Genomic DNA, 57,671 nt, shown 5'->3' with positions numbered 1-57,671 from the left:
AATCCTTATTTAAACAAGATACATTATGTGTTGAGTTTTATTGATTATTTTGATTACTTAGTTTGGATAGATGATGATGCCTTTTTTTTTGATTTTGAGAAAGACATTATGAGCTTTATGCCTAAGGGAGATAAGTTTCTGTCTTTTTGTAAGAGCCCTTCTTTTAAAGAACTAAAAACATACCTCAGTTCAGGTCAGTTTATAATAAAAAACAATTCCTTATCTAAACAGTTCTTGAGAGATATTTTAAATATAAGTTTAAATGATATTAAAGCGTGGTGGAAAAAAGATTTAGGTTATTTTTCAAACGGCGATCAAGATGCCATAATCTATTTATTACTTACTAAAGAGGCGTACAAGGAGAAATACATACTTTATAATTACAAGGCCTTTAATAGTAGAGCTGAAAACTTGTTTAACAAAGATGTGCATAAACCATTAATACTTCATTTTACGGGTAAACCAAATATTAAAAAGAGTAATTATTTAAAAGTTCAGAAATTATTGGGGTTACCTCCCTCGTTAGTTTTGAAAAAATATGCTAATGCTTATAAATTGACTAAAGAGGATAGGTTAATACCTTCATTTAAAAATTATTTAAAACGTATAGTTAAGTGGTTCTCCAGTTAAAAAAATATAAAACAGACATTATTCCTGCATCTTTAGAAAGCAAAATTTCTCAATATAAATATGCTTTTAATAGTAGTTATTTGGAGCATAAAGGGACAAAATATATGGCTTTACGAGTTTTTGATGACTTTACAAAAACTATTTTGGCATTGATGTTTTATTGGGAAAATGAAAGCAATATTTATGAACTTAATTTAACACATGTACTTAAAAATGAACTTGGTGTTTTTAAGGTGTCAGACCCAAAACTGTTTATTATGCAGGACAAGGTTTGGGGAACCTTTAATACAGGACATACAAGAGGAGGAAATAATGATATTGGAATATTTCAATTAGAAAAAAATAAAGTAAAAAGTAGCTTTTTATGTAATTACGCTAACCGGATGACTATAGAAAAAAACTGGAGTTTTTTTAATGAAAATAATGTTTTATATGCTTTATATAATGTGAATCCGTTTACAATTTTAAAAGGAGAAATAGTAAACTCAAAACAAATTGAGTTTAGGGACTACTATATTGATGATAAAACATCTTTTAAAAAGTATAGTATTGGCACGCCTTTAGTAAAGTCTAATGATAAATATTTGTTCATTGGTCATTATAAACTTTTTCTAAGAAAAAAAATGGTTTATTTAGGGTGCCCTTTTCATTTAAAGTTTGGTAGTAAGCCCGTTTTAATAAAAGGAAGATTGTTTTTGTTTCATTCAATTAAATCGTTGTTTGGAAGTAATAAAAAGTTTAATGTTAATCTTTTTTCTTGCACTTACTTTTCTGGACTATTTAAAGAGAATAATAAAATTTATATTAGCTACGGAATAAATGATGTAAAATGGCATATTGTATCATTAATCGAAAAAGTATTATGGCCATAAGAACCTATTATTGGAACCAATTAAAAGTTAGTAGGTATAAGTATTATAAAACTAGAATTAGAAACCCCAAAAAAGAAGTGTTTAGATATGGGAATTCTGGAGATATTTTTGCAGGAAACTTAATTCAATTTCTTTATGGAAATCAAGAAATTATAAATGTAAGAAGAGATATAAATAGGCTGTTATTAGTGGGGTCTACAATGTCGGTTTTAGATCGTGGTGATATTGTAAATGGTATAGGCTGGAAAGGTAATGATTTAAGTGACAGACAAGAAATTATAGAATCATCTAAAGTTTTTGGGGTTAGAGGGCCATTAACAAAGTCTCTTTTTGAGAAACATGGTACAGACTTGTCTAATTTAAAGTTTGAGTTAGACCCTGGCCTTTTAATTAAAGAAGTGTGTAATTTAAAAATTTCTAACAACACAGAAAACAATGTCATTTTTATTCCTCATTTTCATGATTATTGGATATACAACGGTAATTACCCCAGAGGGATTAAGGTTGTTAATATTGATAATACACCAAAAAAGCTTGCTAAAGAAATTCAAAAAGCAAAACTAGTGTATTCTTCTTCTTTACATGGAGTTATTTTTGCCCATGCATTAAATAAAGAATGTATTTTAGTTAAGCCGCAAACAGACGAACCAATTTTTAAATATAGAGACTATTATCTTTCTGTGGGATTAGATTTTCCAGAGCCTTTAAGTAGTATTCATGCTATTAATTTTGCTAAAGACCAAGGAACGATGTTGTTAAAAACCTATGGTATGAATGATTTTTATTTCCCTGATCAAAGCTTTTTAAAACAATCAAACATTATTACATAAAATAATAGTTGGGTGAGACAAAAAACTAAAGATAGTGTTCAGGTGTTTGTTCCAACTCCAAAGGATCCAAACCCGTATTTGGATGAGATATTACATTACAGTAAACATGAGTTTATCTTTGGGGTCTTAAATTCCTATAAACCCAGTTACTCCGTAATTTTAATTAATTGGCCAGAACAATTGTTTGGCTGGAAAGAACCAAGCAATACTCAACTAGATGATTTAGAAAATAGATTTAGGTTATGGAAACAGTCATCTAGCATCATCTATGTGGTGCATGATTTAGAGAGACATTCTGGAATGACGGATAATTATAGAAGACTTTTCGAAATGGTTTTACATTTTTCAGATTCATTAATTCATTTGGGAGTCTATAGTAAGGAGTTGTTTCAAAAAAAATATCCAAGCAAGCATCATGAGGTAATCTATCATCCTTTATACGAAAGGAGTTTTGAAATACATAATAAACTAGAGGCTAGAAAAAAACTTGGAATTAGAAAAGATCAAATTGTATTTATAGCACCTGGTAGAATAAGAAGTTTAGCTGAAAGAAAGTTTATTATCTCAGCATTCAATAGCGTTAAAGAAAAAGACAAACTTCTTATAGCTTCAAACATGTATTATAAAGAATTAAATATTGAGTTTAAAGGGAGGACAAAACTTAAAAGAGTAATAGATGTAAAAAGGCTTATCAATAAAGTTTACAATTTTAACTTTAACTCAAAGTTTCGATTTAATTATGGGTTTACATCTTTTAAGGAATTATCTTTATTGATGTCTGCAGCAGATATTGTAATTATTCCAAGATTGAAAATATTGAATTCAGGGAATTTGTTTTTAGGTTTAACTTATCGGAAAATTATTGTTGGTCCTAATAAGGGTAATGTTTTGGGCTTTTTAGAAAAATTAAACTTACCAATTTTTAACCCTGATGATGTTAAGAGTGCAAGTTTGGCATTTTCAGAAAGTCTAAATCTTTTAAATAAAGAAAGCCATTATAATGAGAATGTTTTGAAGGAATTTAAACCTAAGGAAGTTGCTGCAAAGTGGGATATTTTTATATTAAAAAGTAATATTAATTAATATGATTGAGTTTTTAAACTTGATGATACAAAATTATAAACCTTCAAAAATTGCTTTTCTTATATTAGCACAAACCTCTAAAATTTAAGAATGTATCCATTGATTTCAATAATTATTCCAACCTACAATAGAGAAGATATTATTGGGCAAACTCTAGAATCAATCAAAAATCAAACATATATAAATTGGGAATGCCTTATAGTTGATGATGGTTCTTTAGATGAGACAAAGCGACTTATCGAATCTTTTGCTAAGGCAGATTCAAGGTTTAAGTATTTGGAAAGACCAAAAGATAAATTAAAGGGGCCTAATAGCTGTAGAAATTTTGGATACTCATATAGTAAAGGTGAATTAGTTCATTTTTTTGATAGTGACGACTTGTATAAAAGAGAAACATTAATGTCTATAGTTTCTGTTTTCAAAAATGATATTGATGTCATTGTTTGCAAATCGGAATTAATTGATTTTAATTCTGGAGAAGTCTTAAAGGAAAATAACATTGAATCAGAAACTTTAATTCAGGATTTTTTTGTAGAAAAAATAAACTTTTATGTCTGTGGTCCTTTTTGGAATAAGGATTTTTTAAAAAATCAAAAAGAATTATTTGATGAAGCCATTGGTAACGGAGATGATTGGGATTTTAACTTGAGAATGTTATATAAAAAGCCTAGATTAAAGTTTTTGAATGAGGCTTTATTACAAGTAAGAATTCACCCTAATTCTTTCTCAAGAGAAAAACGAAAATTTAATAAAAAAGAGCTTCAATCTGAGTTTAAAGTTATTGAGAGACACTATCAAATTATAAAAACAAATAAAGAAATTAATAAGGATACTATTCAAAAATATATTGTTAAAAGATTTAATAGCTATTTCATGGAGGCCCTATTGAAAAAAAATAAGATTAGTTGGATACTTTTTTTAAAAGTTCTAAAGAAAGAATTTGAGTTTAATCAATATAAACAACTTATAAGGACTATCTTTGGTTTTATATCTTATAATCTTTTTAAGAAAGGATATAGTTATTTGCATATTAAATAATACAGTTTATAGATTTGAAACCACTTGTTTCAATTATCATTCCTACTTACAATAGAGCTCATTTAATTTCAGAGACACTAAACTCAATTAGGGCACAATCTTATACAAACTGGGAATGTATCATTATAGATGATGGTTCTAATGACAACACAAAAGAGGTGTTGAATTCATATTTAATCAAGGATACAAGGTTTAGCTATTATAAAAGGTTGAAAACCTTTAAAAAGGGTCCTTCAGGATGTAGAAACTATGGGTTTTCTTTAAGTAAGGGTGCTTATGTTAATTGGTTTGATTCTGATGATATTATGAAACCTAATAAACTAGAGAAGGATGTTGAGCTTTTAAAAGATGAATCTTATGATTTCACCATATCTCAGACACAATATTTTGAAAGTGATTCAAACAAAGTACTGAATGTTTGGAACAGAGCTTTGTATAGTGATGACCCTTTGAATGATTTTATAATGCAGAAAATAGGGTGGAGTGTTAATGCACCTTTATGGAGAAAAAAAACATTGATTGAGAATAATTTTCATTTTGATGAAAGGCTCTTTAATGGAGATGATTATTATTATCATATTCAAGCTTTAACACTAAAGCTTATGCCCGTTATAGTACAAGATATACTATCTATGGCCCGGGTTCATCCAAATAGAATTGAAGAGTTTGGTTATAAAGCCTATTCAAAATCTATCATTGTTTATGAGCTTCTTAAATATCAAAAAAAGTACAAACTATCAAAAGAATGTATAGATTCACAAAAAAAAATGAGTTGGTATTTGTTGAAAAACATGTATAAACATAAGAAAATCAATCATGGTTTATCATTTTCTATTCAATTATATAAAATAGATAGTAAAGAGTTTAGCCTTAAAAAAGTGGTTTCAGTATTTTTTGTTGGATTGTTTTACTACATAACAGGTAAGGGGTATTCTTATTTTAATAAAGTGTAACTATGTGCGGCTTTCTAACAGAATTTTCTTTTGGCAATCATGGTGTTATAAACAGCACTGTATTTGAGGAATTATTACGGTTGTCTAAACACCGTGGGCCAGATAATACCACTATAAGTGCCCAACAAAACTACCGCTTGGGGTTTAACCGTCTGGCCATACTAGATTTGAGTGCCCAAGGGAACCAACCTAAGTACAGTCCGTCACAACGCTATCATGTGGTGTTTAATGGGGAAATCTATAATTATAAAGCCTTACAAGAACAGTATAAGCTCAACAACTTAAACTCTACTTCGGATACCGAAGTATTGATACACCTATTGGATGTTTTGGGAGTTTATGATGCTTTAAAAGTTTTAAACGGGATGTTTGCCATAGCCGTTGTTGATACCAAAACCAATGCCCTTTTTTTAGCACGTGATTTTGCAGGAATAAAACCCTTGTTTTATGGGGTGTCAGATTTGGGTGTTGTAGCGGCCTCTCAATTTAACCAAATATTTAGACATCCTTGGTTTAAAGAAACCTTAGAACTTAGACCAGATATTATAAAAGAATATTTTGGATTTGGATACATGCAAGCGCCAAACACCATTTATAACAATATATATCAAGTGCGCCCGGGTGAATGTCTTAAAATACAGCACGGTGAGGCTGTAGAAAGGCGTCTCTTTTACAAAGCAAAAACAAAGACCAATGATGTTTTTGAAAGTACCATAAAGCCTACTCTAGAGGCGGCAGTTAAACGCCAATTAGTAAGCCATGTACCTTTGGCTTCTTTTTTAAGTGGCGGTATAGATAGTCCGTTAATCACAGCCATGGCCAAAAAAGAAAAGTCAGATTTGGAGGCTTTTACCTTATCTGTAAACCATAAAGCCCTTGATGAAGGACAACAAGCTTTTAGCTATGCCAAAGAGGTTGGGGTAAAACAGCAAATTCATAAAGTTAACGAAGAAGATCTGTTGGCTGTTGTTAACGAGCATTTTAAGTTTATGGGCGAACCTTTTGGTGATTATTCAAGCATTCCTACCTATTTAATTGCTAAAAAAGCCAAAGTAAAACACACGGTTATGTTATCTGGTGACGGTGGTGATGAATTGTTTTTTGGATATCCCCGTATGTTGGATGTTTATAACAAAAGACATTGGTTTAAAATACCATACCTGATACGAAAACCATTGGTAAGATTGGCCAATAAACTAAACCTGACAAATACATGGGGGCCGTATCATTATAAGCATATAGGGGATTGGGTGATGGGAAGGCAGGCCCATGTGTTTAAAAAAGATTTAGATGGGTTTTTGAATGATACCGATTACAGTGAAGAATTTAGGTGTTTATATGATTTTCACAAGGCAACTTCAAAAAATGATATGATAAGCCAGCTAAGACTGAATGAATTTTACGGACATATGCAACGGGTACTGGTTAAAGTAGATAGAATGAGTATGGCCCATGGTCTTGAAGTACGGGTGCCATTTTTAGATAAACAGGTTATAGATGATGCTCTTTCTAAACAGCCTAAATCATTTAGAAGCCAAACCGATTTAAAGAAAGTTCTCAAAACCTTGATGCTTGATTACTATTCACCATCCAGCATTAATAACAAAAAGCAAGGGTTTGCGGTCCCTATGTTCGATTGGTTACACGGGTACCTGAAAGCAGATGTAGAAGAGGTTGTATTACAAACACCCTTTTATGGGGCTTCTCATATAAATGAGGAAGCTGTTAAAGATTATGTCAAACAGTTTTTCAAGGAAAAGCATGATGCGGCCTGGGGTGTATGGCATATTTATGCTTGGCAGAAGTGGGCTATAGGAGAGGGGTTGGTTTAAAAAATGTGCTGTCATCTTGAGCGAGGGCTTGCCCGAGCGTAAGGGTCTTTAAATTTGGGACTTGAATTAAAGATATTGCTACGGCACTACGTGCCTCACAATGTGAGAGTTTGAATTAAAACGTCATTCTGAGCGAAGATGAAATCTGAGCGTGAGAATCTTTTAATTTGGGAAGGTAATTAAAGAGATTGTTACGTCGTTTCAATTGGTATTGAAACTCCTCACAATGTCGGTTAGGATTGATGGATGAGATTGCTACGGCGTTGCACGCCTCACAATGATATGTTTTTCCAATAGAAATGGTTTTACAAGGGAATGTTTAATAATTGATTTATATTTAAACCCTAATACAACCTAAACCTTTGAAAATAGCCATTTACTCCGGATCCATACCTAGCACTACCTTTATAGAAAATTTAATTAAAGGTGTGGCAGAAGAACATGAGGTAATGCTATTTGGTAAACTAAGGGCGACCGTAAATTACAAATCTTCCAATATCCGTATCTATGCTACGCCAAAAAATAACGTTTTAAATATATTACTGACTTCTATAAGGCTTTTGCAGCTAATATTGATATACCCCAAACGGTTTTTAAAATTATGGCAAGAAGTGAAAACCTACCATGGTTGGTACAAAAAGTGGAACCTATTATCTAGATTTGTTCCGGTAATTTTACATAAACCAGATGTATTTCATATACAATGGGCAAAGGATATTAAGCAATGGGTTTTTTTAAAGACCGCTTTTGATATTAAGCTCGTATTAAGTTTAAGAGGAGCCCATATTAATTATTCGCCCATAGCAGATGAAAGTTTGGCCGAGGTTTATAAAAGAACCTTTCCTAAGGTTGATAAATTTCACGCCGTTTCAAAAGCCATTGCATTAGAAGCTCAAAAGTATCGGGCTGATAAGGAGAAAATAGAGGTCATTCACTCCCCAATTCCGAAAACAACTTTTGATGCCTTTAGGATTTTTGAAAAAAATGAGAGAGATGCGTTTCATTTAGTGTCAGTAGGACGTTTTCATTGGAAAAAGGGTTATAAATATGCCATAGACGCAGTAAAACTGTTAAAGGAACAAGGTGTTCAAGTACATTATACTATTATAGCTTCCAATACTATTTCAGAAGATATCTTATTTCAAATAAATCAACTAGGGCTTGAAAATGAGATTACGATATTGAAAGGGTTACCTCAAGAGACTTTATTTAAAAAAGTGCAGCGTTTTGATGCTGTGGTATTACCTAGTTTGGAAGAAGGTATTGCTAATGTAGTTCTAGAAGCGATGGCTTTGGGAGTGCCTGTTATTTCTACCGATTGCGGCGGTATGGCTGAAGTGGTGATACCAAATAAAACAGGTTGGTTAGTACCAGTTAGAGACCCAGAAGCTTTGGTTCAGGCTATTGTTGAGGTTAGTCAAACTTCAGAATTAGAGCTACAAGACATCACAAAACAAGCGCATGAATTTGTAAAGTCTCATTTCAATGCCGAGGATTCTATAAAACAGTTTTTGGAGTTGTATAAGAACATCATAGTTAAAAATTAATTGTCATTCAGGAGAAGGCTTAAGCCGACTGAAGAATCTTGATACAAGATAAGAGATTCATACCTGCACTCTGAATGACACACGTTCTGTCATTATGTGGGTACATAGGGAAGCTAGCGACGTAGCAATCCCTTAGCATTAAAAGAACGAAAAAACTTCATTGGTTAAAATATTTAAGAGATTCTTCGCTTTGTTTCACTGCACTCTGAATGACAAGAGAGCGTTTTGCTTTATTCGATTCTATGTTAAATAATAAGACGTTTGTCATTCAGAAGGAGAACTTTGTTCGACTGAAGAATCTATTTTGTTTAGGAGAATCATTTAATAGATTCTTACGCACACTTCGACAATTTCAGTGGATCGCGTACCACACTCAGAATGACAAAAGGATTTTTTAGTTCGTTTTTATGATAAAACCTAAAAGTTAATATTTGGTATTTATACATTCCGGTTTCTGCCGTAATACTAAAAACAGTGTCTCTAATAATCATGTTAAAATTGTATATTGCGTTCTATTAAATGAAAACAATAACCACCCCAATAATCCCTACAAAACAAACCTTTTTTAAGGTAGATGCACCTCACGATCTAGACCTTCAAGCCATTTGTGTTTTTGCAGCCATAGGTTTTTTTTTAGATGCGGATACCTATTTTAAAGACACTAAAGTTCTACGCCCTGGAACTGAATATACTTTAGACGATAGTGATAAAATATTAGATGCCAAAACTTATTTTAATTGGCATTACACCCCTAGAGATATATCATTTAATCAGGTTTTAGAAGAATATAAAATTCTCTTTGAAAAGATAGTAAGTGAACAAGCCCTTGATAAACAGGTTATTTTACCATTGTCTGGTGGTTTAGATAGTAGAACCCAAGCGGTAGCTCTAAAGAAAATTGGAGCAGAGGTATTTTCATATAGTTATGATTTTGAAAACGGCTATCCGGAAACAAAAATTGCTAAACATATAGCAAAAACCTGTGGATTTAATTTTCAAGATTATAAAATTAACAAGGGATACTTATGGAGTGTGATTGAGGATTTGGCCAAAATAAATGGCTGTTATTCAGATTTTACAAGTCCGAGACAAATGGCCATTCTAAATGAGTTTGAAAACATGGGCGATGTGTTTTCACTGGGGCATTGGGGCGATGTCCTGTTTGATTCTATGAACCTCCCAGCATTAACCCATCAAGCACAAGTAGACGCTTTAATGAATAAACTGTTAAAGCGAGGCGGATTGGAATTTGCTACTAGCTTATGGAAACTGTGGGAACTGGAGGGGCACTTTAAAGATTACTTTAGACATAGAATAAGTGCTTTATTACATACTATAAATATAAATGATACCAATGCTAAATTGCGGGCTTTTAAATCTAAATATTGGGCGCCACGATGGACGTCGGTAAATTTATCTATTTTTAGTAAAGCAAAGCCCATTACCTTACCATACTACGACGATAGGATGTGTGAATTTATATGCACCGTTCCTGAGGAGTACTTAAAGAATAGGCAGTTGCAGATAGCATACATTAAACAAAGCGCTCCTGAATTGGCAAAAATTGAATGGCAAGACCACAGACCATTTAACTTATGTAATTATCATCTAAATAAGAGTCCTTATAATTTGCCCTATAAAATCATCAATAAATTAAAACGAGAGCTTAAAGGTTTAAGCGGTAACCCTTATGTACAACGCAACTGGGAATTGCAGTTTTTGGGAACAGACAATACGTACTTTTTAAAGAAAAATATTTTGGAATCGGGTCTTGAGACATGGATACCTTTATCTTTTTTGAAAGCTCAATTAAACGCTTTTTTTCAAGGGAACTCATTGAGACAAGCGCACTCGATAAGTATATTATTGACTTTATCTTTATTTAACCAAAAACATTGGCATGCCTAAACGTATTAAGATATTATTTACCATTCCAAATTTTGAAACCGCAGGAAGTGGTAAGGTGGTGTACGATTTGGTAAAGGGCTTAGATAAAACCGTTTTTGAACCAGAGATTTGTTGTTTTCATAATAGAGGAGAATATTTTAAAACCGTAAAACAGCTAGGGGTTAAAATGCATATTTTTCCCTTTGCAGTAGGGTATCGGCCTTTTTTAAGTTTGCCTTTTAGAGTACTAAGGATAACTAGGTTTTTTAAAAAAAATCAATTTGATATCATTCATTCCTGGCATTGGAGTTCGGATATTACCGAACCTTTGGCAGCTAAATTGGCGGGAATCCCTTTTGTGTATACTAAAAAGGCTATGGGTTGGGGTAATAAGGCTTGGGTATGGCGCTCAAAACTAAGCACTAAAATTATTACCATTAATACCGATATGATACCTCAGTTTTTTGACAAGTTAAAAGATAAGGTGTCTTATATACCCTTGGGAGTGGATACTCATTATTTTAGGCCTCAAGAGCAGGATGAAGCTTTAGCAAATGCCTTAGGAATTCAAGCGACTAATTTTGTTGTTATTACGGTGGCCAATTTAGTGCCCGTTAAAGGGATTGAAATTTTGATACAAGCGATTAAACAATTAAACGATACATCAATTAAATTATTGATTGTAGGTGATTATAATAACAATTATGGTTTAGGATTAAAAGCTAAATTTGAGAGTAATCAAATCCAGTTTGTAGGGAAACAAAATGAGGTTCGTCCTTACTTAGCATTAGCCAATGTTTTTGTGATTTCAACTAAGGACGAAGGACGTAAGGAAGGTTTACCAATAGCGCCAATAGAAGCCATGGCTAGTGGTAAAATTGTTGTAGGGTCTAATGTTTGTGGGGTTAAAGATGTATTAAGTGAATTTAAAGAGAATTTAGTGACGCCATCTAATAGCATAGCATTATCTTTAAAATTAAAAGACATACAAACTTTGACAGAAGCAGGCAGAGAGCGTCTAGGTTTACAGATGAGAAAATTTGTATTAGAAAAATATGCCATAAAGCAATGTATTGCTAAGCATGGGGCTTTATATAAATCGATAAAAAGATGCGAATAGGAATTGTCCTCTCCGAAACACCCAGTTATTCTGAAACCTTTTTTACAAATAAAATAAAGGGTTTGCAGAAACATGGTTTTAAGGTGATCCTATTTGTACAGCGTAAAACCCCTGAATTTAATTTATGCACTGTGCAGTTAGCGCCTAAAGTTTATAAATATAACTTGTTACTCATGTTGATGACGGGTTTTACTGTGTTTTTAAAATTAGTCCTTAATTTTAAACGGTCTATGGAGTTTATTAAGTTGGAAACCAATATTGGTAGGCCGTACAAACAAATTTTAAAAAATCTTTATAATAATAATCATTTACTCGCAGCCAATTTAGATTGGGTGCATTTTGGTTTTACAACCATGGCGTTACAGAGTGAACATGTAGCTAAGTCCATTGGAGCTAAAATGGCAGTAAGCTTTAGGGGTTTTGATTTAGATGTGTATCCTCTTAAACATCCAAGGTGTTATAAACTAATGTGGAGTCAGGTAAACCAAGTGCATAGTATTTCCAATTATTTACTACAAAAGGCTTATAGTATAGGGATGCCAAAGTCTATTCCCTACCAAATTATAAAACCTGCTATTCCAATTCTAGGGTATCTTGAAAAGCATGACCAAAGCAAAGTTTCAGTTTTTAGAATGGTTACAGTGGCTAGATTGCATTGGATAAAAGGATTACAGGATACATTAGAAGCTTTAGCTATTCTCAAGTCAAAACGAATGGCGTTTAAGTATTCCATTATTGGTTCTGGTGAACAATACGAAAGCTTAAAATATGCTATTTCCCAATTGGGTATAGAAGATTATGTCATATTAGAAGGCCAGAAAACACATGAAGAAACTATGGCATTGGTCAAAGATTCAGACATCTATATTCAATACAGTTATTCTGAAGGGTTTTGTAATGCGGTATTGGAAGCTCAAGGGAGCGGTTTATTATGTATAACTTCAGATGGTGGCGGGTTGAAAGAGAATATTATTCATGGTAAAACGGGATGGATAGTGCCCAAACGGCAACCAAAATTATTAGTAGAAATGATACTGCATGTTATAAACTTACCCGATGAAGAAAAAAATACGATTAGAGGTAACGCCATAAATCATGTAAAAAGTAATTTTGATGTAAAAAATCAAGCTGAACAATTTGTGAAATTTTACAGTGAGTTTGTTAATTAGAATATATAATTGCGTTCCCATTTCTGTAAAGCAAGTAATGGGTAAATCAAATTTGGTAAAGCGCCTGTTTGGAAATGTAAACACAACACGTGGTTTTTTTAGGTTGATATGTGCCGATATTAATCGCCATTATCAACAATATAATGTTAAGTTTGGGTTTTGGGCACCAATTAAAGAGGCTTCTAAAGCCCAACAACGAGGGGTGGAAACAACCTTGCTAAATAATGCTATCAAGCTTTGTAATCTTTATAAAGCAAACAGACAATATGTAACGGTTTTTGATATTGGAGCCAATTTTGGATTTCTAAGTTTAGTGTGGGCGCAAACTATTTGTAGTGATAATGGAAAGGTTGTGGCTTTTGAACCTAATAAACAAGTGTGTGATTCGTTTAAAAAGTCGATAAAAAAGAACCGTTTGGAAGCGATTATTACACTGGAGAATGTAGTGGTTGGATCTGAGAATAAAACCGTTGAACTGTTTCTAAATTATACCACCTCCAATGTTTTAAAGCCTGAAAAAATTTCAGACTCTGTGAGTATTCCCATGGTTACGATGGATACTTATGTACTTGAAAATAATTTTGATACCTGTGATTTGATAAAAATAGATGTAGATGGTATTGAATTGGATATTTTACAAGGGTGTTTATATACTCTTGAAAGATTTAAACCCATCTTTATAGTAGAGACCAATGATAACATGGAAATTATTGATTTCTTTATGGAGAAGAACTATAAAGTGTTAGATATGTCTTTAAAAGAATATGCTAAAGGAACTGTTTTGCCACCAAATATTTTTTGTGTTCCTATATAGTATAATTTGACATGAATTAAAAACCTTGTACATTTTGATTAAATTCTGTCAATTCGAGTGGATTTTACGATTGAAATGCGTGAAATTTGCACTTCGACTCTGCTCAGTAGAACTATCGAGAATTAAGAATTTGAAGCTTTGAAATAGTTCTCGATACAATTTTTTCGTCATCTCGAGCGCAGTCGAGAGGAAAAAATCACTCGAACTGACATTTTGAACAAGATTGAACCAAAATGCACAATGGGTAAATTATAATTTTAAATATCCGTAATCATTCATAAAATTGCACGTCATCCTGAATTTATTTCAGGATCACATCATAAAGATTTGATTTATAAATAGTATGAGATACCGAAACAAGTTCGGCATTACGGAAATAAGATGTTATGACATAAGACGGACAATCAAATTATAATTTAATTTTAATTAAAAAACTAGAAATTTGTCATGTCGACAGAGGTAGGGACGAGCGACGAGACATCTCCAATATGATGATATGCTTTCTTATAAGTTGTTTGAATGATAAAGATAGATTATGTTTATAGTCTATTTGTTTTTAAACCATCAAATAAGTTGAACAGAAGTTAATGAGCTATTTATGTTATTTAGGTTTTTAAAATATTTACAACCTACCCATTATTTTACAGTTTTAAAAAATAATGGAAGTGCTATTTTTCCTGAAGTTCATGGTTTACCAGAGACTGTTTTAAAAGAAATTACTTTTGATAGTGCTTATTCAAGCGACTTGGCAAAACAGTATGATGCCTCCTGGCAATTGATTCAAAAAGGCTATATAGGGGATGTTAAGGCTATAGAAATTATGGAGACTCTACCCCTTGAGGACGAATATCACTTTATCAGAAAATATTTTAACCCGGCATGGATATTTTATGTTTTTATGGTTCGGATTTTAAGTTTTCACAATCCTTTTAAAGAGTTTAAAGCTTTTCTTAGAACTAGGCATACAAAACGTGTTCAGGTTTTTAAAAATACGGTTCGCTATAAAGATTGGGAGCATTATGAGGCGTCGCTGCTGGAAGCACAGCCTATGGTAAGTGTTATTATTCCAACCCTTAACAGGTACGATTATTTAAAAGCGGTGTTAAAGGATTTAGAGGCGCAGGAGTATGAAAATTTTGAGGTGATCGTGGTAGATCAGTCCCTGCCATTTCAAGAATCATTTTATAATGATTACCATCTCAATTTAAAAGTACACCGCCAGCAAGAACCTTTGTTATGGCAAGCCCGTAATTGGGCTATACAACTTAGTAAAGGTAATTATTTACTCTTTTTTGATGATGACAGTAGGGTACAAACAAACTGGATTACCAACCATTTAAAGTGTTTAGATTTTTTTAAAGCCGATATATCTTCAGGGGTGTCCATTTCAAAAGTTGGGGACAAAGTGCCTGAACATTATGCGTTTTTTAGAATAAGTGACCAACTAGATACTGGGAACGTGATGATTAAAAAAGACGTTTTTAAACAAATAGGATTGTTTGACAGACAGTTTGAAAAACAACGGATGGGTGATGGCGAATTTGGAATGCGGGCATATTGGCATAATTTTAGAAATGTATCCAATCCGTATGCACAGCGTTTACATTTAAAGGTTGGTACTGGAGGACTAAGGGATATGGGAAGTTGGGATGCTTTTAGGACGCGTCACCTTTTTGAACCACGACCTATTCCCAGTGTGCTTTATTTTTTTAGAAGGTATTTTGGAACTACACAGGCAAGGTTAGCCTTATTACGATTAGTCCCTATTTCTATGATGCCTTACCGGTTTAAGATACATAAAGCTATGTTGTTATTAGGGGTATTTATTTGTGTATTAATATTACCATTAGTTGTTTTTCAAGTTTACAGATCCTGGAAATTATCCAGTTCTAAATTAAAGCAGGGCCCATTAATAGATATGTTAGAATGAAAAAGAACAGCAAAAGCCTATTGATTGTTAGTTCCGAATTTCCACCACAACCAGGAGGTATTGGCAATCATGCCTATAATTTGGCATATCAGCTTAATAGCCACGGTTTTGAGGTTTCTGTGATTACTGATGCTCGGTCTACATCAGGACATGAAGAAAAGCGCTTTGATAAAGAATTACCGTTTGAGGTACTCAGAGTTTGGGTAAAGAGGCCTAGGTTGTTAATGTATATAAAACGGCTGCTGCTCCTTAGGAAGGCTTTAAAAAACCATTGTGTGATTATTGCTTCTGGTAAATTTTCGTTGTGGAGTGTTAGTTGGTTTAGCTGGTTTTACAGAAGACATTATTTAGCGGTTGTTCATGGTACAGAGGTTAATTTTAAATCATTTCCTGTAAAGCTCATGGTTAATCTGTCTCTAATACGTTTTCCCAAGATTATAGCGGTATCGTCTTATACCAAATTGTTATTAAAACAGACATTTCAAAGAAAGACAACGGTAATCCCTAATGGTGTTGATGAGACAAAATGGAATACAAAAGCAGCGTCAAATATTTCAATAAAAGGGGCTCCAAAACTTATCACGGTTGGGAATGTCACTGAACGGAAAGGGCAAATACAGGTCATTGAACATTTGCCTATGCTGATTAAAACGTATCCTCAAATCCATTACCATTGTGTGGGCATTCCAACTGAGCAAGAAAATTGTTTGCAGAAAGCCAAGACATTAGGTGTGGAAAACCATGTGACCTTTCATGGCAGGGTGTCTCATAACGACTTAATAAGTTTAGTTGGAACTTCCGATATTTTTGTGATGTTGAGTACGGAAACTGAAACTGGAGATGTGGAAGGATTTGGTATTGCTATTATTGAAGCCAATACGTTGGGGATTCCAGCTATTGGATCGAAAAATAATGGAATTGAAGATGCGGTGCAAAACGAAAAGTCAGGTGTATTGATCGACGCTATGGATACGAGCGCTTTTATAAATGCGATTGAAACCATTTTAAGTAATAAAGAAACATTTAGTAAACAAGCATCAATATGGGCAAATCAACACCGTTGGGAAGAGATTATAAAGCAATATATAGATGTTATTGAAGATTTGTAGTAAGGGAGATTCTTCACTCCAATGTATTGCTTTGCAAGGTACTTTCAATGCATATATATTTGCCTTTCAGTAATGCTCAGAATGACAATCACAATGTCATTCAGAAGGAGAACTTGTTCGACTGAAGAATCTCATTAAATGGAGTGCAACTTTGTAATGTGAATTTATGTTTAGATTTTTTGGAAGAGATTCTTCGTTTCGTTATACTGCACTCAGAATGACAACGGTTCTATGTCATTCAGAAGGAGGGAGTTTGCGACCGACTGAAGAATCTTATTGATTGGAGTATTGTTTTTATACAATTTTTTCTGGAAGTTTTAAGAATGAGATTCTTCGCTTTGCTCTGAAAGATAATAGTTTAATGTCATTCAGAGGGAACGCAGTGACCGAAGAATCTATTGAATTGTTGCGTGGTTTAGGTACGTAGATTAATTGAAGAGGGTTTTGAGAAGAGATTCTTCGTTTCGTTGTACTACACTCTGAATGACAACGGTTCTATGTCATTCAGAAGGAGGCTTTAGCCGACTGAAGAATCTTTAAATGGTATCATTCAAAAACGTCCAATCTGGATTTGATGTATTAATGAGCTGTTCTTTTTTGGCACGACTCCAACCTTTAATTTCTTTTTCTCTTTTGATGCCGTCATCAATTTCAAAAAAGTGTTCAAAATGAATCAGGTAAAAGCATTTATATTTGGAGGTAAATGATTTTGAGAATGGTAAAGGGTTGTTGTGATGATATAGTCTTTCTTTCAAGTTATTGGTTACTCCTGTATACAATACAGTTTTAGTTTTGTTAGTAAGTATATAAACATAGTAATTGTGAGTGCCTTTTGTTTTCATTAATATAAATGTAAACAAAAAAAGAAGAGATTCTTCGCTTCGTTGCACTGCGCTCTGAATGACAACGGTTCTATGTCATTCAGAAGGAGAACTTGTTCGACTGAAGAATCTCATTAAATGGAGTGCAATTTTGTTATGTGAATTTATGTTTAGATTTTTTGGAAGAGATTCTTCGTTTCGCTTTGCTTCACTCTGAATGACAATGGAGATTCTTTACTTCGTTTTATTGCTTTGCAAGGTACTTTCAATGCAAATATATTTGCCTTCAGGAATGCTCTGAATGACAAATTATAAAAATACTTTCTAAGTTAAAATAAAAACAGCACCTTTGTTTTAAATCCATGAAGTTAGCCATTATTTCACATACCGAACATTACAAAAGACCAGATGGTACTTTGGTAGGGTGGGGTGCCACTGTGAGTGAGATAAACCATTTATTAGCGATATTTGATGAAGTGTACCATATAGCTATGTTATATGATACAGAGGTTCCGGCCAGTGCATTGCCATATATCTCAGATAAAGTTCATTTTATTCCCATACCTTCGGTGGGTGGTAAAGGGTTTTTAAATAAGTTAGAGGTTATTTGGAAGAGTCCAAAGATTATTCAAATAGTTTCTAAAACCTTAAGAGACGTGGATTGCTTTCAATTGCGTACCCCCACAGGTATAGGCGTTTTTTTAATCCCCTATTTAAGTGTTTTTGTAAAACAGAAAGGCTGGTTTAAATATGCTGGTAATTGGAATCAGCTACAACCACCATTAGGTTATAGGCTACAGCGTTGGATGCTAAAACTACAGAGAAGAACCGTTACTATTAATGGCTATTGGGAGCAGCAGCCTTTACACCATCTGAGTTTTGAGAATCCTTGTTTAACAGACGCCGATATTGTTTTAGGTAGACAAATTCGTCAAGATAAAAGCCTAGAACGTAAAATAACCTTTTGCTTTGTGGGGCGTTTAGAACGAGAAAAAGGTGTAGAAACTATATTAAGCGCGTTTCATAGTCTAAGTGCTGATTTGGTGTCCCGAATCGGGACCATTCATTTTGTGGGAGAGGGTGAGGAGTCAACATATTTTAAGCAGCTAGCCAATGAAGGTAACCTTCATGTTCTGTTTCATGGTGCTTTACCACGGCAAGAGGTGTTTGAAATTTATAAACAGTCTCATGCTTTTTTATTACCCACTACCGCTTCGGAAGGGTTTCCCAAGGTGATTGCTGAAGCTATGAATTTTGGATGTATTCCCATTGTGTCCAATATTTCGGCTATTGGACATTATATAAAACACAACGATAATGGGTTTTTATTAAATGAAGTAACTTATGAAGCTTTGATATCAATGCTTTATACAATGTTAAACCTTTCTGAAGAAAATTACAAAAGGATGTTAGAAAGTTTTGATACAGTGGTTGAAAAGTTCACCTTTTCTCATTATAATAGCAGAATAAAGCATGATATTTTAAAATTTTGATGATTTGAGTCCAAGACTACGAAAACTAGCTCCAGATTATTATGTGCCTTTGGTTGTATTACACGTAGCGCTTGGGCTAGTTTTGTTTTTTTACGAACCCATTTCTAAACTTTATTTTTTAGTAACCATGGTTTACTTTATGGTTAAGATTGTGCTGGAACCTTCTCATAATAAAGCACAAACAGTTTTTTTAGGGTGTGCTTATTTTACGGGGGCAGAGGTGCTTTTTAGAATGACCGATGGTGGTATAGCTTATGAGGCCTCTAAATATTTGGTGGTTTTATTTATGCTCATGGGGATGTTTTTTAAGGGCTTAAGTGGTAAAGCGTATCCCTATTTTATTTATTTGATTTTACTGGTGCCTTCTATATTGGTAGCTTCATCTACCTTAAGTTTCTTTGCTAATTTTAGAACCAATATAGCCTTTGTATTAAGTGGTCCGGTATGTTTAGGAATTGCCGCGTTGTTTTGTTATGATAGAAAAGTAACGAATAGACAGCTTTTGGACATTATCATGTATTTCTCTCTGCCAATAATTTCAATGACCACTTATTTGTTTTTGTATAACCCCAGCATTAAAGATAAGTTGTCAGGTACCATTTCTAATGCAGCTTTATCTGGAGGGTTTGGTCCCAATCAGGTATCTACTATTTTAGGACTAGGCATGTTTGCAATGGCGGTACGACTATTTGTAAAATCCCCTACTACTTCTTTAAAGGTTCTAAATTTAATTATACTAGGAACCATGACATTTAGAGCACTTATCACTTTTAGTCGAGGCGGCGTGTTTGCGGCTATTATTGTAATAGGCGCTTTTTTGTGGACACTCTTTTACCATTCTTCTGGAAAGATGAAGAATCGGATTTTTGTTTCGATTTTTTTATTAGTGATAACAAGTGTAGTTACCTGGGTAGTAAGCTCAAATCAGACTAGAGGATTATTAGATAAACGTTATGCTAATGAAAATGCTAGAGGTATTAAAGAAAAAGACATTACAACGGGTAGGTTAGATTTGTTTAGGGAAGAAATTGAAGGCTTTTTAAGCAGTCCTTTTTTAGGTATTGGTGCCAGTCGCGTAAAGGATATAAGGGTTGAAACCTCTGGTACTCAATTGCCTTCTCATAATGAAATAGGAAGGCTATTATCTGAACATGGGTTTTTAGGGATTGTTATTATTTTAATATTGATTTTTAAGCCCATTGGCTATAGAACCGGTAATAAACGGAATTATTACTTTTATGCCTTTTTGGCTTTTTGGTTTGCTACTATTAACCATTCAGGTATGAGAATAGCTGCGCCTTCTTTATTGTATGCTTTTGCGCTATTGAATGTAGTCCCAGAGCGTGTTTATTTAAAGTCTATTGTAAAGAAAAAGAAAGTAAAGAGCACATCTGGAAAACCTATTCTCACTACTTAATTTATTAATATGTTATGGGTTATTAGGTTATGGTTTGATTAAGAAGGACATGATACAATCTAGTAATTAAAAATATTTTCCTACATTTATATCATATCCCGTTGTTCCAAATGCTTAAAGTAGGAAAAAAAATAATCTGGTTGGTCAAGCGACATCCCTATTTGTATTATACCAGATTTAAGTTACTATCCAAAGAGGCTTCTCAAAACGAAGCCATAACACACACCTACAATCTCATTAATAAAAAACAGCATATTCCCAAAAGCTTTCACATAGTTAACGCCATTATTTTAAAGGGAAAAGTACAAATGAATACCTTTAACAAGGTATTGGAAATAGCCAAATGGCTACGCCTTAATATTAAAGGAGGTTCGGGGTTGAGCCTATCTTCTGAGAAAGCCTTGGAAAAAATGTTAGCTGGAGAAGGAGGGGTTTGTAGTGATATATCTCAAGTATTCAATAATTTTTGTGTAGTTAATGATATTAAAGTACGGGAGTGGGGAATCACATCTTTACCGTTTAATAGAACTTTTGGTGGGCATGCATTTAATGAATTTTATTCTGAGAAATTTGATAAGTGGGTGTTAATAGACGTTTCTAAAACCATGATGTTCTTCGTTAAGGGGTCTGATATTCCATTATCTGTTATGGAATTGTTTGCGTGCAATAAGTCTGGTGAAGAAGTTATATATAAGTCGTTTTTAGAATCAAATAAGGTTGACGATAACCTTATTTCCCATTATTATTTGAATGGTGATAGGGCCCCTTTTTTAATATGCAATTATCATAATGAAACTTACGACAAGTATTTAGATAGGTATCACACTTTTTTACCCGTATTTGTTATTCACTTTTGGTTGTTTTTAATAAAGAAAAGTTACTTCTATATTTTTCCTATAAATAATCTCCAAGAAGAATTGGTATACCAAACCTAAGGCTGTTTTTTTTTGATTTTGAATTTTCAGGTCTAGCGCAGTCATGACCCAGTTGAATGATTATATTTTAAATCCTTCTGATATTATATTGAGTAACCATTACTTAGTATGGGCTTTATTGAGGTAAGGCTATTAGCTATAAATTAGATGAAAAGGGTTTAGGTTCAATTATTAATTCTTGTATTTTTACCATGTGAAATCCATATTATACATTGGTAATAAGCTTAAGAAGCATGGGAAAAATGCAACGGGCGTTGAGGTATTAAGTCCTTTATTAGAAAGCGCAGGATATACAGTTTATACCAGTTCTTCTAAATTAAACAAGTTCATACGCCTTATAGAGATGTTATGGGCTTGTTATAAGTATAGGCAAACGGTAGATATGGTGCTCATTGATACCTACAGTACCCAAAATTTCTATTTTGCTTATGCTGTATCCAGATTATGTGATGTATTACAATTAAAATACATTCCCATTTTACATGGCGGTAATTTACCAAAACGTTTAAAGTGTCATGCTAAGTTAAGCAAATCTATATTTCGAAAGGCCTATGTAAACGTAGCGCCTTCTGTATATATGATGGAACAATTTAAAAGTTATGGTTATAAGAATCTTGTTTATATTCCTAATGCCTTTGAAATTAAACAATACCCCTTTAAGAAAAGAGATTATTCTGAAATAAAATTACTCTGGGTACGCTCCTTTGCTAAAATTTACAATCCGCAATTAGCTGTTACAATATTAAAGCTTCTCCGTGATGAAGGTTTACAAGCTTCCCTATGTATGGTAGGGCCCGATAGTGGTGATGGTAGTTTAGAATCTGTTAGGGAATTGGCGCAACAGTTAGCGGTGGAAGTAACCTTTACAGGAAAGTTAACCAAACCACAGTGGATAGCACTTTCAAAAGAATATGACATCTTTATAAATACTACCAATTTTGACAATATGCCTGTTAGTGTGATTGAGGCCATGGCTTTGGGATTACCTGTTGTTTCTACTAATGTTGGCGGTATGCCGTATTTAATTGAAGATGGTATAGATGGTTTACTTGTTAACCCAAATAGTGTTAGAGAGTTTGTGAAGGCTATTAAATATCTGTTAAGTAATGAAGAGGAAGCTATAAGGTTGACTGTTAAAGCTAGAAAAAAAGTTGAGCAGTTTGATTGGAATGTAGTTAAGAAGCAATGGTTTACAGTTTTGAATAATTAAAAATGGTTATTAATACATATTGACCCAAAAAAAGTAAGTAGTTTAGCATTGTAGTTTTAATGCCATGAATATATTAATTACAGGAGCTGCTGGTTTTATTGGATCTCATGCAGCAGAACGTTTTAAGCAACTGGGCCATCGGGTCATAGGTGTAGATAACTTTTCGTCTTATTATGATGTGCGCTTAAAAAAAAGAAATGCAGAAGTATTAGAAGATCAAGATATTGAGATGATTGCATTGGATTTAAGAACTGATGCATTAATGGAATTATTACCTAATAAAATAGATTATATTATTCATTTTTCTGCTCACCCAGGTATTTCACAGATGTCAACCTTTAATGACTATTTATCAAATAATGTTGGTGCTACTCAGAATTTGCTTCATTGGACGTTAGGCTTAAAAAGAAAACCATACTTTATTAATATAGCAACATCCTCTATTTATGGATTAGAAGCCACCTTATCTGAAGATCAAGCTACTTCTCCAGCATCCTGGTATGGTGTTACTAAGTTGGCAGCTGAGCAATTAGTGTTATCTTATATTAGAAAAAAAGAATTAAAAGGAACCTCTCTAAGATTATATTCTGTTTATGGCCCTAGAGAGCGGCCTGATAAATTGTACACAAAATTATTGGATTGTGGAATTAACAATAAGGAGTTTTCATTGTATGAAGGGAGTGAAAAGCATCTTAGAAGTTATACCTATGTTCAGGATATTATAGATGGTATAGTTAGTGTTTTAGGTAAAGAAGACTTGTGCAATGGTGAAATATTTAATTTAGGAACAGACGTTGAAAATACAACGGCACATGGAATACAAATAATAGAAGCATTATTAAATGTAACAATAAAAAAGCAAATTTTACCTCCAAGACAAGGCGATCAATTAAGAACTAGAGCCAATATTGATAAGGCCAGAAAAGTTTTAAATTATAATCCTACTACTAAATTAAAAGAAGGACTTAAGGAACAATTAAAATGGTTTAAAGAAAATAATTATTAAAAGAGATAATTATTTTGATATTAAACCTGTATGGGATAATGTTTTAAAATAATAGGCTCTTGTAAAATTATGTACTATATTAGTGATTGCTATTAATCGTTGCCCTCATGTCTGGTCTTAGTATTCATTTTAATATTTCAGAACGAAAACTTCTGCTTAGAATTTTTGACCTTTTTTTTGTATTGCTGTTGCTTCACTTAGTAGGTACAGGGTTTCATTTTGATTATTTTACAGTAAGTAAAGAAAATTGGTCTTGGGTTTTTGTGTTGATATTATATATTTCTGTATTTGGAACCATATTTGAAATGTATGATTTACAAAAATCTAGTAAGTTAGAAAGTGTTTGGACTACCATTGTTCTTACCACATCAACCACCGTACTTTTTTATTTACTAACACCTTTTTTTACACCGTTTTTACCAGACAATCGTTTACAGATTTTTTTCTTTTTTGCCTCTATATTAGTGGCTTTGTTAGTTTGGCGTTTTGCTTACATAAAACTTATAGTTTCACCGCGTTTTAATAGAAAGGTTTTGTTGGTTGGTGAAACGTCTAATATTAAAGCTATTTTAGACACTTTTAAAACGGCTGATCCTAATTATCAAATCATTGGTTTTATAAACTGTGAGAAAACTAGGGGTGATAAAGTTAAATTTTTAGGACTGACCGAATACGCTCCAAAAGAAATTTATCAAGTTATCAAGGATGAAAATATTTTTGAAATTGTGGTGGCTACTTATAATTCTGAAAATATTACTCCCGAGATTTATACTGATTTGATTACGCTTTTAGAAGGCGGTTTTCCGATAAAGGAATATACACAGGTTTATGAAGATTTAACCAAAAGAGTTCCTGTTCAGTTTGTTGGAAAGGACTTTTATAAGTATTTCCCATTTAGCCGAAGTAATCAAAATAAAATGTATTTGTTCTTTCACAGATTTTTTGATATAATCATTAGTGTTTTGGGTCTTGTAATAGGAGCTTTACTATTACCAATAGTAATTATAGGTAATGCCATGGCCAATAGGGGCCCGTTGTTTTATACTCAGGAGCGTATTGGAAAAAATGGAGATCTTTTTAAAATAATCAAGTTTAGAACCATGATTAAAAATGCCGAACCTCATGGAGAGGCTTGGGCTATGAAGAATGATTCTAGGATAACTCTTTTTGGAAAGTTTTTAAGAAACACCCGATTGGACGAAATTCCACAGTTTATAAATATTTTAAAAGGCGATATGAGTTTAATTGGCCCTAGGCCAGAACGTCCTTATTTTGTTAGAGAGCTCTCTCAAGTATTACCTTTTTATGAAACACGCCACATTGTAAAACCAGGTTTAACCGGGTGGGCGCAGGTGAATACTAGATATGGTTCCTCGGTAGATGATAGCTTACTTAAGCTTCAGTATGACCTGTATTATATTAAACATAGAAGTTTTTTCTTAGACATTAATATTCTAATTAAAACCTTTAGCACCGTTATTTTCTTTAGAGGACAATAACTAAATTGATTATTGATTATTGATTATGATTATTGGAATAATACCTTACCAAAAATAGATATCGTATTCCTACAGCGATGATTAATGGAATTAAACTCATGGCAAATACCTGAACACCAATAATCCAATGCAATGTCAAAAGGCAAAGCATGATAATTAAAAACTTCAAATACTTTATAAACCACTTTTTGGGAGTCTCTTTAAAAAGTTGGCCAATCACTACAATATTTAAAGCAAAGGCCCAAAGCAGGTTGTAATTTTGATGGGTTCCAATATGGTCTGTCGCAAACCAAAGGAGCAAAATTAATATGCCAATGATTCCTGTAAAACTGAATATGAACATATCCAACCAAATGGTTCTTTTTCTCTTTTTAAAGTCTGTATAGGTGATGAATAAGATAATTAAAGAGAGAATACCTAAAATAAGCAACGGACTGGTAAAAAATGAATTTGAAACTTTGGTCGGTCTTTTAGTAAAAATCGTATTGCTATTTTTTACTAAAGGCGAACCATCTTTTTTTGTAGCTACTTCAAAGAATTCATAAATGTTTTCGGGTAAAAACATATGTTCTTCGGGGGTTGCTTCCCTGTCAATAACTGAACCTAAAGCGATATCAATCCCTAGACTGCCCCAAGAGTTTTGGTTTACATTATCATAAATTAAACTTCGGAATGTTTTAGCTTCAAAATCTTTTGGACTGTTAAATGTGATACCATTGTTAGTAGCTATTTTAGCAACATCTTTAATTCGTGTAGCACAATTATCAAAAAAGAATTCGTATAAATACGCTCTATTTTCTGATTTATAATTGTTTAATAGGTAATTGTAAAGTGTTTGTTTTTCGCTTTGCGATACATTGAGCACCTGCTCTTTTACGGTTCTGTTATGATACACATAGATTTGGTAGAACCTACTAAAGTTATCTTTACTTAAAAGGTAGTTTAATTTCCCTCTGGCAAACTTTAAATAAAAATTAGGGGCATCAAAATCGTATTCACCATAACCATAAACAACATCTAAACCCATGTTTGGGTCTTTTATTCTAAAAGCACTATGGCCAAAAGCATCATTAAGAGAAGTACCTGGTCCAATGGTTAAAACACTAATTTCAGAGGTGTTAGAAAGTGTTGTTTGCTGTGCGTAAACGCATGATGAAACTATTATAAGGAGAAATAGTAATTTTTTTGTCATCATCTAAAAATACTAAAATCTAGTTTTAAAGAAAATACGTTAGAGTATAGGGCTACACTTTGGTCTCCTATATCGGTGAAAGCGTAATCTATTTGAATACCATTGTATTTAAAACCTACGCCAAAACTGGGTTGAAAGGTAAGTTGCTCTGTGTTGTCTATTTGTAGTTCATTTTGGAAGTTTCCCATACCAGCACGTAAATACACCATATCTATATACCCAAACTCAAAACCTAAAGCCGGATTGACACTGGCAAAGGATGTTGAAATAATATCGTTATTTTCTTCAAAACGCACATTCAGATTGGCAGCGGCCAATAAAGTATAATCATAATTAAAATTGAATAATTTAGAAAAACCTATTTGTAATTTTGGAATGGTGATTTCGGTAGTTTCAGGAAGTTCTTGATTTTGCCCTTCAACGGCATTTCTAATGTTCTCAAATTCACCTTCATCAATAGCCCAAGCATTAAATGTTGTTGTAATGTCGCGTGCCATGATGCCAAACTTCCAATTGTTATTAGTTTCAAACTGAATGCCGGCATCTAAACCAAACCCCCAAGACGACGCAAAATCGCCAATAACGCGTCGAATCACTTTGGCATTAACCCCATAATTTAAACCTTGAACAGGTAATTTTCTGGCGTAAGAAAATGTGAGTCCATAATCTGCTGTAGAGAAAAGACTTATTCTATCATAATTAATATTCCCTTGTTGATCAATAAGCTGCGTGGTGTTTAAAATATCATCAACCGCAAATCTAATTAAAGAGATGCCTATGGCACTTTGGTTATCTAAAGGCATGGCAAAAGCAGCATAATCATAATTAGCAATATTGGCAAAATAACTGGAGTGCATCAATGCCAATTGGTTATCCTCAAGCGCCAAAAGTCCTGCCGGATTCCAATACCCTGAATTTACATCGGCAGTATGTGATGTTACTGCACTACTCATGCCTAAGGCTGCAGCATCCACGCCTATGTTCATAAACTCGTTAGAATATTTTCTAGTGGTTTGAGCAAACACAGAAACCGATAGTAAACAAAATATAACGCTTATGTAAACTTTCAATCGCAATTTTTTTACAAATATAAACCTATAAACTGTAAAATGTAATAGTTATTGTTTATTACTTGTTTTACAGTAAAATTGTTTGTTATTTTGGATACCTGCCGTCACTTCGACTGCGCTCAGTGTGACAGCAGGAATGAAAGTTTTAATGCAAAACGTCGAGACTTTCTTTTAAATTAAAATTCTTAGATGAAGCGATATATTCCAAATGCTCTAACATTATTAAACCTCTTATGTGGTAGTATTGCTGTAATATATGCTGTAAACGATAATTTTGTTACGGCTGCATTTTTTGTGTTTTTTGGTATTTTCTTCGATTTTTTTGACGGATTTGCCGCCAGAAAACTAAATGTTCAAAGTGATATAGGATTGCAACTAGATTCTTTAGCCGATGTTGTGACTAGTGGGTTAGTGCCCGGAATTATAATGTATAAATTACTGCAATTAGTTGGCCCTTTATGGCAAGAAACTGTTGATGGAATTGGATATAACAGAACAATTGGTTTTGAATTTGAGTATCCTGAATTTTACTATGTATTGCCATTATTCGGTCTATCAATCACATTAGCCTCAGCTTATAGACTGGCAAAATTTAATGTAGATACAGAACAACAAAATTATTTTAAGGGATTACCAACACCTGCTAACGCCTTGTTAATTGTATCGTTACCGTTAATATTGGAGTTTCAAAATAATGATATTATTAATGCCATTATTTTAAACAAATGGTTTTTAATTGGTATGACCATTTTAAGTTGTTGGCTATTAAACTCCGGTATAAAATTATTTGCGTTAAAGTTTAAAAATTGGGGATTTAAAGCCAATGCCACCCGATATATTTTTATAATGCTTTGTGTGGTATTGTTAATTGTGCTTCAATTTGCCGCTATTCCTTTAATTATTTTAGTTTACATAATCATGTCTGTTTTAGACAGTATTACTTCAACATAAAATTATGGCTTCTGGTTTTTTTGCGTTATTAGATGATGTTGCAGCACTCATGGATGATGTTGTTATAATGAGTAAAATTTCAACAAAAAAAACGGCTGGTATTTTAGGAGATGACTTGGCGGTAAATGCAGAAAAAGCAACAGGTTTTGTGTCTTCAAGAGAGTTACCTGTTCTTTGGGCTATAACAAAAGGGTCTGCTCTTAATAAAATCATCATATTACCCATAGCCTTCTTATTAAGTGCTTTTTTACCTATTGCAATAACCATTGCTTTAGTGCTTGGTGGTATATATTTAGCTTATGAGGGTGCTGAAAAAATATATGAGTATTTTTTTCATAAGAATCATAAAGATGAAACCAAAGCGGATATAATAGATGAACAGAATTTAACTAAAGAAGAACTGTTACTTTCAGAAAAAAAGAAAATTAAGTCTGCTATAATTACAGATTTCATTTTATCTGTTGAAATTGTAATAATTGCATTAGGTACTGTTTTAGAAGCGCCTATTTTAAACCAAATATTAGTAGTAACCATTGTGTGCATTATAGCTACAGTAGGGGTTTATGGCATAGTGGCGATACTAGTGAGAATGGATGATTTTGGCTATAAATTAGTTAAAATTGGTAATGGAAAAAGCATTTTACACCATATAGGTAACGTGTTAATTAGAGCCTTACCTATAATCATTAAAAGTTTAGCTATTATAGGTACCATTGCTTTGTTATTGGTGGCAGGTGGGGTTTTTGTTCACCATATTGAGTTTGTTCATCATTTGGTTAAAGATATAAACTTACCATCGTTTCTTGTTGAATTTTTGGTAGGCTTAATTGTTGGAATTGTTGCAGTTTTATTATTGCAAGTATTTAAATTACTTTTTAAAGGAAGTGCCCAAAAAGCATAAGAGGCTAATCCCTAATCTTCTTTTTACGCAACTCAAAGTTCTGACCCAAATACACCTTTCGAACCATTTCATCATTTGCAAGGTCTTCGGGTGCACCGTGTTTTAATATGCCTCCTTCAAACATCAAATAGGTTCTATCTGTAATAGCAAGGGTTTCTTGTACGTTATGGTCAGTAATAAGAATACCAATATTTTTTTTGGTAAGTTGTGCTACAATACGTTGAATATCCTCAACAGCAACAGGGTCAACACCTGCAAAAGGTTCGTCTAGCAAAATAAAATTAGGGTCGGTGGCTAGGGCACGTGCAATTTCCGTTCTACGGCGCTCACCACCAGAGAGTAAATCACCTCTATTTTTTCTAATATGTCCTAAACCAAATTCTTCAATTAAAGATTCCATTTTATGGCGTTGTTCCTTTTTGCTTAGTTTAGTAAGTTGAAGTACACTTAGAATATTATCCTCAATACTTAATTTCCTAAATACTGATGCTTCTTGTGCTAAATAACCAATACCGTTTTGGGCACGTTTGTACATAGGGAATTTGGTAATCTCGGTGTTGTCAAGAAATATTTGCCCGCCGTTAGGTTTAATAAGCCCCACAATCATATAGAACGAAGTAGTCTTACCAGCACCATTAGGTCCTAACAACCCTACAATTTCACCTTGATTTACTTCAAGAGAAACGTCTTTTACAACTTTTCGCCCGCTATAGGACTTCATTAAATTTTCGGCTCTTAAAATCATACTTGCAATAACGTAAAATTTAATTAATTATTGGGTTTAAAAGTACTAGGCTTTTACAGCTTCCTTTCGTTTTTGTTTTCTAACAACAAGTTTAGAAATATAAATACTTACTTGGTACAGAATTATAATGGGAATGGCTACAATAACCTGACTTGCTATATCTGGCGGTGTAATTATGGCAGATAGTATCAAAACTACAACCAAGGCATACTTTCTATATTTCTTTAAAATTTCTGGGGTCACTAGACCTATTCTGGTAAAAAAATAAATGATAATTGGTAGTTCAAAAATAAGTCCAGAAGCAAGGGCAGATGAACGTACCAATGCTATATAAGAACTAATGTCTATTTGATTATCAACCGTTTCAGAAACGCTATAATTAGCCAGGAAGTTAATGGATAAAGGCGTTACAATATAGTATCCAAATAAAACACCAATAAAGAACAAGATAGATGAAATGATAATGAATCCTTTGGAGTGTTTTCTTTCATTCTCATGCAAACCAGGACTTACAAATTTCCAAAGTTGATAAATTACGTATGGAAAAGAAATAACAAATCCTCCTAAAATAGCCGTCCAGATATCTGCTGAAAACTGACCAGCCATAGTGCGGTTTTGTATAATCATAGGTACTTTTTCGTTACAAAAAGTGGTATCAACACCAATAAAAGTAGCTGCTTTACATAAAAAATCATAAGTTGGAAAACTCATGTCTAATGGTGCGAAAATAATTTTATCAAAAATAAAGCGACTAAAAATAAAAGCTAAGGTAGCTACTATAATAACTGCTAAACAAATTCTAATTAAGTGCCATCGTAAATCTTCAAGATGGTCTAAAAACGACATCTCGTTTATATTTTTTTTCGCCATTATATAATGCCTTCTTTAATTAAGTCGTGTAGATGAATAACGCCAGCATATTGACCGTTTTCTTCAACAAGAAGCTGAGTAATTTCATTTACTTCCATAAGTTCCAGAGCGTCAACGGCCATTGTTTCGGCGTGTACTCGCTTAGGGTTGGCACTCATTATATCTTTTGCTGATAACGAGGTGAAATTATCAGAATTACTCAACATACGCCTGATATCACCGTCGGTTACAATACCAACAATTTTATCGTTTTCAACTACTGCAGTAACTCCTAATCGTTTTTGAGTAATTTCAACAATAACATCTTTAATATTAGTTGATGGGTGTACTTGAGGTTTTTCGTTAACCGATGAAATGTCATAAACCCGTAAATACAGTTTTTTTCCTAAAGCACCGCCTGGGTGATATTTAGCAAAGTCTTTACTTGAAAAGCCTCGCATTTCTAATAAGCACACCGCCAATGCATCTCCCATAACCAGTTGTGCTGTGGTACTTGTGGTAGGCGCTAGATTATTTGGACAGGCTTCCTTTTCAACATAGGTGTCAAGAACATAGTCAACTTGTTGCCCCAAAAATGAATCTTTATTTCCAGTAATGGCAATCATTTTGTTTTTAGCATTTTTAATTAGCGGAACCAGAACCTTAATTTCTGGGGTATTACCACTTTTAGAAATGCAAATCACAACATCGTCTTTTAAAATAAGTCCTAAATCACCGTGAATAGCATCTGCCGCATGCATAAATATAGCAGGTGTACCCGTAGAATTTAATGTAGCCACAATTTTATTGGCAATAATGGCACTTTTACCAATTCCGGTAATAATGACGCGCCCTTTAGAATTGTAGATTAGTTTTACGGCTTCGGCAAAATCATCAGTTATTAAATTAGAAAGATTAAAAATGGCTTTACTTTCTGCCTCTATAGTTTGTTTAGCAATTTGTAAAATAGATGTCTCCCTATTCAAAATTTAATTTCTTTTTAGTTGATGCTCTTAAAGATTTTATTATCTTTAATGGTATCCAAATTTTAAATTTTGTTGTAATTTGGATTCTCTGTACAAAAGTACATGAATTTTTTCATGTGTTTGTATATATTGATTTTATAATAGTAGTTTGTAACCATTGGCGCTAAAAATAATTGTACCACTATCTTTAGTAATTATTTTAGGTAAAGGTTTCATTCTAAAAGTTATAAATAAAGGACGAAAAAAAGAAGAGGGCGTCTTTAAGTTATATTGTTAAGATATTCTGTAAATTGGATGTTAATATAATTTCAAGTAGATAATTAATAGTAATTTTATTCATGTTAGTAGCAAAAAGTGACTTGCACTCTGCACTAAAGAAGTATTTTGGGTTTAATAAATTCAAGGGGTTGCAAGAAGATGTTGTTGAGAGTATTATTTCAGGAAACCATACGTTTGTAATAATGCCAACTGGCGGCGGTAAGTCGTTATGTTACCAACTTCCTGCGTTAATGCAAGAGGGTACTGCTATTGTGGTATCACCCTTAATAGCCTTAATGAAAAATCAAGTAGATGCCATAAGAGGGGTTTCTAATGAAGAAGGTATTGCCCACGTTTTAAATTCATCATTGAACAAAACAGAGGTTAAACGCGTTAAAGAAGATATTACAAATGGTGTTACCAAACTTTTATACGTAGCTCCAGAGTCATTAACCAAGGATGAAAATGTTGATTTTTTAAGAACCGTAAAGGTGTCTTTTATGGCTATTGATGAGGCACACTGTATTAGCGAATGGGGGCACGATTTTAGGCCAGAATACAGGAATTTACGTCATATAATTGGTAGAATAGGAGAGAACATACCCATAATAGGATTGACGGCAACAGCAACTCCAAAAGTACAAGAAGACATTATTAAAAATTTAGGTATAACTGGTGCTAAAACTTTTAAAGCGTCTTTTAACAGACCTAATTTATACTACGAAGTTCGACCAAAAACTAAAAGTGTAGATGCAGATATAATTAGATTTATCAAGCAAAACGAAGGTAAATCGGGTATAGTATATTGTTTAAGTAGAAAACGCGTTGAAGAACTTGCTCAAGTTTTACAAGTTAATGGTATTAAGGCAGTTCCTTACCATGCTGGCTTAGATGCCAAATCTAGAAGCAATCATCAAGATATGTTTTTAATGGAAGATATTGATGTTGTGGTAGCTACTATTGCCTTTGGGATGGGAATTGATAAACCAGATGTACGCTTTGTTATTCATCATGATATACCTAAGAGTATAGAAAGTTATTATCAGGAAACAGGACGCGCCGGACGTGATGGCGGCGAGGGTCATTGTTTAGCGTTTTATTCCTATAAAGACATTGAAAAACTGGAAAAGTTTATGTCTGGTAAACCCGTTGCTGAACAAGAAATTGGTCATGCACTATTGCAGGAGGTTGTTGCTTTTGCTGAAACTTCAATATCTAGAAGAAAATTTATTTTACATTATTTTGGTGAAGAGTTTGACAATGAAACTGGTGAAGGAGGCGATATGGATGACAACGTTAGACACCCTAAAAAGAAGCACGAAGCCAAAGATGATGTGGTTATTCTTTTACAAATTATAAGAGATACTAACGAAAAATATAAGTCTAAGGATTTGGTAAATGTAATTGTTGGTAAGGAAAATGCTCTCATTAACTCACATAAAACCAATGAACAACCATTTTTTGGTAAAGGAAAAGGCAAAGATAAAAACTATTGGATGGCACTTTTAAGGCAAGTGTTAGTTACCGGTTATCTTAAAAAGGATATAGAAGCTTATGGTGTTATTAAGTTGAATGATGACGGCCGACTATTTATCAAGAATCCAACATCATTTATGATGACCGAAGATCACGTATTTGATAGCAATCAAGATGATTCTGGTATAGTGACAGCTGCTAAAGGCGGTGGAGGTGTGGCCGATGAAACACTTATGAATATGCTTAAAGATCTTCGAAAGAAAAATGCAAAAAAACTTGGAGTTCCACCATTTGTTATTTTCCAAGATCCTTCGCTTGAAGATATGGCGCTTAAATATCCTATTTCTTTATCAGAACTTGGAAATGTGCATGGTGTTGGAGAGGGTAAAGCTAAGAAATATGGAAAGGATTTTGTTGCTCTAATAGCTAAATATGTAGAGGAAAATGATATAGTTAGACCAGATGATTTGGTGGTTAAATCAACTGGTAGTAATTCTGCAAACAAACTATATATCATACAGAATATAGATAGAAAATTGCCTTTAGATGATATTGCTTCTGCTAAAGGTTTAGAAATGAATGAGTTTATAAAACAAATGGAAGCCATTGTATATTCTGGTACTAAACTCAATATAGATTATTGGATAGATGAAATTTTAGATGAAGATCAACAAGAAGAAATTCACGAATATTTTATGGAGTCTGAAACCGACTCAATCAATGAGGCTATTGAAGAGTTTGATGGCGATTATGATGATGAAGAATTGCGTCTCTATCGAATTAAATTTATAAGTGAAGTCGCTAATTAGTTTTCAGTCCTATCTTTATAACGCTTATCAAAAAAACTTCTAGCTTCATACTTCAGTCTTCTATCTAAATAAGTTATCTTTGCACTTTCTTAAAAATTAGAACAATGCAAGACGGATTATACGCAAAATTTAACACTACAAAAGGCGAAATTTTAGTGGCTTTAGAATACAAAAAAACACCAGGAACGGTTGGTAACTTTGTTGCTTTAGCAGAAGGGAATCTTGAAAATTCAGTAAAGCCGCAAGGAACTCCATATTATAACGGATTAAAGTTTCACAGAGTGATTCCTGATTTTATGATTCAAGGTGGTTGTCCACAAGGTAGCGGAGCTGGTAACCCAGGGTATCAATTTGATGATGAGTTTCATCCAGATTTAAAACATGATGGTCCAGGAATACTATCAATGGCTAATGCAGGACCTGGAACTAACGGAAGCCAATTTTTCATAACACATGTAGAAACCCCTTGGTTAGATAATAACCATACGGTTTTTGGTAAGGTAGAACAAGGACAAGACGTAGTTAATGCTATTGCCCAAGGCGATACCATTGAAACTTTAGAGATTGTTAGAGTAGGCGTTGAAGCTGAAGGGTTTAATGCTGTTGAAGCTTTTAGAACTTTTGAAGGCGCCAGAGAAAAAAGAATGGCTGAAGAAAAAGCGAAAGCTGAAGCTCAATTAGATAAGTTAGCTGCTGGTTTTGAAAAAACAGAGAGCGGGTTACGTTATCAAATTATTCAAAAAGGTGATGGTATTAAAGCGGAAAAAGGAAAAACAGTTTCTGTTCACTATAAAGGGCAATTGGCAGATGGTACTGTTTTCGATTCTTCTTACAAAAGAAACCAACCCATAGATTTTCCATTAGGAGTTGGACAAGTAATACCCGGTTGGGATGAAGGTATTCAACTATTAAAAGTAGGAGACAAAGCACGCTTGGTAATTCCAAGTGACTTGGGATACGGTAGTAGAGGTGCAGGTGGTGTTATTCCGCCTAATGCTACTTTAATTTTTGACGTAGAGTTAATGAATGTGAAATAATAATAGAGTATTCACATTTTTATGATATTCTAAGCACCTCATTTGAGGTGCTTTTTTTATATTTAAACATGACAAATCAAGATTTAGAGCAGTTAAAATATCCTATTGGAACATTTGAATTTCCAGATACGATTACAGACCAACATATTAAAGATTGGATTTTGGTTTTAGAACAATTTCCCATTCGATTAGAAGCTTTAGTTAAGTACTTGTCTAAGGAGCAGTTAGATACTGTTTATAGGCCTGGTGGTTGGACCATAAGGCAAGTTGTGCACCATGTGGCAGATAGTCATCACCATAGTTATACACGTTTTAAGTGGGCATTAACCGAAGATAAACCAATAATTAAAGCTTACAATGAAGCTGATTGGGCAGAATTACATGACAGTAAACATGCACCCATACAAATGTCTTTAGAGCATATTAAAGCTATTCATTACAAGTTGGTGTATTTGTTAAAGGGTTTAAATAATGAAGATTTAAAGAAAAGTTTTATGCATCCAGAAACTGGTTCTGAGGTTTTGTTATCCTATAATATTGGTAATTATGCGTGGCATAGTAACCATCATTATGCGCATATTGAGAATTTACTAAAACGTAAAGGATGGCTTTATGATTAGGGATTTTCAAACAAAAGATATACAACAACTATTGTATATTTATAATCACTATGTTTTACATTCTGCTGTAACCTTTGACGATGAGTTGCTGTCATTAGAAACTTTTACTGAAAAAGCTAACAAAATAAACTCTGAATATCCTTTTATAGTTTTTGAAGAAAATAACCAAATATTAGGTTATGCTTATGGTAGCCAGTTTAGACCAAAGCCGGCTTATAAAAACACGGTGGAATCAACCATATATTTGAGGCATTCAGCTATTAGAAAACAAATAGGGACCAAATTATATACGCGATTGATAGAACTTCTAAGAGAACAGAAATTCCATATAGTTTTGGGAGTGTTAACATTACCCAATGAAGCCAGTGAAAAACTTCATGAAAAATTAGGTTTCAAAAAAGTAGCCCACCTTAATGAAGTAGGTTTTAAATTTGGCAAGTGGCAAGATGTGGGTGTTTATCAACTTAAACTAAACCTTCCACTTAATATTACAACCAATACTAGGCTTTTGTAATAGGGTGTTTTCTTTTTCTTCAATTAAACAATCCAATGCATTTCTTAAATCAGCACCATTTAAAGGTTTGCCATTATCTGGTCTGGAATCGTCAAGTTGCCCTCTGTAAACTAATTTGTCATTGGAATTAAAAACATAAAAATCAGGTGTACAAGCAGCATCGTAAGCTTTAGCTATTTCTTGGGATTCATCATATAAATAAGGGAACGGGTATCCTTCATTTTTTGCGTGAGCTTTCATGTTTTCAGGGCTATCTTGGGGGTAGTTAACTACATCATTACTTGAAATTGCAGCAAACCCAATCCCTTTGTCCTTATAAGTTTTTGCTATGGAAATGATTTCAGAATTTACATGAATTACAAATGGGCAATGATTGCAAATAAACATAATAACTGTTCCGTTTTTGCCTTGTATTTCATTAAAGCTTATAGATGCATCAGAAATGGTATCAAAAAGTGAAAACTCTGGTGCTTTTGTTCCCAATGGAAGCATATTTGAAGGTGTTCTTGCCATAATTTTGTGTTTCTACAAAGTTCGTGATAATTTGTATTTTTAAAAAATGAACGATGTAATAACTTTTGAAGATTTTACTAAATTAGATTTTAGAGTGGGCACTATTATTGAAGTGCATGATTTTATGGAAGCGAGAAATCCTGCCTACAAATTAACAATAGATTTTGGTGTATTAGGTATAAAAAAATCTTCGGCGCAAATTACAACACGCTATAGAAAAGCAGATTTGTTACAAAAGCAAATTGTGGCTATTGTAAACTTTTCAAAAAAGCAAATTGCTAAATTTATGAGTGCATGTTTGGTTTTAGGAGCTGTAAATGGAAAGGATGTCATCCTTTTAAAACCCGAAAGCAAAGTAAAAAACGGCAGTGTAGTGTCTTAGATATATGCAGGAACTTGATTCTGTTAAAATTAATTTTGATAGTGGCGCACTCTGGGTATTAAATATAGCCTTAGCTGTGGTTATGTTTGGAGTAGCTTTGGGTATTACTCTTGGCGATTTTAAAAATTTAATAAGACAACCAAAGTTGGTTATAGTTGGTGTAGTATCACAATTTGTATTATTACCGTTAGTAACTTTTATACTAATTATGCTTGTAAAACCACAACCCAGTATTGCTTTAGGGATGATGATGGTGGCGTCTTGTCCTGGTGGAAATATCTCAAATTTTATGACGCATTTAGCCAAGGGAAATACAGCACTTTCAGTTAGTTTAACTGCTTTTGCAACTTTTTTTGCCATTTTTATGACACCTTTTAACTTTCATTTTTATGGTAGTTTGTATCAACCTACGTCACAAATATTACAAGAGGTGGAATTAAATATTTTTGAACTTCTAAAATTAGTAACACTTATATTGGGAATTCCTCTATTTTTCGGGATGCTGATTAGACGTTACTACCAATCTATAGCAATAAAACTTTCTAAATTTTTAAGACCTTTTTCTATATTTATTTTTGGGGCTATTGTAGTTATTGCATTTGTAAATAACCTAGATGTTTTTAATGCTTATATTCATCATGTATTACTGTTAGGTATTTTACATAACATCATTGCTATTTTGTTAGGATTCTTGGTGGCACGATTATTTAGATTATCATTTAAAAATCAAAAAACCATAGCCATAGAAACTGGAATACAAAATTCTGGATTAGGTTTACTGCTTATTTTCACCTTTTTTAATGGTATGGGAGGCATGGCTATTTTAGCAGCTTTTTGGGGTATATGGCATATAATTTCTGGTTTGTTATTGGCATTTTATTGGTCTGGTAAAGAAAAATAATTCATGAGTAATTGAAAAAACTTTGGTTACATAGCGTACATGCCTACTTGAAGTTGGGAATGTTTTTCTACTTTAAAAAAGTAATGATTCATAATATTGAAAATATTCCTAAAGATAAACCGGTGTTGATTTTAGGAAATCACCAAAATGCGCTTTTAGATGCGTTATTGATTGCGGTTTATGGTAGCCGGTTTTCTTATTTTTTAACAAGAGCGGCAGTATTCAAAAAAGTATTGTTTAGTAAGCTATTAAGAAGTTTACAAATGCTTCCAGTATATAGAATTAGAGATGGTTGGAATACCCTAAATAATAATAATGCTATTTTTGAAACTTGTTCTGAATTATTGAAAAAAGGGGAGTCTATCGTAATTTTTCCAGAAGGAAATCATAATTTGGAAAGACGTGTAAGACCTTTGAGTAAAGGGTTTACGCGAATTGTTTTTGATACTTTAGAAAAGTATCCTAGTTTAGATTTACAATTGGTTCCTGTTGGCTTGAATTATAAAGATGCCGTTAGTTTTCCTGATAGTGCTTCAATGTTTTTTGGTAAACCAATTGCGGCTCAGGCGTTTATTGAAGATAGTAAAAGTAAATCTTTAGCTAATTTAAAAAACAAGATGCAATTGGAATTGCTGCAATTAACAACTCATATTCCTCAAGATAATTATGAAACCAATTTAAGGCAACTACAGGAGTTACAAGTTGATTTTTTAAAACCACAGGACGTTAATAATTGCATTAAAAGTGGTTTTAAAAGGTGTAAAACAGAGGTGAAATCAAAAACAGTTGGGTTAAGTAACTTTTTTAAGTTACTGCTTATAATTAATTTGATATTGCCTTATGCTATATGGAAACTTGCCATTGAGCCAAAAATAACAGAATTAGAGTTTAAATCAACTTTTCGCTTTGCTGTGGCTTTGACCTTGGTACCAGTTTGGATACTGATTATAACCATTATATTACTATTGTACTATGGTTTATTTATAGCCATATTGTACTTTTTACTAACCATATTATTGGGGTTAATAGCCATAAAATTGTAAAAAAAAAGCCGCTACACTTCGTGTAACGGCTTCAAAAATTGATTATTAAATCAATTATATATCATCAAAGTCAACATCTGTGAAACTTTCAGTTGTTTTTAGAGTGTCTTCGGTGTCAGATTTGGTAGAAGTATCATCGTTGTTGTCCTCTTTCTTAAAATCTTTTTGGTGACGTTCACTAATAACTTCATCGCCTTTTTCGTCAATAATGTAATCAGTCATTTCAGCTAAAATATCTTTAAACTCAGTAAAGTCTTCTTTGTAAAGATAAATTTTATGCTTTTTGTAATGGAATGATCCATCGTCGTTTGTGAATTTTTTACTTTCTGTAATAGTTAAGTAGTAATCATCTGCTTTTGTGGCTCTTACATCAAAAAAATAAGTGCGTCTTCCAGCTCTTAAAACCTTAGAAAAAATCTCTTCTCTCTCCATCATATCATTATTATTCATAGTTTAATAGAAATTTATTTGAATTATCATTTGTGTATCAAAAATCTAAAAAAAACCGATACTAACCAACAAATTATGAAGTTTCTTTTTTTAATCTTCTTTTTCGTTGCATTTACTTTAAAACTTCATTAGACTTAAGATAACAGAGATAAAGTTTATTTTGTTGAGGTTTCACTTAATTGTTTTAAATATAGGTGTTTGTAGTAGCCTTCTGTGTTGATAAGCGTTTCATGAGTGCCTTCTTGTACAATTTTACCATTGTCTAATACAATAATTTTATCTGCATTTTTAGCTGATGATACCCGGTGACTCACAATAATTGATGTCTTTCCTTGAGAAATTTTATTGAGGTTTTTAAGAATTTTTTCCTCAGTTTCTGTGTCAACAGCTGATAGGCAATCGTCAAATAACAATATTTTAGGTGACTTTATGATAGCCCTAGCAATGGATACGCGTTGTTTTTGTCCACCAGACAAGGTAATACCTCGCTCACCTAAAATGGTGTCATAACCTTTATTAAATTTTATAATGTTTTTATGAACTTGGGCATTTTTGGCGGCTTCAATAACATCATCATCACTAGCATTTGCTTTACCAAACTTAATGTTATTTTTTATGGTGTCTGAAAACAGAAAAGCATCTTGTGGAACATAACCAATACTATTTCTTAAATTGTAAAGATTATGTTTTTTAATAGCCATCCCGTTTACAAGAATCTTACCTTCAGAAATATCGTAGAGTCTTCCAATTAAATCTAAAATGGTAGATTTTCCAGATCCGGTTTTACCTAGAATAGCAAGGGTTTCTCCTTCTTTTATTTCAAAGCTGATGCCTTTTAAAGCCTTAATATTAGTATCGTCATAGGTGAACGATACATTATCAAAAGTAATATGGCCTGTAATTTCCGTTGGGTTATTAACGGTGTTTTTAATTTCTGGTTCAATCTTTAAAAATTCATTAATTCTTTTTTGTGATGCTTCTGCTTGTTGCACAATTGAAGTTACCCAACCTACCGTTGCAACTGGCCATGTGAGCATGTTTACATAAATAATAAACTCAGCAATAGTGCCTAAACTCTCAATATCTCCATTAATATACTGCATACCACCTATATAGATAACTAGGAGATTACTAGTGCCAATAAGTAGTATCATCATGGGGAAAAACCAAGCCTGAACTTTAGCTAGATTCACTTGTTTTTCCTTACTTTCAAGCGCTAGCGTATTAAAACTAGAGACTGTTTGAGGTTCAATTCCATAAGCCTTTATTACAGAAATACCACTAAAAGACTCTTGTGTGTAAGTTGATAATTTAGATAAGTATTCTTGAACAATAGTACTTCTTTTGTGAATTTCTCTACTCAGTTTATAAATAACTAAAGAGAGAATAGGTAGCGGTAAAACGGTGTAGAGTGTGAGTGTGGGAGCTGCTTTAAACATGTAAATTAGCGCCACAACAAACAAAGCAACTGTATTAATACTATACATTATAGCAGGACCTGCATACATGCGCACTCTGGTAACATCTTCTGTAATTCGATTCATTAAATCGCCCGTTCTATTTTTCTTGTAGAAGTTAAGAGAGAGTTTTTGGTACTGTTCATAGATTTCGTTCTTCAGGTCAAACTCAATATAACGAGATACATTAATGATGGTTTGTCTCATAAAAAACGTAAGAATTGCAGCAATTAATGCGGCGCAAATAATCCAGATAATAGCTTCGGCTAGCTCAGATTTAAAAACACTTTCTGAAATTGTTTTGTTATCAAAACGTTCAATGGCAACAAAAATCTTTTTAACATATCTGGGGGTATAAAGCAAAAATATTCTAGCAGCAATGGTAATAATGCTTCCTAAAATGATGTGGGTTTTATACTTTAAAAAGTATTTGTTTAAATGTTGTAATTCTTTCATAGAGAGAAGCAAATATAGGGTATATAATGCTATAACTTACCTTAAAACTATTTAGTAATTGTTAAAAATACCCTAAAGTTAAATTGACAATAATATAAGATTGAAAATAGAGCTACTTCTTAAAATAATATTATTTTTGCAGCGTAAAACAATTAATTTTTTACGTTATTAAATTAAGTTCTTTGTAATTATGCTAAACAGAAGACATATTCGTGTAAAAGTTATGCAAACGTTGTATGCTTTTAGAGGTAATGAAAGTGACGACTTTAGTAAAGATCAAAAATTTTTATTGTTTAGCATTGATAATATGTACAATTTGTACCTTTTACTAATCTCATTACTTTTAGAGGTTAGAAAAAGAGCAGTGACCGATTTACAAAAGAAGCAACAAAAACTTCTTGCTACCAAAGAAGATAAAAATCCTAATAGAAAATTTATAAACAATCAGTTACTTGAATTGTTAAGTAATGATTTAGAACTTAAAAGCCAGTTAGAAGCCTATAAAATTAATAACTGGCAACTTGACAATGAGTATATTGAAGTTATTTTTAAAGCTATAACCTCAAGTGAATTGTATCAAGAATATATGCAGACTAGAGTTTCTGATTTTAAGGAAGATAAAGCCTTTGTGGTAGATGTTTTCAAGGATATTATAGCGCCAAATGAAAAGCTTTATGACTATATAGAGGACAAGAACCTAACCTGGTTAGATGATCTTCCAACAGTAAATACTACTATTCTTAAACTTTTAAGAAAAACTAAGCTTACAAATACGAAACATCATTTTACACCTAAATTGTATAAAGAGGAAGAAGATCAACAATTTGCTGTTAATTTATTTAAAAAAACACTACTTAACCGAAGTTTGATAAACAAAGACATAGAGCAAAAAACTAAAAATTGGGATGCAGACCGAATAGCAGATATTGATTACACATTGATGCAAATGGCTATTTGTGAATTAAAAGATTTTCCATCAATACCTGTAAAGGTTACCATTAATGAGTATTTAGAAATTGCTAAAGAATATTCAACACCAAAGAGTAGTATATTTATAAATGGCATTTTAGATAAACTCGTAAAAGAATATCAGCAAGCTGGAAGTTTGAAAAAGATGGGGCGTGGTTTACTATAAAATCTTGTTAAGAAGCCTTTAAAAAATTTTTAATCGGTTAAATAATTAGTACTTTTACGCCACTTAACTTAAAAACTTATAATAATGAAGAAACTAATATTAGGTTTAAGTGCTATATGTTTAATAGCCTTTACTTCTTGCAAAGAGAATGCGGCCAAAAAGATTGATCAAAGTAATATTGCCGCTGCAGCAGAAAGAGATGCTAACGCCTCAAAATTTCCTGTGATAGAGTTTGACAAAACAGAGCATGATTTTGGTGAAATTGAAGCTAAAAAATCGGTGACAACTGTTTTTAATTACAAAAATGTTGGTGATGCCCCATTGGTAATTACTGATATTAAAAGTTCTTGTGGCTGTACAGTACCACAAGATTGGAGTAGAGATCCTTTGGCTCCTGGTGATTCTGGAGAGTTTTCTGTAACTTTTAACGGTAGTGGTTCCAATAAAGTGTCTAAGACTATTACAGTTACTGCCAATACTGAAAAGGGAAAAGAAACTGTAAAAATAACTGCATTTGTAAAAACAGACGCAAATGCTAATAATAATGTTACAAAAACGGTTGTACAATAAATTATAAAAAATGGGAGAAGGAATTGGGGCATTTATGCCATTTATTTTAATGTTTGTAGTAGTGTACTTCTTTATGATTGCACCGCAAATGAAACGTGCAAAAAAAGAAAAGAAATTTGCTGCAGAACTTAAAAAGGGAGATAGAATAATTACCAAGAGTGGTTTGCATGGTAAAGTTTTAGAGCTAAATGATAAAGACGGGACTTGCATCATTGAAACCATGTCTGGAAAATTAAAACTTGAGCGTTCATTTATTTCAATGGAAATGAGTGGTAAATTGAATGCACCTGCTAAATAGAAAATCTCAACTAAAGTTATAAATTGAAAAGGCTTCCTAGGAGGAAGCCTTTTTATTTGCTGTTAAAACCAAACTATCGTAATAAATCTTCAACAGAGAGGTAACGCTCTCCAGTGTCGTAGTTCATGGTTAAAACAATTTTTCCTTTATCAATATCTTTTAACTTTTTTCTAACAGCGGCTAAAGAAGCTCCAGTAGAAATTCCTACTAGAATGCCTTCTGTTTTTGCAATCTTTTTAACTTCTAAAAAAGCTTCTTCTTTAGTAATTCTAATAGCACCATCTATTAAGTTTTTTTCAAAAACCTCGGGTATAAATCCAGGACCTATACCTTGTAGTGGATGAGGTCCAGGTTCATCACCAGATATAACAGCAGAATCATCAGGCTCAACTGCAAAAACTTTTAAATTTGGAAGTTTATCTTTCAGTACTCTAGACATTCCAGTTATATGGCCACCAGTACCCACTCCAGTAATTAGATAATCGATACCATCGGGAAAGTCATTGGTTATTTCAATGGCAGTAGTTTTTTGATGAATTTCAGGGTTGGCAGGATTAGTAAATTGAGAGGGCATCCAAGCTTTATCATTGTTGGACACTAATTCATCGGCTTTAGCCAGTGTACCACCTAAACCTTCTTCTTTTGGTGTTAGTACAAGGTTGGCTCCGTATGCGGCCATTAAAGAACGACGTTCAACAGACATAGATTCTGGCATCACTAAAGTAAGGTTATACCCTTTTACAGCAGCTACCATGGCTAAACCTATACCTGTGTTTCCAGATGTTGGTTCTATTATTTCGGTATCTTCTTTAATAAGACCCTTTTTCTCGGCATCTTCAATCATAGCAATCGCTATTCTGTCTTTAATGCTGCCGCCTGGATTTGCTTTCTCAAGCTTCATCCAAACATTAGCTTCCGGAAATAGCTTATCAAGCTTTACAACAGGGGTGTTTCCTATACTCTCAAGAATGTTATTGAATTTCATGATTTTTTTATTAGTTATTATTGGTTGACTCTATTTTAAGAAATGGGTACATTGCATTAAAATATTCCCAATCTTATATGGCTCTGATTTAAACTAATTTGAACTATTTATAAATCTGGTTTATGTTTTTTAGCTGTTAACTCTGTTATTTTGCAAATCACTTCAGTAGCTTTAATCATGCTTTCTGCAGGAACGTATTCATAGCGACCATGAAAATTATGACCACCTGCGAAAATATTAGGACATGGTAAGCCCATATAACTTAATTGGGAACCATCAGTACCTCCTCTAATGGCTTTAATTATTGGCTGAACTCCCACTTGTATCATGGCTTCTTCGGCAATATCGACAATATGCATAACAGGTTCTATTTTTTCTCTCATGTTATAATATTGATCTTTTATTTGTGTGGTAATAATTTCACTTCCATATTGAGAATTGAGTTCATTAGTAAGGTTTTGCATAACTTCTTTTCTCGCTTCAAAGTGTTTTTTATCATGGTCTCTAATAATGTATTCTAGAGTGGTTTCATCTACTTCTCCTTTAACTGAACATAGATGAAAAAAGCCTTGATAGTCTTCTGTATGTTCTGGAGTTTCCATTCTTGGAAGTGAATTAATAAACTCAGTAGCTATATACATAGAGTTTACCATTTTACCTTTGGCGTATCCTGGATGCACAATTTTACCCTTTATTTTTACAACTGCTGCCGCTGCATTAAAGTTTTCATATTCTAGTTCCCCAATTTGACTACCATCCAGAGTATAAGCCCATTCTGCTCCAAACTTTTTAACATCAAATTTGTGTGCACCTCTACCAATTTCTTCATCGGGTGTAAAACCTACTCTAATTTTACCATGCTTAATGTCTGGGTTTTTAATTAAGTATTCCATGGCTGATACTATTTCACAAATACCAGCCTTGTCATCGGCTCCTAAAAGTGTTGTTCCGTCTGTAGTAATTAATGTTTGTCCAATATATAAGCGTAGGTCTTCAAAGTAATTAGGCGAAAGTACAATTTGCTCTTCTTTATTGAGTAAAATATCGCCTCCCAAATAGTTTTTATGTATTTGGGGTTTTACGTTAGCACCTGTAAAATCTGGTGACGTATCAAAATGTGCAATGAATCCAATTGTAGGTACTTCATGCTTTACATTAGTTGGTAATGTTGCCATGACATAAGCATTTTCATCAATACATACATCTTGCATACCAATAGTTTTTAACTCTTCAGTCAATTTGTTGGCCAAATCCCATTGCTTTTTTGTACTAGGAGTGGTGTTTGAGTTGGGGTCAGACTCGGTGTCTATGGTAACGTAACTTATAAATCTCTTAATAATTTGTTCTTTAGAAATCATCTATATTTTGAGTAATATTTGAAGATGCTTGAAAGTAAAAATAGTAGTTCTTAGGAATCCCTAAGATACAATTTTAAACGTTTTCATTTTATAAATCACATCATTTTTTATTTAGATTATTTCGGAGTATTTTTGCACAAATAAAAGAGATGTATAAATTACTCCTTCGCCCTATATTCTTTTTATTCGATCCCGAAAAAGTTCACCACTTTACATTTTCTTTAATAAAGTTTACATCTAAAATACCTGGAATTCTCACTATATTTAGAAGTTTATATGTAATGGATGATAAACGTTTAGAAAGAAATTTGTTTGGACTAACATTTAAAAACCCTGTAGGTTTGGCAGCAGGGTTTGATAAAAATGCAATTTTATACAATGAATTGGCAAATTTTGGATTTGGTTTTATTGAAATTGGCACTGTTACACCAAAGGGACAATCAGGTAATCCTAAAAAGCGTTTGTTTAGATTGAAAGAAGATAAGGGGATTATAAACCGAATGGGTTTTAACAATGAAGGTTTAGAAGCCGCTATAGAACAATTAAAGAAGAATAAGGGAGCATTGATAATTGGTGGGAACATAGGAAAAAACACGGCCACCAAACCTGAAGATTATACTAAAGATTATTTAGAGTGTTTTAATGCATTGCATCCTTATGTAGATTACTTTGTGTTGAATGTTAGTTGTCCTAATGTTGATAGTCATGCAAAATTAAATGACAAAGCGTATTTGGAAGAATTAATATATGATGTACAAAAAGCTAACGCTACCTTTGAAAAGCAAAAGCCAATTCTTTTAAAAATTGCACCAGATTTAAATGATGGTCAACTAGATGAAATTATAGATTTAGTTAAGGACACCAATTTGGATGGTGTTATAGCCAGTAATACATCGGTTGATAGAACAGGTTTAAGGGCATCACAAGAAATGCTTAAAGGCATTGGAAATGGTGGGATAAGTGGACAACCCATTAAAGAAAAAAGCACTAGAGTTATAAATTATCTTGCTACAAAAAGTAATAAAGGTTTTCCTATCATTGGTGTGGGAGGTATTCATTCTGCAAAAGATGCTTTAGAAAAATTAGAAGCAGGAGCAGATTTGGTTCAAATTTACACTGGATTTATTTATGAAGGCCCTAGTTTGGTAAAGCAAATTAATAAAGCTCTATTGAATAATTAATTTTTGAATTCTGCTAAAGCCGTTTACCTCATTGAATTTAATTAAATAGATTCCTGACTTTAGATCTGATAAGTCTAAATCTAAAGCCTTTTGATATTCCATGTAAAAAGTTTTACTAAGCTTTCCTAAGACCGAATAAATTTCAATACTTTTCAGTTCTATGTTTTGTGGGTTAGAAATGCTAACCAAGTGGTTTGCTGGATTTGGATAGAAACTAATATTATTTAATTCATTGTTAGAAGTATTCAAAACCTGCTTCAATGTAATAGTGATGGTGCCTATTTTCTTTTCGTTAAAAGGAGTCATGTTAGACCTACTTGTAATAACACCTCTAGGATTGGTTTCTGGATTACTTAACGAGTATCCAGAGCCATCTTCAGTGCCAGCATCATAAGGAAATAAATCTATGGTTGCAGAAGTCACCCAAGAGCTACCATTTCTCAAATTATAACTGTTTATTGCTATAAACCAATCTGGTGTTGGGGCTATCATGGAAGCAAGTGTTAACAACGGATAATTTTCGTTTACTTCTAAATTATTAACAGAGATTGTGCCTTTAGCACTTGCCAAGTCACCACCGTTGATAAATTGATTAGCATCAGGATTTGACGTAATTTCAGTTTGAAATGTGGAAAAAGTGCCCGTTTCTGCAACCAATTCAACTCCAGCCGAAGCCATTTGCCCCATTTCTAAAAAAGTATTAGTTGTTGCATGGGTAGCGCCAACTAATGGCGACCAATGTGCATTACTTGGTAAGCTTACAGTACTACAGCCGTTTAAGGGATCATTAGTTTCTGAATCCCAATCACTTTCAAAAACAATATCGTAATTAGCAATACTTTGACTGAGTATTTGAGACGAAATAAACAGAACAGTAACAAAAAATAAAGTAGTTTTTCCCATGGTAAGTATTTTAGATGATAAGTCTTAAAGGTTATAATTACCTTACAAAAAATAATAGTACTTTTAGCTCTGAATTAAACCAATTGATGTTAAACAAAATCAAAATAATTGAGTGTCCGCGTGATGCTATGCAAGGTATCAAACAGTTTATACCTACTGCTCAAAAGGTGCAATACATTCAGGCATTATTACGGGTAGGTTTTGATACCATTGATTTTGGAAGCTTTGTGTCTCCAAAGGCTATTCCTCAAATGAAAGATACTGCCGAAGTATTGTCGCAATTAGATTTGAGTAAAACTACGAGTAAACTTTTGGCTATTGTGGCCAATTTGAGAGGTGCTCAAGATGCATGCCGGCACCCTGAGATAACATATTTGGGTTATCCATTCTCAATATCAGAGAATTTTCAAATGAGGAACACGCATAAAACTATTGCGCAATCGGTTGATATTCTAAATGATATTCTTGAATTGGCAGATAAGAATAACAAGGAACTAGTAGTTTATATCTCTATGGGATTTGGAAACCCTTATGGAGACCCTTGGAATGTTGATATTGTTGGGGAGTGGACAGAACGTTTAAATAACATGGGTGTTAAGACATTGTCTTTAAGTGATACCATAGGCAGTTCTACGCCCGATAGTATCACATATCTATTTTCAAATTTAATTCCAAACTACCCACATATTGAATTTGGAGCGCATTTACATACCACACCCAGTTCATGGTTTGAAAAAGTAGATGCGGCTTTTAATGCCGGCTGTAATCGTTTTGATGGAGCCATTCAAGGGTTTGGTGGTTGTCCCATGGCCAAAGACGAACTTACCGGTAATATGCCTACAGAAAAATTACTTTCTTATTTTACTTCAAAACAGCTTAACAACTTAAATGCTTTAAGTTTTGAGAGTGCTTTTAATGAAGCTTCAAAAATTTTCAAAAATTATACATAGAAAAAGGCGCTTTTATCTAGCGCCTTTGATTCTTTTTGTTTTATGATGTAGATTTTAAAAATTAAATTCTAATCCACCATAAGCCCCAAACGGGTGTCCGGGTCTTAATCCAGCAGGAACTCGAGATGCGGCATATGTTTCGTCTAATAAGTTTATAATATTCCCGGTAATACTTAAGTTTTTTGTTAAGTGATACTTTCCAGAGAAATCTATTATAAAGTTTGATAGCACTCCATTTTCAGAGGTAATATCTCCAGTTCCAGCAATAGTTCTAAATGCACCGTTATAACGGCCATTAAGGTTTAATACAAAAACTTTATGTTCAAGAGACACAGAGGTGTTAAACTGATGTTTAGCAATATAAGGTATTTCATCGCCTTTACTCACTTCTCCCCAAAGATCTTCATCACTTCCAAAGCTTGATAAGAATTCTGTATCTGTGTAAGTATAACCAAATGTAATTGGCAAATTGAAGCTGCTATTTGTAGATAGGAACTCATAGTTAAGTAATAATTCTAAGCCCTTTACAGCAACTTCTCCTGCATTAAATTGGTCTAAAGTTCCAGTTCCTCCAGAGGCTGCTAAATCACTGCCTAACAAGTTGCTATAATCATTGTAAAACAATACGACATCACCTCTAATGCCATTATAACTAAAACGGGTACCCAGTTCATAGTTTATACTTTCTTCTGCTTTTTGACCAGGAGAACTTCCAGGAGGAGAAAAACCTTTGTGAACACCGCCATAGATTGATGCTAATGGACTAAAGTTAAAATTAAAACCAATTCCAGGAATGAATATGTCTATATTGTTTTCTCTAGTACTTAAGTTTGTTCCTGTTCTTGCTCCATCATTTTTTCCAAAGTCTTCCCTTTCTAATGAAATATTTTCATATCTAATTCCAGGTGTAAGAGTTAGCTGATCATATTTTAATTTATATAATAGAGAACCTGCAAAAGCTTTGGCACTACTAATTCTGTTAGCATCACTACCCGGAGTACCTGCTGATGTAAGATTCATTTCACCATTCATGATGTTATAACCATCAACCCATTGAAAACGGTCTTCTTCATCATAATGATATCTAAAGCCAATCTCTAAATCGTGAAAAACGTTATGGGTGGTCCAATGTTGATCTATTTTCATTTGAATACCTTTAGATACATAGCGTCTATTATTAGCTTTTAAAACTATGGCGTCATCATCAGAATTTACACTACCATTAACAATATCAAAATGGTTTGGGTATACCTCTGGGGCGTCAACAATTGATGAAATACCAACTTTATCTCCATTAAAAACAATATCATTTAGTTTGTACCAATTTCTTGAGAACCCATTATAATAAGCATCTGTACTAATTCTAAATTGCTTAGAAAACTCCAGTTCATGACTAACCATAAACTGTATATGATCATTAGTCATTTTATCATCTTGAGAGCTACTATATCTGCTAAAGGGATTAGTTTGAAAATCGTTTTGTGATAATCCAAGATACGTTTCGTTAGATACCTCGTCTGAATATTGAAACTTAAAGTTTAATTGTTGCTTAGTTTGAGCCTCTGAATTTGAATTCAGTCTAAATTTGGCTACAACATCATTTTTATCGAAACCAGTATTGCTTCCATCGGGTAAATTTTTGAATCCATCAGAATTAAAATTCAAGAACTCTAGAGTATATCCAAAGTTATTTTTGCTATCACCAAGTTTAGTATGAATTTGGCTAGTATTAAAACTTCCGTAGCTAGTTTTTATACCTCCTTTAAAACTTTTAGGAATTTGAGTGCTCACAAAATTAATTGCACCACCAGTAGTAAAAGGCCCATATTGAATTTGACTACTACCTTTTAGTATTTCTACGGCTTGCATTCTAGCAACCGATGGGAAGTAATAAGCTGCTGGAGCACTGTATGGAGCCGGAGCGATTAGAACACCATCTTCCATAACTGAAATCTTAGCACTACGCTCTGGAGATGTTCCTCTTAAACTAATATTGGGTCTTAGACCAAACCCATCTTCTTCATAAACATTAACACCTGGAACCGTTCTGAGAATTCTGGAAATATCTGTATAGTTAAATTTTGCTAGCTCTTCTGGTGAAATATAAAAGGATGAACCAGTTCTGTTTTTTGCTTCGTATTTATTACCAAAAATTACTTTTGTGCTTATAAGTACCTGGTCAAGTTTTTGAATCGAATCGTTAGTTTTTACTTTTTTCTGTGCGTAAATAGCAGGAGAGAAGATTAGTAGAATTAAAAGAAATCTGGCTTTCATTTTATTTAGACTTATTAAAAATAATATTTTATTTACGAAGCAAAAATAGTAACTAGAAACACTTTTACAAACTTTATTTAGAATAAATAAAAATAAAATTTTTAATATATTGATTTATAGATGTATAAAGACTACTATAACTTTTCTATATTTTCATTAAACTTTTTACTGTTCTTTTAGTCTAAATCACAACTAACCCAAACAGATTAAGATTGAAAGCTCTAACTCTTTTAGTAGTACTATCATTCTCAATATCAATATTTGCACAAAAGTTTACTTTAGAAGGTGTTGTTGTAGATAATGAGGAGAATAAATTAGAAGCAGCTACGGTATTTTTACAGAGTGTTCAAGATAGTCTTGTACTAGCTTATGGCATTACCAATAAGGATGGGCAGTTCTCTATTAAGGTAAGTACCGAAGAAGCATCTGCAGTGATATTAAATGTAGGGTATTTAGGGTATAAACCTTATTCAAAAAAAATAGAGGTTCCCAAATCTGATACTTGGAATGTAGGGTTTGTAACACTTGATGAACAAATTGAAGAGCTAAACACAGTTTCTGTAATTGCTAGGGCAGCACCCATTGTTATAAAAAAAGATACCATAGAGTATAATGCCGATAGCTTTAAAACCTTACCAAACGATAGGGCCGAAGACCTGCTTAAAAAACTTCCAGGGGTAGAAATAGATATTGATGGTAATATTACAGTTAACGGGGTAGATGTTGAAGCTGTTAATGTGGACGGTATGCGCTTTTTTGGAGAGAAAAAAGGAGACATAGCATTAAAAAACTTACCAAGTAGTGTTATAAGTAAAGTTCAGGTTACCGATTTTAAAACGAATATGCAGAAGTTTACGGGAGAAGAATCAGATTCTGGTACCAAGGAAATAAATTTAAAAATCAAGAAAGGAAAAAATACGGCGTTTTTTGGTGATTTAAATGGGGGTTATGGTACCGATGAAAAATACCAAGCCAATGTTAATTTATTTAAGTTAATTGACGGTAAACAATTGGGTTTTGTCTCTGGCTCTAATAACATCAATATGAGGAGAGGTTTTAATGCGCTTCCCAACGCTCAATCAAGTATTGGTTATATAGAATCTGATTTTTTGGGTACTAATTACACTAAAGGTAGGTGGAACGAAACTAGAGTAAATGGGAACTATCGTTTTAATTCAAGTAATGTAGATAATGCTCAAAAGCGTGTAAGGCAAAACTTCTTACCCAATTTAAATTACACATCAGAGACTGAGAGTGAAAGTTTTAGGGATACAGATAATCATATAGGTAATTTCGATTTGAAATATATTATAGATTCCAAGAACGAATTCTCAAAAAATAAAGTGCAACTCTCTAATGAGTTTGATTTCAACTCTAGTAACGCTGATGCTTTTTCACAATCAAGCACAAGTTCAAGATCTAATAATGGCGATTTAATAAGCGATGTAAACTCTAACAATCAATCTACTTCGGGTAATAATGAGATAAAAAACCAAATTGGAATTATATCTAGAACAGGTAAGGGGACTGATTTCTTCACCTTAAATCTAAATACAAACTTTAGTAAGTCTAACATAGAATCCCAAAATTATTCTGAAAATATACTTTACGATAGAAATAGAACTAGAATTCAAGACCAAATAAGATTGACAGAAAACACGAATACCAATATTAATTTTAACGGTATGTGGTTTAAACAATTGTTTGATAATTTCAGATTAATTCCAAAGTATAACGCTAATATAAATCATAATAGCAATGAAAAGTATGTTTATGATTTTAATGAAGCGGAAGGCGATTATACTAACTTTAATGATTTGCAAAGTTTTGATAGCGAATATGTAACCACCACTATTAAACCAGCCCTAAGGCTAAGATATGATTATAATAACCTACGTTTTGAAATTGAAGGCGCATATACCAACACTTATAGAAAATATACAGACCAACTAATTGAGGCTCGTAATTTTAAAGCAGATTTTGAATATTTTACATATTCTGGTAGAATTAGATATAGAGATAAAAATGGGTATAAAAATGTAAATTTAAATTACAGGCAAAACGTAGACTTACCATCGGCAACACAACTACAACCCGTTGAAGATGTGAGTAATCAAATTCATATTAAAATTGGAAATCCATTTTTAAAACCAGAGGTTAATCATATTTTGGGTTTTGAGTATCAAAATAATTTAGCATTTCACAATATAAATATTACTGGAAACGCAAGAGCGCAATTTGTGGAAGATAAAATTGTTAATTCAACCGTTACTGATGAAGATTTAATACGAAATACAACCTATACTAATGTTAATGGTGATTATACTTTAAGTGGTAATACAGCTATATCAAAATCTTATTTTAATAAAAAGACCAATTTAAATTTCAATTTAAGGTTTTTTGCATCTTACAGAAATAATATTTCGTTACAAAATGGTATAAGGTTTGTGTCAAAAAATACCACTTTAAGACCTTCAGCTTCCTTTCGATATTCCTATGACAATAAATTAGATTTAAGCGCAACATATAGTTATTCTAAGAATGATAATGTTTTTGATACCGATATATTTAACGATAACCACTTTTTTGTTCAAAATGTTAATGTTGATGCCACTATTTTCTTTTTAAAAAATGCATTTTTTGCTAACAAATTATCTTATAGATACAATAGTAGGGTTGGAGACGAATTTGATGGAGATGCTGTTTTTTGGAATGCTGGTTTGGGTGTGCAACTATGGGATGATAAAGGAACCTTAACACTGGTGGGCTATGATGTTTTAGGAAAAAATAATGGTTTTAATAGATCCGTTACAGAAACGTATATTCAAGATGTAGAAAACAGAATTTTAGAACAGTACTTTATGGTAACCTTTGTTTTTAAATTTGGTAGAATTGCCGGTCAAAATATGAATAAAAGACCCAGAGGAATGGGGCAAGGACAAGGACAAGGATTTGGAGGTGGTAGACGTTCTGGTGGGGGTATGCGTAGACGCTAAAATTCTCTTTAGCATACTTAACATTTTTTTGAGGTTTTAATTCATTAATAAATTGTATATTTGCACGCAATTATAACGTAATTGCACATGACTGCACATGAAAACAAGATAGTAGGTGAAGGTCTTACCTACGATGACGTCCTTCTAGTTCCAGCATTTTCAGAAGTACTTCCGCGTGAAGTAAATATTCAAACCAAGTTTACGCGTAACATAACCATTAACGTACCTATTATTTCGGCAGCAATGGATACCGTTACTGAAAGTAAAATGGCTATTGCTATGGCACAAGAGGGTGGCATTGGAGTTCTTCATAAAAACATGACCATTAAAGCACAAGCAGATAAAGTAAGGCGGGTAAAACGTGCCGAAAGCGGAATGATTATAGATCCAGTTACTTTACCTTTAACGGCTTTTGTTGAAGATGCTAAACGCGCTATGAAAGAGCATGGTATTGGAGGCATTCCTATTGTTGATGAGGAAGGTACTTTAAAAGGAATTGTGACCAACAGGGATTTGCGTTTTGAACATGATAGTAAAAAACCTATCGTTGAGGTTATGACAAGTGAAAATTTGGTAACATCAGCGGTTGGTACTTCATTAAAAGATGCGGAAGCTATACTTCAAGAACATAAAATTGAAAAATTACTTATAGTTGATGACAACTATAAACTATCAGGTTTAATTACTTTTAGAGATATTACTAAATTAAGTCAGAAACCAATAGCCAATAAAGATCAGTACGGACGTTTACGAGTAGCTGCAGCTTTAGGAGTTACTGGTGACGCTGTTGAACGTGCCGAGGCACTTGTAAAAGCAGGAGTAGACGCGGTGGTTATTGACACAGCTCACGGACATACTAAAGGGGTAGTGACCATTTTAAAAGAAGTAAAAGCTAAATTCCCTAAATTAGATGTAGTTGTTGGAAACATTGCAACTGGTGCTGCAGCAAAGTATTTAGTAGAAGCTGGAGCAGATGCCGTTAAAGTTGGTATAGGACCTGGTTCTATTTGTACTACACGTGTGGTTGCAGGTGTTGGATTTCCACAATTTTCTGCCGTTTTAGAAGTTGCTGCAGCTATCAAAGGAACAGGTGTGCCTGTAATTGCAGATGGTGGTATTCGTTACACGGGAGATATTCCTAAAGCTATTGCTGCTGGAGCCGATACTGTAATGTTAGGTTCGTTGTTGGCGGGAACTAAAGAATCCCCTGGTGAGACTATTATTTATGAAGGGAGAAAGTTTAAATCTTATCGTGGTATGGGGTCTGTAGAAGCTATGAAGCACGGTAGTAAAGACCGTTATTTCCAGGATGTTGAAGATGATATTAAAAAGTTAGTACCAGAAGGCATTGTTGGTAGAGTACCTTATAAAGGTGAATTGAATGAAAGTATTCATCAGTTTGTAGGGGGCTTACGTGCTGGTATGGGATATTGTGGAGCGAAAGATATCGAAACATTAAAAGAATCTGGACAGTTTGTTAAAATTACAGCCAGTGGTATTAATGAGAGTCATCCACACGATGTTACCATTACCAAAGAATCACCTAATTATTCAAGGTAGATTTAAGATAAAAAAAAAGCTGCAATTGAATTGCAGCTTTTTTTTGCTATTAGAATTTACTATTATTCTAGTATAGGTTTTCCTATATCATTAATTTCATCCATATCAGGAGCTTTAGGGTCTGGCCCATATTTGTTAGGACCAATATTTCCGTTTTGAGCCATAAAGATTAATATAATTAGACCTCCTATGTAAGGGATAAAAGAAATAAGGAAAAACCATCCACTTTTTCCAGTATCATGTAATCTTCTAACACAGACAGCAATGTAAGGGATGAACGTGCCCAATCCATAGATGATTAAAGGAATCATGCCTGTAAAAGATTCTGAACTGCCAGATAAGAAACCAGAAATAAATGCTAGAATAAATATAATTATTATGTGAAATAGGTAAAACATCCAAAACTCTTTTCTTCTTGCTCTGCCGTTAAAGTTGGCGTAGTTGTCTTTAATTACTTTTAAATACCAATTCATATTATGTTAGTGTTAATAGGTTAGAATTTTAATACAAAATAAATATCTATTTTAAAATTGAATTAACAAAATTGGGGATGGTTTCAATGCCTTCATTGGTAACATGTTTAACAAAAGCACTACCAATAATAGCTCCCTTGGCGTATGTGGTTGCTACTTTAAAAGTACTATTGTTACTAATTCCGAAACCAACAATTTGCGGGTTTTTCAAATTTAAATCATTAATACGCTTGAAATATTCACTTTGTTCCTCACCAAAACCAGATTTTGCACCGGTTGTACTAGCGCTACTTACCATATAAATAAAACCGTCTGAAACTGAATCGATGTATTTGATTCGCTCATCACTAGTTTGTGGTGTTATTAAAAATACGTTTATAAGTCCGTAGCTGTCAAATATTGCTTTGTATTCTTCATGATAAACATCTACAGGTAAGTCTGGGATAATTAAGCCATCAATGCCTATATCCTGACATTTTTTACAAAAATCTTCAACACCATATTGTAGCATAGGATTGAAATACCCCATAATAATTAAAGGGATATTAACCGTTTCTCTGATATTTCTTAACTGATTAAAAAGAACTTCGGTAGTCATGCCATTTTTTAAAGCCTTTGTTGAGCTATCCTGTATGGTTGGACCATCTGCTAAGGGGTCACTAAAGGGCAGGCCAATTTCAATCATGTCTACACCATTATTCTCTAACTCTTGAATAATTTTAACAGTATCATCTAAATTAGGATATCCCGCCGTAAAATATATAGAAAGAAGTTTTTTGTCTTCCTTTAACTTTTCTTGAATGCGATTCATTTTTTCTGTCATTCCTGCGAAGGCAGGAATCTATTTTTAGTTATACTTAGTTTTTAGTGGATTCCGCATCAAGTGCGGAATGACAGCTAACGGTCACTTAAATTTTAAAATAATCAATATAATTCTGTAAATCTTTATCACCACGACCAGAAAGGCTCATCACAATGACATCGTTTGGTTTAAACTGTTTTTGTTTAAAAATAGCTAGGGCATGTGAAGTTTCAATGGCTGGAATAATACCTTCCAATTCGCACAATTCTAACCCTGCTTTCATAGCTTCATCATCCGTAATAGACATAAATTCAGCACGTCCTGTTTTGGCTAAATGCGCATGCATGGGGCCTACTCCAGGGTAATCTAATCCAGCCGAAA

Annotated in this window: 52 protein-coding genes (2 of these 52 cut by a window edge); 36 read left to right on the top strand and 16 right to left on the bottom strand. The window is 33.1% G+C overall.

What is annotated here, in order from left to right:
* The 14 genes from E1J38_RS00570 to E1J38_RS00505 all read left to right on the top strand — a co-directional run.
* Nucleotides 1-630 carry the 3' portion of a hypothetical protein gene (locus tag E1J38_RS00570; RefSeq protein ID WP_133354942.1) on the top strand. Its footprint begins 126 nt before the window's first position, so 630 of the gene's 756 nt are visible here — the last part of the coding sequence; its start codon lies off the left edge, out of view; it ends in the stop codon at nucleotides 628-630.
* Complete coding sequence (locus tag E1J38_RS00565) at nucleotides 615-1,502, top strand: hypothetical protein (protein ID WP_133354944.1); 888 nt, start codon at nucleotides 615-617, stop codon at nucleotides 1,500-1,502. The genes E1J38_RS00570 and E1J38_RS00565 overlap by 16 nt, the downstream gene beginning before the upstream one ends.
* Nucleotides 1,460-2,332 (top strand): polysaccharide pyruvyl transferase family protein, encoded by an 873-nt coding sequence (locus E1J38_RS00560; protein WP_255449746.1) that lies wholly within the window; start codon nucleotides 1,460-1,462, stop codon nucleotides 2,330-2,332. Before E1J38_RS00565 ends, E1J38_RS00560 begins: the two co-directional genes overlap by 43 nt.
* Nucleotides 2,333-2,344: 12 nt before the next feature.
* Nucleotides 2,345-3,415: a glycosyltransferase family protein gene (locus tag E1J38_RS00555; RefSeq protein WP_133354946.1), complete on the top strand. Its 1,071-nt coding sequence runs from the start codon at nucleotides 2,345-2,347 to the stop codon at nucleotides 3,413-3,415.
* Between the two features lie 90 nt (nucleotides 3,416-3,505).
* The gene (locus tag E1J38_RS00550; RefSeq protein ID WP_133354948.1) at nucleotides 3,506-4,453 is read left to right on the top strand and encodes a glycosyltransferase family 2 protein; all 948 of its coding nucleotides are present in this window, start codon (nucleotides 3,506-3,508) and stop codon (nucleotides 4,451-4,453) included.
* A gap of 14 nt (nucleotides 4,454-4,467) precedes the next feature.
* Complete coding sequence (locus E1J38_RS00545) at nucleotides 4,468-5,406, top strand: glycosyltransferase family 2 protein (protein ID WP_186525789.1); 939 nt, start codon at nucleotides 4,468-4,470, stop codon at nucleotides 5,404-5,406.
* Between the two features lie 2 nt (nucleotides 5,407-5,408).
* Nucleotides 5,409-7,238, top strand: coding sequence for an asparagine synthase (glutamine-hydrolyzing) (gene asnB / locus E1J38_RS00540; RefSeq protein WP_133354952.1), 1,830 nt, complete (start codon nucleotides 5,409-5,411; stop codon nucleotides 7,236-7,238).
* Nucleotides 7,239-7,600: 362 nt separating this feature from the next.
* Nucleotides 7,601-8,785, top strand: a complete 1,185-nt coding sequence (locus E1J38_RS00535) for a glycosyltransferase family 4 protein (protein WP_133354954.1) — start codon at nucleotides 7,601-7,603, stop codon at nucleotides 8,783-8,785.
* 519 nt (nucleotides 8,786-9,304) lie between these two features.
* The gene (locus E1J38_RS00530; protein ID WP_133354956.1) at nucleotides 9,305-10,693 is read left to right on the top strand and encodes an asparagine synthase-related protein; all 1,389 of its coding nucleotides are present in this window, start codon (nucleotides 9,305-9,307) and stop codon (nucleotides 10,691-10,693) included.
* Complete coding sequence (locus E1J38_RS00525; RefSeq protein ID WP_133354958.1) at nucleotides 10,686-11,792, top strand: glycosyltransferase; 1,107 nt, start codon at nucleotides 10,686-10,688, stop codon at nucleotides 11,790-11,792. The genes E1J38_RS00530 and E1J38_RS00525 overlap by 8 nt, the downstream gene beginning before the upstream one ends.
* Entirely contained in the window at nucleotides 11,783-12,961 is a 1,179-nt protein-coding gene (locus tag E1J38_RS00520) for a glycosyltransferase family 4 protein (protein ID WP_133354959.1), read from the top strand. Before E1J38_RS00525 ends, E1J38_RS00520 begins: the two co-directional genes overlap by 10 nt.
* Before the next feature lie 37 nt (nucleotides 12,962-12,998).
* Complete coding sequence (locus E1J38_RS00515; protein ID WP_133354961.1) at nucleotides 12,999-13,775, top strand: FkbM family methyltransferase; 777 nt, start codon at nucleotides 12,999-13,001, stop codon at nucleotides 13,773-13,775.
* Between the two features lie 598 nt (nucleotides 13,776-14,373).
* Entirely contained in the window at nucleotides 14,374-15,705 is a 1,332-nt protein-coding gene (locus E1J38_RS00510) for a glycosyltransferase family 2 protein (protein WP_133354963.1), read from the top strand.
* Nucleotides 15,702-16,814 (top strand): glycosyltransferase family 4 protein, encoded by a 1,113-nt coding sequence (locus E1J38_RS00505; protein WP_133354965.1) that lies wholly within the window; start codon nucleotides 15,702-15,704, stop codon nucleotides 16,812-16,814. The genes E1J38_RS00510 and E1J38_RS00505 overlap by 4 nt, the downstream gene beginning before the upstream one ends.
* Before the next feature lie 536 nt (nucleotides 16,815-17,350).
* On the opposite strand, the gene E1J38_RS00500 is transcribed toward E1J38_RS00505, so the two are convergent.
* The gene (locus E1J38_RS00500; RefSeq protein WP_133354967.1) at nucleotides 17,351-17,656 is read right to left on the bottom strand and encodes a GIY-YIG nuclease family protein; all 306 of its coding nucleotides are present in this window, start codon (nucleotides 17,654-17,656) and stop codon (nucleotides 17,351-17,353) included.
* 341 nt (nucleotides 17,657-17,997) lie between these two features.
* Between E1J38_RS00500 and E1J38_RS00495 the strand changes: the two genes are divergently transcribed.
* The 6 genes from E1J38_RS00495 to E1J38_RS00470 all read left to right on the top strand — a co-directional run bounded on the left by E1J38_RS00495 (nucleotide 17,998) and on the right by E1J38_RS00470 (nucleotide 25,195).
* Nucleotides 17,998-19,128 carry a glycosyltransferase gene (locus tag E1J38_RS00495; protein WP_133354969.1) on the top strand — a complete coding sequence of 377 codons (1,131 nt, stop codon included), beginning with the start codon at nucleotides 17,998-18,000 and terminating at the stop codon, nucleotides 19,126-19,128.
* Nucleotides 19,129-19,132: 4 nt separating this feature from the next.
* Nucleotides 19,133-20,545 (top strand): O-antigen ligase family protein, encoded by a 1,413-nt coding sequence (locus E1J38_RS00490; protein WP_255449745.1) that lies wholly within the window; start codon nucleotides 19,133-19,135, stop codon nucleotides 20,543-20,545.
* A 110-nt stretch (nucleotides 20,546-20,655) separates the two neighbouring features.
* Nucleotides 20,656-21,480 (top strand): transglutaminase domain-containing protein, encoded by an 825-nt coding sequence (locus tag E1J38_RS00485; protein WP_133354971.1) that lies wholly within the window; start codon nucleotides 20,656-20,658, stop codon nucleotides 21,478-21,480.
* A gap of 193 nt (nucleotides 21,481-21,673) precedes the next feature.
* Nucleotides 21,674-22,690, top strand: coding sequence for a glycosyltransferase family 4 protein (locus E1J38_RS00480; RefSeq protein ID WP_133354973.1), 1,017 nt, complete (start codon nucleotides 21,674-21,676; stop codon nucleotides 22,688-22,690).
* Between the two features lie 64 nt (nucleotides 22,691-22,754).
* The gene (locus E1J38_RS00475; protein WP_133354975.1) at nucleotides 22,755-23,696 is read left to right on the top strand and encodes an NAD-dependent epimerase/dehydratase family protein; all 942 of its coding nucleotides are present in this window, start codon (nucleotides 22,755-22,757) and stop codon (nucleotides 23,694-23,696) included.
* Between the two features lie 107 nt (nucleotides 23,697-23,803).
* Nucleotides 23,804-25,195 carry a sugar transferase gene (locus E1J38_RS00470; RefSeq protein WP_133354977.1) on the top strand — a complete coding sequence of 464 codons (1,392 nt, stop codon included), beginning with the start codon at nucleotides 23,804-23,806 and terminating at the stop codon, nucleotides 25,193-25,195.
* Between the two features lie 16 nt (nucleotides 25,196-25,211).
* Here the strand turns inward: E1J38_RS00470 and E1J38_RS00465 are convergent, their stop codons facing one another.
* Together E1J38_RS00465 and E1J38_RS00460 are read right to left on the bottom strand one after the other, a co-directional pair.
* Complete coding sequence (locus E1J38_RS00465; protein WP_369407146.1) at nucleotides 25,212-26,390, bottom strand: lipoprotein N-acyltransferase Lnb domain-containing protein; 1,179 nt, start codon at nucleotides 26,388-26,390, stop codon at nucleotides 25,212-25,214.
* Nucleotides 26,387-27,457, bottom strand: a complete 1,071-nt coding sequence (locus tag E1J38_RS00460) for a putative type IX sorting system protein PorV2 (RefSeq protein WP_500801819.1) — start codon at nucleotides 27,455-27,457, stop codon at nucleotides 26,387-26,389. The genes E1J38_RS00465 and E1J38_RS00460 overlap by 4 nt, the downstream gene beginning before the upstream one ends.
* Before the next feature lie 189 nt (nucleotides 27,458-27,646).
* Between E1J38_RS00460 and E1J38_RS00455 the strand changes: the two genes are divergently transcribed.
* Nucleotides 27,647-28,408: a CDP-alcohol phosphatidyltransferase family protein gene (locus E1J38_RS00455; protein WP_133354979.1), complete on the top strand. Its 762-nt coding sequence runs from the start codon at nucleotides 27,647-27,649 to the stop codon at nucleotides 28,406-28,408.
* Nucleotides 28,409-28,412: 4 nt separating this feature from the next.
* A complete protein-coding gene (locus tag E1J38_RS00450; protein ID WP_133354981.1) occupies nucleotides 28,413-29,309 on the top strand; it encodes a DUF808 domain-containing protein in 897 nt (298 codons plus the stop codon).
* A 4-nt stretch (nucleotides 29,310-29,313) separates the two neighbouring features.
* On the opposite strand, the gene lptB is transcribed toward E1J38_RS00450, so the two are convergent.
* The 3 genes from lptB to E1J38_RS00435 are packed head-to-tail and all read right to left on the bottom strand — an operon-like array spanning nucleotide 29,314 to nucleotide 31,889.
* Nucleotides 29,314-30,054, bottom strand: coding sequence for an LPS export ABC transporter ATP-binding protein (gene lptB / locus E1J38_RS00445; RefSeq protein WP_133354983.1), 741 nt, complete (start codon nucleotides 30,052-30,054; stop codon nucleotides 29,314-29,316).
* A 45-nt stretch (nucleotides 30,055-30,099) separates the two neighbouring features.
* Nucleotides 30,100-30,924, bottom strand: coding sequence for a twin-arginine translocase subunit TatC (tatC, locus tag E1J38_RS00440; protein WP_133354985.1), 825 nt, complete (start codon nucleotides 30,922-30,924; stop codon nucleotides 30,100-30,102).
* Entirely contained in the window at nucleotides 30,924-31,889 is a 966-nt protein-coding gene (locus E1J38_RS00435; protein WP_133354987.1) for a KpsF/GutQ family sugar-phosphate isomerase, read from the bottom strand. The genes tatC and E1J38_RS00435 overlap by 1 nt, the downstream gene beginning before the upstream one ends.
* A gap of 338 nt (nucleotides 31,890-32,227) precedes the next feature.
* On the opposite strand from E1J38_RS00435, the gene E1J38_RS00430 reads away from it, so the two are divergent.
* The 4 genes from E1J38_RS00430 to E1J38_RS00415 all read left to right on the top strand — a co-directional run bounded on the left by E1J38_RS00430 (nucleotide 32,228) and on the right by E1J38_RS00415 (nucleotide 36,603).
* Entirely contained in the window at nucleotides 32,228-34,432 is a 2,205-nt protein-coding gene (locus E1J38_RS00430) for an ATP-dependent DNA helicase RecQ (protein WP_133354989.1), read from the top strand.
* 104 nt (nucleotides 34,433-34,536) lie between these two features.
* Entirely contained in the window at nucleotides 34,537-35,469 is a 933-nt protein-coding gene (locus E1J38_RS00425) for a peptidylprolyl isomerase (RefSeq protein ID WP_133354991.1), read from the top strand.
* A 68-nt stretch (nucleotides 35,470-35,537) separates the two neighbouring features.
* The gene (locus E1J38_RS00420) at nucleotides 35,538-36,089 is read left to right on the top strand and encodes a YfiT family bacillithiol transferase (protein WP_133354993.1); all 552 of its coding nucleotides are present in this window, start codon (nucleotides 35,538-35,540) and stop codon (nucleotides 36,087-36,089) included.
* Entirely contained in the window at nucleotides 36,082-36,603 is a 522-nt protein-coding gene (locus E1J38_RS00415) for a GNAT family N-acetyltransferase (RefSeq protein ID WP_133354995.1), read from the top strand. The genes E1J38_RS00420 and E1J38_RS00415 overlap by 8 nt, the downstream gene beginning before the upstream one ends.
* Here E1J38_RS00415 and E1J38_RS00410 read toward each other — a convergent pair.
* Entirely contained in the window at nucleotides 36,559-37,116 is a 558-nt protein-coding gene (locus E1J38_RS00410; protein ID WP_133354997.1) for a thioredoxin family protein, read from the bottom strand. The genes E1J38_RS00415 and E1J38_RS00410 overlap by 45 nt on opposite strands.
* Before the next feature lie 46 nt (nucleotides 37,117-37,162).
* Between E1J38_RS00410 and E1J38_RS00405 the strand changes: the two genes are divergently transcribed.
* The 3 genes from E1J38_RS00405 to E1J38_RS00395 are packed head-to-tail and all read left to right on the top strand — an operon-like array spanning nucleotide 37,163 to nucleotide 39,442.
* Nucleotides 37,163-37,498 (top strand): tRNA-binding protein, encoded by a 336-nt coding sequence (locus E1J38_RS00405; RefSeq protein ID WP_133354999.1) that lies wholly within the window; start codon nucleotides 37,163-37,165, stop codon nucleotides 37,496-37,498.
* A 4-nt stretch (nucleotides 37,499-37,502) separates the two neighbouring features.
* Nucleotides 37,503-38,399, top strand: coding sequence for a bile acid:sodium symporter family protein (locus tag E1J38_RS00400; protein ID WP_133355001.1), 897 nt, complete (start codon nucleotides 37,503-37,505; stop codon nucleotides 38,397-38,399).
* Between the two features lie 11 nt (nucleotides 38,400-38,410).
* Nucleotides 38,411-39,442 (top strand): lysophospholipid acyltransferase family protein, encoded by a 1,032-nt coding sequence (locus tag E1J38_RS00395; RefSeq protein ID WP_255449744.1) that lies wholly within the window; start codon nucleotides 38,411-38,413, stop codon nucleotides 39,440-39,442.
* 54 nt (nucleotides 39,443-39,496) lie between these two features.
* On the opposite strand, the gene E1J38_RS00390 is transcribed toward E1J38_RS00395, so the two are convergent.
* Nucleotides 39,497-39,892 (bottom strand): PUR family DNA/RNA-binding protein, encoded by a 396-nt coding sequence (locus E1J38_RS00390; protein WP_133355003.1) that lies wholly within the window; start codon nucleotides 39,890-39,892, stop codon nucleotides 39,497-39,499.
* A 155-nt stretch (nucleotides 39,893-40,047) separates the two neighbouring features.
* Nucleotides 40,048-41,805: an ABC transporter ATP-binding protein gene (locus E1J38_RS00385; protein WP_133355005.1), complete on the bottom strand. Its 1,758-nt coding sequence runs from the start codon at nucleotides 41,803-41,805 to the stop codon at nucleotides 40,048-40,050.
* A gap of 190 nt (nucleotides 41,806-41,995) precedes the next feature.
* On the opposite strand from E1J38_RS00385, the gene nusB reads away from it, so the two are divergent.
* The 3 genes from nusB (at nucleotide 41,996) to yajC (ending at nucleotide 43,808) form a co-directional block, all read left to right on the top strand.
* Nucleotides 41,996-42,940: a transcription antitermination factor NusB gene (nusB, locus tag E1J38_RS00380; RefSeq protein WP_255449743.1), complete on the top strand. Its 945-nt coding sequence runs from the start codon at nucleotides 41,996-41,998 to the stop codon at nucleotides 42,938-42,940.
* 84 nt (nucleotides 42,941-43,024) lie between these two features.
* Nucleotides 43,025-43,510: a DUF1573 domain-containing protein gene (locus E1J38_RS00375; RefSeq protein ID WP_133355007.1), complete on the top strand. Its 486-nt coding sequence runs from the start codon at nucleotides 43,025-43,027 to the stop codon at nucleotides 43,508-43,510.
* Nucleotides 43,511-43,520: 10 nt separating this feature from the next.
* On the top strand, nucleotides 43,521-43,808 hold the full coding sequence (yajC, locus tag E1J38_RS00370; RefSeq protein ID WP_133355009.1) for a preprotein translocase subunit YajC: 288 nt from the start codon (nucleotides 43,521-43,523) through the stop codon (nucleotides 43,806-43,808).
* Between the two features lie 73 nt (nucleotides 43,809-43,881).
* On the opposite strand, the gene cysK is transcribed toward yajC, so the two are convergent.
* The gene (gene cysK / locus E1J38_RS00365) at nucleotides 43,882-44,793 is read right to left on the bottom strand and encodes a cysteine synthase A (protein ID WP_133355011.1); all 912 of its coding nucleotides are present in this window, start codon (nucleotides 44,791-44,793) and stop codon (nucleotides 43,882-43,884) included.
* Nucleotides 44,794-44,900: 107 nt separating this feature from the next.
* On the bottom strand, nucleotides 44,901-46,151 hold the full coding sequence (pepT, locus tag E1J38_RS00360; RefSeq protein WP_133355013.1) for a peptidase T: 1,251 nt from the start codon (nucleotides 46,149-46,151) through the stop codon (nucleotides 44,901-44,903).
* A 149-nt stretch (nucleotides 46,152-46,300) separates the two neighbouring features.
* On the opposite strand from pepT, the gene E1J38_RS00355 reads away from it, so the two are divergent.
* Nucleotides 46,301-47,332, top strand: coding sequence for a quinone-dependent dihydroorotate dehydrogenase (locus E1J38_RS00355; RefSeq protein ID WP_133355015.1), 1,032 nt, complete (start codon nucleotides 46,301-46,303; stop codon nucleotides 47,330-47,332).
* On the opposite strand, the gene E1J38_RS00350 is transcribed toward E1J38_RS00355, so the two are convergent.
* Nucleotides 47,318-48,235, bottom strand: coding sequence for a spondin domain-containing protein (locus E1J38_RS00350; protein WP_133355017.1), 918 nt, complete (start codon nucleotides 48,233-48,235; stop codon nucleotides 47,318-47,320). The two genes, E1J38_RS00355 and E1J38_RS00350, sit on opposite strands and share 15 nt — an antisense overlap.
* 86 nt (nucleotides 48,236-48,321) lie before the next feature.
* Here E1J38_RS00350 and E1J38_RS00345 point away from each other — a divergent pair, with 86 nt between their 5' ends.
* On the top strand, nucleotides 48,322-49,185 hold the full coding sequence (locus tag E1J38_RS00345) for a hydroxymethylglutaryl-CoA lyase (protein ID WP_133355019.1): 864 nt from the start codon (nucleotides 48,322-48,324) through the stop codon (nucleotides 49,183-49,185).
* A gap of 54 nt (nucleotides 49,186-49,239) precedes the next feature.
* Here the strand turns inward: E1J38_RS00345 and E1J38_RS00340 are convergent, their stop codons facing one another.
* Entirely contained in the window at nucleotides 49,240-51,459 is a 2,220-nt protein-coding gene (locus E1J38_RS00340; protein ID WP_133355020.1) for a TonB-dependent receptor family protein, read from the bottom strand.
* Between the two features lie 212 nt (nucleotides 51,460-51,671).
* Here E1J38_RS00340 and E1J38_RS00335 point away from each other — a divergent pair, with 212 nt between their 5' ends.
* On the top strand, nucleotides 51,672-54,455 hold the full coding sequence (locus tag E1J38_RS00335; RefSeq protein ID WP_133355022.1) for an outer membrane beta-barrel protein: 2,784 nt from the start codon (nucleotides 51,672-51,674) through the stop codon (nucleotides 54,453-54,455).
* An 87-nt stretch (nucleotides 54,456-54,542) separates the two neighbouring features.
* Entirely contained in the window at nucleotides 54,543-56,015 is a 1,473-nt protein-coding gene (guaB, locus tag E1J38_RS00330) for an IMP dehydrogenase (protein WP_133355024.1), read from the top strand.
* A gap of 62 nt (nucleotides 56,016-56,077) precedes the next feature.
* Here guaB and E1J38_RS00325 read toward each other — a convergent pair whose 3' ends face one another.
* The 3 genes from E1J38_RS00325 to trpB form a co-directional block, all read right to left on the bottom strand.
* Entirely contained in the window at nucleotides 56,078-56,488 is a 411-nt protein-coding gene (locus tag E1J38_RS00325; protein WP_133355026.1) for a DUF805 domain-containing protein, read from the bottom strand.
* A gap of 46 nt (nucleotides 56,489-56,534) precedes the next feature.
* A complete protein-coding gene (gene trpA / locus E1J38_RS00320) occupies nucleotides 56,535-57,299 on the bottom strand; it encodes a tryptophan synthase subunit alpha (protein ID WP_133355028.1) in 765 nt (254 codons plus the stop codon).
* A 97-nt stretch (nucleotides 57,300-57,396) separates the two neighbouring features.
* Nucleotides 57,397-57,671, bottom strand: partial view of a tryptophan synthase subunit beta gene (trpB, locus tag E1J38_RS15240; RefSeq protein WP_369407147.1) — the final stretch only. It continues 910 nt past the right edge of the window; the window shows 275 of its 1,185 coding nt (coding positions 911-1,185); the start codon falls outside the window, past its right edge — the gene reads right to left on this strand; its stop codon occupies nucleotides 57,397-57,399.

Origin of the sequence: Seonamhaeicola sediminis, assembly GCF_004358095.2 — a bacterium.
In the GTDB taxonomy this organism is placed as follows: domain Bacteria; phylum Bacteroidota; class Bacteroidia; order Flavobacteriales; family Flavobacteriaceae; genus Seonamhaeicola; species Seonamhaeicola sediminis.
This window is presented reverse-complemented; position numbering and strand designations above follow the sequence as displayed.

Excerpts from the sequence above, each read along its gene's own strand:
- E1J38_RS00455 (WP_133354979.1), top strand. The coding sequence starts at position 27,647 with ATGAAGCGATATATTCCAAATGCTCTAACATTATTAAACCTCTTATGT.
- E1J38_RS00560 (WP_255449746.1), top strand. The coding sequence starts at position 1,460 with ATGGCATATTGTATCATTAATCGAAAAAGTATTATGGCCATAAGAACC.
- E1J38_RS00355 (WP_133355015.1), top strand. The coding sequence starts at position 46,301 with ATGTATAAATTACTCCTTCGCCCTATATTCTTTTTATTCGATCCCGAA.
- E1J38_RS00520 (WP_133354959.1), top strand. The coding sequence starts at position 11,783 with ATGCGAATAGGAATTGTCCTCTCCGAAACACCCAGTTATTCTGAAACC.
- E1J38_RS00510 (WP_133354963.1), top strand. The coding sequence starts at position 14,374 with ATGTTATTTAGGTTTTTAAAATATTTACAACCTACCCATTATTTTACA.
- E1J38_RS00415 (WP_133354995.1), top strand. The coding sequence starts at position 36,082 with ATGATTAGGGATTTTCAAACAAAAGATATACAACAACTATTGTATATT.
- E1J38_RS00430 (WP_133354989.1), top strand. The coding sequence starts at position 32,228 with ATGTTAGTAGCAAAAAGTGACTTGCACTCTGCACTAAAGAAGTATTTT.
- E1J38_RS00375 (WP_133355007.1), top strand. The coding sequence starts at position 43,025 with ATGAAGAAACTAATATTAGGTTTAAGTGCTATATGTTTAATAGCCTTT.
- E1J38_RS00385 (WP_133355005.1), bottom strand. The coding sequence starts at position 41,805 with ATGAAAGAATTACAACATTTAAACAAATACTTTTTAAAGTATAAAACC.
- E1J38_RS00475 (WP_133354975.1), top strand. The coding sequence starts at position 22,755 with ATGAATATATTAATTACAGGAGCTGCTGGTTTTATTGGATCTCATGCA.
- E1J38_RS00525 (WP_133354958.1), top strand. The coding sequence starts at position 10,686 with ATGCCTAAACGTATTAAGATATTATTTACCATTCCAAATTTTGAAACC.
- E1J38_RS00530 (WP_133354956.1), top strand. The coding sequence starts at position 9,305 with ATGAAAACAATAACCACCCCAATAATCCCTACAAAACAAACCTTTTTT.
- E1J38_RS00470 (WP_133354977.1), top strand. The coding sequence starts at position 23,804 with ATGTCTGGTCTTAGTATTCATTTTAATATTTCAGAACGAAAACTTCTG.
- E1J38_RS00325 (WP_133355026.1), bottom strand. The coding sequence starts at position 56,488 with ATGAATTGGTATTTAAAAGTAATTAAAGACAACTACGCCAACTTTAAC.
- guaB (WP_133355024.1), top strand. The coding sequence starts at position 54,543 with ATGACTGCACATGAAAACAAGATAGTAGGTGAAGGTCTTACCTACGAT.
- E1J38_RS00410 (WP_133354997.1), bottom strand. The coding sequence starts at position 37,116 with ATGGCAAGAACACCTTCAAATATGCTTCCATTGGGAACAAAAGCACCA.
- E1J38_RS00450 (WP_133354981.1), top strand. The coding sequence starts at position 28,413 with ATGGCTTCTGGTTTTTTTGCGTTATTAGATGATGTTGCAGCACTCATG.
- cysK (WP_133355011.1), bottom strand. The coding sequence starts at position 44,793 with ATGAAATTCAATAACATTCTTGAGAGTATAGGAAACACCCCTGTTGTA.
- E1J38_RS00340 (WP_133355020.1), bottom strand. The coding sequence starts at position 51,459 with ATGAAAGCCAGATTTCTTTTAATTCTACTAATCTTCTCTCCTGCTATT.
- E1J38_RS00390 (WP_133355003.1), bottom strand. The coding sequence starts at position 39,892 with ATGAATAATAATGATATGATGGAGAGAGAAGAGATTTTTTCTAAGGTT.
- trpA (WP_133355028.1), bottom strand. The coding sequence starts at position 57,299 with ATGAATCGCATTCAAGAAAAGTTAAAGGAAGACAAAAAACTTCTTTCT.
- lptB (WP_133354983.1), bottom strand. The coding sequence starts at position 30,054 with ATGATTTTAAGAGCCGAAAATTTAATGAAGTCCTATAGCGGGCGAAAA.
- yajC (WP_133355009.1), top strand. The coding sequence starts at position 43,521 with ATGGGAGAAGGAATTGGGGCATTTATGCCATTTATTTTAATGTTTGTA.
- E1J38_RS00350 (WP_133355017.1), bottom strand. The coding sequence starts at position 48,235 with ATGGGAAAAACTACTTTATTTTTTGTTACTGTTCTGTTTATTTCGTCT.
- E1J38_RS00485 (WP_133354971.1), top strand. The coding sequence starts at position 20,656 with ATGCTTAAAGTAGGAAAAAAAATAATCTGGTTGGTCAAGCGACATCCC.
- E1J38_RS00515 (WP_133354961.1), top strand. The coding sequence starts at position 12,999 with ATGGGTAAATCAAATTTGGTAAAGCGCCTGTTTGGAAATGTAAACACA.
- E1J38_RS00550 (WP_133354948.1), top strand. The coding sequence starts at position 3,506 with ATGTATCCATTGATTTCAATAATTATTCCAACCTACAATAGAGAAGAT.
- E1J38_RS00405 (WP_133354999.1), top strand. The coding sequence starts at position 37,163 with ATGAACGATGTAATAACTTTTGAAGATTTTACTAAATTAGATTTTAGA.
- E1J38_RS00420 (WP_133354993.1), top strand. The coding sequence starts at position 35,538 with ATGACAAATCAAGATTTAGAGCAGTTAAAATATCCTATTGGAACATTT.
- tatC (WP_133354985.1), bottom strand. The coding sequence starts at position 30,924 with ATGGCGAAAAAAAATATAAACGAGATGTCGTTTTTAGACCATCTTGAA.
- E1J38_RS00425 (WP_133354991.1), top strand. The coding sequence starts at position 34,537 with ATGCAAGACGGATTATACGCAAAATTTAACACTACAAAAGGCGAAATT.
- E1J38_RS00500 (WP_133354967.1), bottom strand. The coding sequence starts at position 17,656 with ATGAAAACAAAAGGCACTCACAATTACTATGTTTATATACTTACTAAC.
- pepT (WP_133355013.1), bottom strand. The coding sequence starts at position 46,151 with ATGATTTCTAAAGAACAAATTATTAAGAGATTTATAAGTTACGTTACC.
- E1J38_RS00400 (WP_133355001.1), top strand. The coding sequence starts at position 37,503 with ATGCAGGAACTTGATTCTGTTAAAATTAATTTTGATAGTGGCGCACTC.
- E1J38_RS00505 (WP_133354965.1), top strand. The coding sequence starts at position 15,702 with ATGAAAAAGAACAGCAAAAGCCTATTGATTGTTAGTTCCGAATTTCCA.
- E1J38_RS00495 (WP_133354969.1), top strand. The coding sequence starts at position 17,998 with ATGAAGTTAGCCATTATTTCACATACCGAACATTACAAAAGACCAGAT.
- asnB (WP_133354952.1), top strand. The coding sequence starts at position 5,409 with ATGTGCGGCTTTCTAACAGAATTTTCTTTTGGCAATCATGGTGTTATA.
- E1J38_RS00345 (WP_133355019.1), top strand. The coding sequence starts at position 48,322 with ATGTTAAACAAAATCAAAATAATTGAGTGTCCGCGTGATGCTATGCAA.
- E1J38_RS00465 (WP_369407146.1), bottom strand. The coding sequence starts at position 26,390 with ATGATGACAAAAAAATTACTATTTCTCCTTATAATAGTTTCATCATGC.
- nusB (WP_255449743.1), top strand. The coding sequence starts at position 41,996 with ATGCTAAACAGAAGACATATTCGTGTAAAAGTTATGCAAACGTTGTAT.